The 52,485-nt window shown below is 61.6% G+C and carries 67 protein-coding genes (2 of these 67 only partly in view); 18 read left to right on the top strand and 49 right to left on the bottom strand.

The features are described 5' to 3' along the window. Both cysD and AC3G2C_RS10315 read right to left on the bottom strand, forming a co-directional pair. A protein-coding gene (cysD, locus tag AC3G2C_RS10320; protein ID WP_488384539.1) for a sulfate adenylyltransferase subunit CysD crosses the window boundary here: on the bottom strand, positions 1–41 show its beginning. 865 nt of this gene lie to the left of the window's left edge; only the first 41 of its 906 coding nucleotides appear in the window; it begins with the start codon at positions 39–41; the stop codon falls past the left edge of the window. Further along, positions 38–4,072: a putative inorganic carbon transporter subunit DabA gene (locus AC3G2C_RS10315; protein WP_488384538.1), complete on the bottom strand. Its 4,035-nt coding sequence runs from the start codon at positions 4,070–4,072 to the stop codon at positions 38–40. The genes cysD and AC3G2C_RS10315 overlap by 4 nt, the downstream gene beginning before the upstream one ends. A gap of 124 nt (positions 4,073–4,196) precedes the next feature. Between AC3G2C_RS10315 and AC3G2C_RS10310 the strand changes: the two genes are divergently transcribed. The 3 genes from AC3G2C_RS10310 (at position 4,197) to AC3G2C_RS10300 (ending at position 6,840) form a co-directional block, all read left to right on the top strand. Beyond that, positions 4,197–5,087 (top strand): LysR family transcriptional regulator, encoded by an 891-nt coding sequence (locus tag AC3G2C_RS10310; protein WP_488384726.1) that lies wholly within the window; start codon positions 4,197–4,199, stop codon positions 5,085–5,087. Positions 5,088–5,279: 192 nt separating this feature from the next. After that, positions 5,280–6,005: an SDR family NAD(P)-dependent oxidoreductase gene (locus AC3G2C_RS10305; RefSeq protein ID WP_488384537.1), complete on the top strand. Its 726-nt coding sequence runs from the start codon at positions 5,280–5,282 to the stop codon at positions 6,003–6,005. Positions 6,006–6,159: 154 nt separating this feature from the next. Further along, positions 6,160–6,840, top strand: coding sequence for an NAD(P)H-binding protein (locus AC3G2C_RS10300; protein ID WP_488384536.1), 681 nt, complete (start codon positions 6,160–6,162; stop codon positions 6,838–6,840). Positions 6,841–7,337: 497 nt separating this feature from the next. Here AC3G2C_RS10300 and AC3G2C_RS10295 read toward each other — a convergent pair whose 3' ends face one another. Beyond that, positions 7,338–8,207: an AraC family transcriptional regulator gene (locus tag AC3G2C_RS10295; protein ID WP_488384535.1), complete on the bottom strand. Its 870-nt coding sequence runs from the start codon at positions 8,205–8,207 to the stop codon at positions 7,338–7,340. 131 nt (positions 8,208–8,338) lie between these two features. Between AC3G2C_RS10295 and AC3G2C_RS10290 the strand changes: the two genes are divergently transcribed. Then, the gene (locus AC3G2C_RS10290; protein ID WP_488384534.1) at positions 8,339–9,082 is read left to right on the top strand and encodes an SDR family oxidoreductase; all 744 of its coding nucleotides are present in this window, start codon (positions 8,339–8,341) and stop codon (positions 9,080–9,082) included. A gap of 290 nt (positions 9,083–9,372) precedes the next feature. Here AC3G2C_RS10290 and AC3G2C_RS10285 read toward each other — a convergent pair whose 3' ends face one another. Both AC3G2C_RS10285 and AC3G2C_RS10280 read right to left on the bottom strand, forming a co-directional pair. Beyond that, positions 9,373–9,903, bottom strand: coding sequence for a hypothetical protein (locus AC3G2C_RS10285; RefSeq protein ID WP_488384533.1), 531 nt, complete (start codon positions 9,901–9,903; stop codon positions 9,373–9,375). Positions 9,904–9,911: 8 nt separating this feature from the next. Then, a complete protein-coding gene (locus tag AC3G2C_RS10280) occupies positions 9,912–10,961 on the bottom strand; it encodes a YaaC family protein (protein WP_488384532.1) in 1,050 nt (349 codons plus the stop codon). A 565-nt stretch (positions 10,962–11,526) separates the two neighbouring features. On the opposite strand from AC3G2C_RS10280, the gene AC3G2C_RS10275 reads away from it, so the two are divergent. Next, the gene (locus AC3G2C_RS10275) at positions 11,527–11,940 is read left to right on the top strand and encodes an HNH endonuclease (RefSeq protein ID WP_488384531.1); all 414 of its coding nucleotides are present in this window, start codon (positions 11,527–11,529) and stop codon (positions 11,938–11,940) included. Between the two features lie 92 nt (positions 11,941–12,032). Then, on the top strand, positions 12,033–13,625 hold the full coding sequence (locus AC3G2C_RS10270; RefSeq protein ID WP_488384530.1) for a DUF4365 domain-containing protein: 1,593 nt from the start codon (positions 12,033–12,035) through the stop codon (positions 13,623–13,625). 86 nt (positions 13,626–13,711) lie between these two features. On the opposite strand, the gene AC3G2C_RS10265 is transcribed toward AC3G2C_RS10270, so the two are convergent. Genes AC3G2C_RS10265 through AC3G2C_RS10255 form a run of 3 tightly spaced genes read right to left on the bottom strand, consistent with a single transcriptional unit; the run spans position 13,712 to position 15,502 of the window. After that, the gene (locus AC3G2C_RS10265; protein ID WP_488384725.1) at positions 13,712–14,479 is read right to left on the bottom strand and encodes an ImmA/IrrE family metallo-endopeptidase; all 768 of its coding nucleotides are present in this window, start codon (positions 14,477–14,479) and stop codon (positions 13,712–13,714) included. Continuing rightward, entirely contained in the window at positions 14,469–14,876 is a 408-nt protein-coding gene (locus tag AC3G2C_RS10260) for a hypothetical protein (RefSeq protein WP_488384529.1), read from the bottom strand. Before AC3G2C_RS10260 ends, AC3G2C_RS10265 begins: the two co-directional genes overlap by 11 nt. After that, complete coding sequence (locus tag AC3G2C_RS10255) at positions 14,873–15,502, bottom strand: hypothetical protein (protein WP_488384528.1); 630 nt, start codon at positions 15,500–15,502, stop codon at positions 14,873–14,875. The genes AC3G2C_RS10260 and AC3G2C_RS10255 overlap by 4 nt, the downstream gene beginning before the upstream one ends. Here AC3G2C_RS10255 and AC3G2C_RS10250 point away from each other — a divergent pair. The 5 genes from AC3G2C_RS10250 to AC3G2C_RS10230 all read left to right on the top strand — a co-directional run bounded on the left by AC3G2C_RS10250 (position 15,485) and on the right by AC3G2C_RS10230 (position 18,344). Next, positions 15,485–15,856 carry a DUF2188 domain-containing protein gene (locus tag AC3G2C_RS10250; protein ID WP_488384527.1) on the top strand — a complete coding sequence of 124 codons (372 nt, stop codon included), beginning with the start codon at positions 15,485–15,487 and terminating at the stop codon, positions 15,854–15,856. The genes AC3G2C_RS10255 and AC3G2C_RS10250 overlap by 18 nt on opposite strands. A 60-nt stretch (positions 15,857–15,916) precedes the next feature. After that, entirely contained in the window at positions 15,917–16,153 is a 237-nt protein-coding gene (locus AC3G2C_RS10245; protein WP_488384526.1) for a hypothetical protein, read from the top strand. Positions 16,154–16,514: 361 nt separating this feature from the next. After that, positions 16,515–16,763, top strand: a complete 249-nt coding sequence (locus tag AC3G2C_RS10240) for a multiubiquitin domain-containing protein (protein WP_488384525.1) — start codon at positions 16,515–16,517, stop codon at positions 16,761–16,763. Continuing rightward, complete coding sequence (locus AC3G2C_RS10235; RefSeq protein WP_488384524.1) at positions 16,738–17,934, top strand: DUF6791 domain-containing protein; 1,197 nt, start codon at positions 16,738–16,740, stop codon at positions 17,932–17,934. Before AC3G2C_RS10240 ends, AC3G2C_RS10235 begins: the two co-directional genes overlap by 26 nt. Further along, a complete protein-coding gene (locus AC3G2C_RS10230) occupies positions 17,931–18,344 on the top strand; it encodes a ubiquitination-like system serine protease family protein (protein WP_488384523.1) in 414 nt (137 codons plus the stop codon). The genes AC3G2C_RS10235 and AC3G2C_RS10230 overlap by 4 nt, the downstream gene beginning before the upstream one ends. A 37-nt stretch (positions 18,345–18,381) precedes the next feature. On the opposite strand, the gene AC3G2C_RS10225 is transcribed toward AC3G2C_RS10230, so the two are convergent. Next, on the bottom strand, positions 18,382–19,461 hold the full coding sequence (locus AC3G2C_RS10225; RefSeq protein WP_488384522.1) for a site-specific integrase: 1,080 nt from the start codon (positions 19,459–19,461) through the stop codon (positions 18,382–18,384). A 105-nt stretch (positions 19,462–19,566) separates the two neighbouring features. Here AC3G2C_RS10225 and AC3G2C_RS10220 point away from each other — a divergent pair, with 105 nt between their 5' ends. Then, entirely contained in the window at positions 19,567–20,487 is a 921-nt protein-coding gene (locus AC3G2C_RS10220; protein ID WP_488384521.1) for a DNA-binding protein, read from the top strand. 767 nt (positions 20,488–21,254) lie between these two features. On the opposite strand, the gene AC3G2C_RS10215 is transcribed toward AC3G2C_RS10220, so the two are convergent. From AC3G2C_RS10215 to AC3G2C_RS10165, 11 genes are all read right to left on the bottom strand, one after another. Further along, positions 21,255–21,395, bottom strand: a complete 141-nt coding sequence (locus AC3G2C_RS10215; protein WP_488384519.1) for a hypothetical protein — start codon at positions 21,393–21,395, stop codon at positions 21,255–21,257. After that, on the bottom strand, positions 21,395–22,555 hold the full coding sequence (locus tag AC3G2C_RS10210) for a zonular occludens toxin family protein (protein ID WP_488384518.1): 1,161 nt from the start codon (positions 22,553–22,555) through the stop codon (positions 21,395–21,397). Before AC3G2C_RS10210 ends, AC3G2C_RS10215 begins: the two co-directional genes overlap by 1 nt. Then, a complete protein-coding gene (locus tag AC3G2C_RS10205; protein ID WP_488384517.1) occupies positions 22,555–22,866 on the bottom strand; it encodes a DUF2523 family protein in 312 nt (103 codons plus the stop codon). Before AC3G2C_RS10205 ends, AC3G2C_RS10210 begins: the two co-directional genes overlap by 1 nt. Positions 22,867–22,868: 2 nt before the next feature. Continuing rightward, positions 22,869–24,173 (bottom strand): hypothetical protein, encoded by a 1,305-nt coding sequence (locus tag AC3G2C_RS10200; protein ID WP_488384516.1) that lies wholly within the window; start codon positions 24,171–24,173, stop codon positions 22,869–22,871. A gap of 107 nt (positions 24,174–24,280) precedes the next feature. Then, on the bottom strand, positions 24,281–24,496 hold the full coding sequence (locus tag AC3G2C_RS10195) for a major capsid protein (protein ID WP_488384515.1): 216 nt from the start codon (positions 24,494–24,496) through the stop codon (positions 24,281–24,283). Positions 24,497–24,714: 218 nt separating this feature from the next. Continuing rightward, positions 24,715–25,002 (bottom strand): hypothetical protein, encoded by a 288-nt coding sequence (locus AC3G2C_RS10190; protein ID WP_488384514.1) that lies wholly within the window; start codon positions 25,000–25,002, stop codon positions 24,715–24,717. After that, complete coding sequence (locus tag AC3G2C_RS10185) at positions 24,999–25,967, bottom strand: rolling circle replication-associated protein (RefSeq protein ID WP_488384513.1); 969 nt, start codon at positions 25,965–25,967, stop codon at positions 24,999–25,001. The genes AC3G2C_RS10190 and AC3G2C_RS10185 overlap by 4 nt, the downstream gene beginning before the upstream one ends. A gap of 92 nt (positions 25,968–26,059) precedes the next feature. Then, on the bottom strand, positions 26,060–26,254 hold the full coding sequence (locus AC3G2C_RS10180; protein ID WP_488384512.1) for a hypothetical protein: 195 nt from the start codon (positions 26,252–26,254) through the stop codon (positions 26,060–26,062). Next, a complete protein-coding gene (locus tag AC3G2C_RS10175; RefSeq protein ID WP_488384511.1) occupies positions 26,244–26,435 on the bottom strand; it encodes a hypothetical protein in 192 nt (63 codons plus the stop codon). Before AC3G2C_RS10175 ends, AC3G2C_RS10180 begins: the two co-directional genes overlap by 11 nt. Positions 26,436–26,491: 56 nt before the next feature. Beyond that, complete coding sequence (locus tag AC3G2C_RS10170) at positions 26,492–26,692, bottom strand: hypothetical protein (protein ID WP_488384510.1); 201 nt, start codon at positions 26,690–26,692, stop codon at positions 26,492–26,494. Then, a complete protein-coding gene (locus tag AC3G2C_RS10165; RefSeq protein WP_488384509.1) occupies positions 26,689–26,823 on the bottom strand; it encodes a hypothetical protein in 135 nt (44 codons plus the stop codon). Before AC3G2C_RS10165 ends, AC3G2C_RS10170 begins: the two co-directional genes overlap by 4 nt. A gap of 331 nt (positions 26,824–27,154) precedes the next feature. Between AC3G2C_RS10165 and AC3G2C_RS10160 the strand changes: the two genes are divergently transcribed. After that, positions 27,155–27,607 carry a helix-turn-helix domain-containing protein gene (locus AC3G2C_RS10160; protein WP_488384520.1) on the top strand — a complete coding sequence of 151 codons (453 nt, stop codon included), beginning with the start codon at positions 27,155–27,157 and terminating at the stop codon, positions 27,605–27,607. 540 nt (positions 27,608–28,147) lie between these two features. Here AC3G2C_RS10160 and AC3G2C_RS10155 read toward each other — a convergent pair. The 11 genes from AC3G2C_RS10155 to AC3G2C_RS10105 all read right to left on the bottom strand — a co-directional run bounded on the left by AC3G2C_RS10155 (position 28,148) and on the right by AC3G2C_RS10105 (position 33,716). Beyond that, a complete protein-coding gene (locus AC3G2C_RS10155; protein WP_488384519.1) occupies positions 28,148–28,288 on the bottom strand; it encodes a hypothetical protein in 141 nt (46 codons plus the stop codon). Next, the gene (locus AC3G2C_RS10150; RefSeq protein ID WP_488384518.1) at positions 28,288–29,448 is read right to left on the bottom strand and encodes a zonular occludens toxin family protein; all 1,161 of its coding nucleotides are present in this window, start codon (positions 29,446–29,448) and stop codon (positions 28,288–28,290) included. The genes AC3G2C_RS10155 and AC3G2C_RS10150 overlap by 1 nt, the downstream gene beginning before the upstream one ends. Continuing rightward, positions 29,448–29,759 (bottom strand): DUF2523 family protein, encoded by a 312-nt coding sequence (locus AC3G2C_RS10145; protein WP_488384517.1) that lies wholly within the window; start codon positions 29,757–29,759, stop codon positions 29,448–29,450. Before AC3G2C_RS10145 ends, AC3G2C_RS10150 begins: the two co-directional genes overlap by 1 nt. Before the next feature lie 2 nt (positions 29,760–29,761). Beyond that, positions 29,762–31,066, bottom strand: a complete 1,305-nt coding sequence (locus AC3G2C_RS10140; RefSeq protein ID WP_488384516.1) for a hypothetical protein — start codon at positions 31,064–31,066, stop codon at positions 29,762–29,764. Between the two features lie 107 nt (positions 31,067–31,173). Then, positions 31,174–31,389, bottom strand: coding sequence for a major capsid protein (locus AC3G2C_RS10135; protein ID WP_488384515.1), 216 nt, complete (start codon positions 31,387–31,389; stop codon positions 31,174–31,176). 218 nt (positions 31,390–31,607) lie between these two features. After that, positions 31,608–31,895, bottom strand: a complete 288-nt coding sequence (locus tag AC3G2C_RS10130) for a hypothetical protein (RefSeq protein ID WP_488384514.1) — start codon at positions 31,893–31,895, stop codon at positions 31,608–31,610. Further along, on the bottom strand, positions 31,892–32,860 hold the full coding sequence (locus tag AC3G2C_RS10125; RefSeq protein ID WP_488384513.1) for a rolling circle replication-associated protein: 969 nt from the start codon (positions 32,858–32,860) through the stop codon (positions 31,892–31,894). Before AC3G2C_RS10125 ends, AC3G2C_RS10130 begins: the two co-directional genes overlap by 4 nt. Positions 32,861–32,952: 92 nt before the next feature. Beyond that, positions 32,953–33,147 (bottom strand): hypothetical protein, encoded by a 195-nt coding sequence (locus AC3G2C_RS10120; protein ID WP_488384512.1) that lies wholly within the window; start codon positions 33,145–33,147, stop codon positions 32,953–32,955. Then, positions 33,137–33,328 (bottom strand): hypothetical protein, encoded by a 192-nt coding sequence (locus tag AC3G2C_RS10115; protein ID WP_488384511.1) that lies wholly within the window; start codon positions 33,326–33,328, stop codon positions 33,137–33,139. Before AC3G2C_RS10115 ends, AC3G2C_RS10120 begins: the two co-directional genes overlap by 11 nt. Positions 33,329–33,384: 56 nt before the next feature. After that, a complete protein-coding gene (locus AC3G2C_RS10110; RefSeq protein WP_488384510.1) occupies positions 33,385–33,585 on the bottom strand; it encodes a hypothetical protein in 201 nt (66 codons plus the stop codon). Further along, on the bottom strand, positions 33,582–33,716 hold the full coding sequence (locus AC3G2C_RS10105; protein ID WP_488384509.1) for a hypothetical protein: 135 nt from the start codon (positions 33,714–33,716) through the stop codon (positions 33,582–33,584). The genes AC3G2C_RS10110 and AC3G2C_RS10105 overlap by 4 nt, the downstream gene beginning before the upstream one ends. A gap of 331 nt (positions 33,717–34,047) precedes the next feature. Here AC3G2C_RS10105 and AC3G2C_RS10100 point away from each other — a divergent pair, with 331 nt between their 5' ends. Continuing rightward, the gene (locus AC3G2C_RS10100) at positions 34,048–34,410 is read left to right on the top strand and encodes a helix-turn-helix domain-containing protein (RefSeq protein ID WP_488384508.1); all 363 of its coding nucleotides are present in this window, start codon (positions 34,048–34,050) and stop codon (positions 34,408–34,410) included. Between the two features lie 32 nt (positions 34,411–34,442). On the opposite strand, the gene AC3G2C_RS10095 is transcribed toward AC3G2C_RS10100, so the two are convergent. Together AC3G2C_RS10095 and AC3G2C_RS10090 are read right to left on the bottom strand one after the other, a co-directional pair. Next, entirely contained in the window at positions 34,443–35,234 is a 792-nt protein-coding gene (locus AC3G2C_RS10095) for a LytR/AlgR family response regulator transcription factor (RefSeq protein ID WP_488384507.1), read from the bottom strand. Then, positions 35,231–36,391: a sensor histidine kinase gene (locus AC3G2C_RS10090; protein WP_488384506.1), complete on the bottom strand. Its 1,161-nt coding sequence runs from the start codon at positions 36,389–36,391 to the stop codon at positions 35,231–35,233. The genes AC3G2C_RS10095 and AC3G2C_RS10090 overlap by 4 nt, the downstream gene beginning before the upstream one ends. A 110-nt stretch (positions 36,392–36,501) precedes the next feature. On the opposite strand from AC3G2C_RS10090, the gene AC3G2C_RS10085 reads away from it, so the two are divergent. After that, a complete protein-coding gene (locus AC3G2C_RS10085) occupies positions 36,502–36,999 on the top strand; it encodes a hypothetical protein (RefSeq protein ID WP_488384505.1) in 498 nt (165 codons plus the stop codon). Here AC3G2C_RS10085 and AC3G2C_RS10080 read toward each other — a convergent pair. Both AC3G2C_RS10080 and AC3G2C_RS10075 read right to left on the bottom strand, forming a co-directional pair. Continuing rightward, positions 36,983–37,597 (bottom strand): LysE family translocator, encoded by a 615-nt coding sequence (locus AC3G2C_RS10080; RefSeq protein ID WP_488384504.1) that lies wholly within the window; start codon positions 37,595–37,597, stop codon positions 36,983–36,985. The genes AC3G2C_RS10085 and AC3G2C_RS10080 overlap by 17 nt on opposite strands. Further along, positions 37,594–38,004 carry a nuclear transport factor 2 family protein gene (locus AC3G2C_RS10075; protein WP_488384503.1) on the bottom strand — a complete coding sequence of 137 codons (411 nt, stop codon included), beginning with the start codon at positions 38,002–38,004 and terminating at the stop codon, positions 37,594–37,596. Before AC3G2C_RS10075 ends, AC3G2C_RS10080 begins: the two co-directional genes overlap by 4 nt. A 374-nt stretch (positions 38,005–38,378) precedes the next feature. Between AC3G2C_RS10075 and AC3G2C_RS10070 the strand changes: the two genes are divergently transcribed. Together AC3G2C_RS10070 and AC3G2C_RS10065 are read left to right on the top strand one after the other, a co-directional pair. Beyond that, positions 38,379–39,362 carry a GlxA family transcriptional regulator gene (locus AC3G2C_RS10070; protein ID WP_488384502.1) on the top strand — a complete coding sequence of 328 codons (984 nt, stop codon included), beginning with the start codon at positions 38,379–38,381 and terminating at the stop codon, positions 39,360–39,362. Positions 39,363–40,221: 859 nt separating this feature from the next. Next, positions 40,222–41,211, top strand: a complete 990-nt coding sequence (locus tag AC3G2C_RS10065; protein ID WP_488384501.1) for a TolB family protein — start codon at positions 40,222–40,224, stop codon at positions 41,209–41,211. Positions 41,212–41,245: 34 nt separating this feature from the next. Here the strand turns inward: AC3G2C_RS10065 and AC3G2C_RS10060 are convergent, their stop codons facing one another. From AC3G2C_RS10060 to AC3G2C_RS10045, 4 genes are all read right to left on the bottom strand, one after another. Further along, positions 41,246–41,656: a hypothetical protein gene (locus tag AC3G2C_RS10060; protein WP_488384500.1), complete on the bottom strand. Its 411-nt coding sequence runs from the start codon at positions 41,654–41,656 to the stop codon at positions 41,246–41,248. Positions 41,657–41,665: 9 nt separating this feature from the next. Next, positions 41,666–43,006: a cytochrome-c peroxidase gene (locus tag AC3G2C_RS10055; RefSeq protein WP_488384499.1), complete on the bottom strand. Its 1,341-nt coding sequence runs from the start codon at positions 43,004–43,006 to the stop codon at positions 41,666–41,668. Positions 43,007–43,011: 5 nt separating this feature from the next. Continuing rightward, positions 43,012–43,452 (bottom strand): FixH family protein, encoded by a 441-nt coding sequence (locus AC3G2C_RS10050; protein ID WP_488384498.1) that lies wholly within the window; start codon positions 43,450–43,452, stop codon positions 43,012–43,014. 330 nt (positions 43,453–43,782) lie between these two features. Continuing rightward, positions 43,783–44,586, bottom strand: coding sequence for a helix-turn-helix domain-containing protein (locus tag AC3G2C_RS10045; protein WP_488384497.1), 804 nt, complete (start codon positions 44,584–44,586; stop codon positions 43,783–43,785). 258 nt (positions 44,587–44,844) lie between these two features. Between AC3G2C_RS10045 and tam the strand changes: the two genes are divergently transcribed. Then, positions 44,845–45,645, top strand: a complete 801-nt coding sequence (gene tam, locus AC3G2C_RS10040; protein ID WP_488384496.1) for a trans-aconitate 2-methyltransferase — start codon at positions 44,845–44,847, stop codon at positions 45,643–45,645. Here tam and fdhD read toward each other — a convergent pair. The 10 genes in view from fdhD to moaCB are tightly spaced (at most 42 nt apart) and all read right to left on the bottom strand, a layout consistent with a single transcriptional unit that may run on beyond the window. Next, positions 45,622–46,455, bottom strand: a complete 834-nt coding sequence (gene fdhD / locus AC3G2C_RS10035; protein ID WP_488384495.1) for a formate dehydrogenase accessory sulfurtransferase FdhD — start codon at positions 46,453–46,455, stop codon at positions 45,622–45,624. The genes tam and fdhD overlap by 24 nt on opposite strands. Positions 46,456–46,497: 42 nt before the next feature. Beyond that, the gene (locus AC3G2C_RS10030; RefSeq protein ID WP_488384494.1) at positions 46,498–47,505 is read right to left on the bottom strand and encodes an ABC transporter ATP-binding protein; all 1,008 of its coding nucleotides are present in this window, start codon (positions 47,503–47,505) and stop codon (positions 46,498–46,500) included. Then, positions 47,505–48,287, bottom strand: coding sequence for an ABC transporter permease subunit (locus AC3G2C_RS10025; protein ID WP_488384493.1), 783 nt, complete (start codon positions 48,285–48,287; stop codon positions 47,505–47,507). Before AC3G2C_RS10025 ends, AC3G2C_RS10030 begins: the two co-directional genes overlap by 1 nt. Continuing rightward, a complete protein-coding gene (locus tag AC3G2C_RS10020) occupies positions 48,284–49,195 on the bottom strand; it encodes an extracellular solute-binding protein (protein ID WP_488384492.1) in 912 nt (303 codons plus the stop codon). Before AC3G2C_RS10020 ends, AC3G2C_RS10025 begins: the two co-directional genes overlap by 4 nt. Beyond that, positions 49,192–49,542 carry a hypothetical protein gene (locus tag AC3G2C_RS10015; RefSeq protein ID WP_488384491.1) on the bottom strand — a complete coding sequence of 117 codons (351 nt, stop codon included), beginning with the start codon at positions 49,540–49,542 and terminating at the stop codon, positions 49,192–49,194. Before AC3G2C_RS10015 ends, AC3G2C_RS10020 begins: the two co-directional genes overlap by 4 nt. Beyond that, on the bottom strand, positions 49,539–50,111 hold the full coding sequence (locus AC3G2C_RS10010) for a molybdenum cofactor guanylyltransferase (RefSeq protein WP_488384490.1): 573 nt from the start codon (positions 50,109–50,111) through the stop codon (positions 49,539–49,541). Before AC3G2C_RS10010 ends, AC3G2C_RS10015 begins: the two co-directional genes overlap by 4 nt. After that, the gene (locus AC3G2C_RS10005) at positions 50,095–50,610 is read right to left on the bottom strand and encodes a molybdenum cofactor biosynthesis protein MoaE (protein ID WP_488384489.1); all 516 of its coding nucleotides are present in this window, start codon (positions 50,608–50,610) and stop codon (positions 50,095–50,097) included. Before AC3G2C_RS10005 ends, AC3G2C_RS10010 begins: the two co-directional genes overlap by 17 nt. A 1-nt stretch (position 50,611) precedes the next feature. Next, positions 50,612–50,872, bottom strand: coding sequence for a MoaD/ThiS family protein (locus AC3G2C_RS10000; RefSeq protein ID WP_488384488.1), 261 nt, complete (start codon positions 50,870–50,872; stop codon positions 50,612–50,614). Continuing rightward, a complete protein-coding gene (locus AC3G2C_RS09995; RefSeq protein ID WP_488384724.1) occupies positions 50,869–52,113 on the bottom strand; it encodes a molybdopterin molybdotransferase MoeA in 1,245 nt (414 codons plus the stop codon). The genes AC3G2C_RS10000 and AC3G2C_RS09995 overlap by 4 nt, the downstream gene beginning before the upstream one ends. An 8-nt stretch (positions 52,114–52,121) precedes the next feature. Next, on the bottom strand, positions 52,122–52,485 hold the 3' end of the coding sequence (gene moaCB, locus AC3G2C_RS09990) for a bifunctional molybdenum cofactor biosynthesis protein MoaC/MoaB (protein WP_488384487.1). It continues 635 nt past the right edge of the window; 364 of the gene's 999 nt are visible here — the last part of the coding sequence; its start codon lies beyond the right edge, outside the window — the gene reads right to left on this strand; its stop codon occupies positions 52,122–52,124.

Genomic DNA, 52,485 nt, shown 5'->3' with positions numbered 1-52,485 from the left:
TCCGACTCCAGCGCGGCCAGGTGCGATCGGCTGAACGTCATGGCAAGGGAGCCTCGGATACATCGTGCGGCTCGTAATCAAGCTCCTTCCTGGAATCGCTTGCCGGCTCGCTGCTGGCATCGGTCGATACCCAGTTGAGGTTTCCGGCATAGCGCCACGCCGCCTTTCCCTCATCATCCAGGGCGAACAGATGCAGCCACCGATGGTCGAACAACGCGCGCACGTCGTCGTGGCGCCGAAGAATGGCGGATATGGCCTCGCGAGGCGCTTCGATGTACACCGCAAGCCGCAGGGGTTCATGCACAAAGCGTTCGCCGTCGTGCACGGATTGCCATGGAAGTCCGCAGCGCAGTACCCCGCCGTTGCCTTCGATCACGCCGATGCCGCCGGTCACGTTGTGCAGCAGTTTGTTGCCCGCGCCGAAAACGCGCGGTGCCACGGTCGAGCCGTAATACTGAAGGCTGATCCAGCTGGCGACCACCACCGGCGCCGTCATGATCAATTCAAGCACGCCGTCGTCGCGATCCGTCTTCCAGTCATAGTCGTGAAGGAAGACTCGTCCTTGGAGATTCTTGCCGACGGTACGCCGACGGGGAGCGGCGATGAAAGCCTGGCAGCCAGTCAATCCCCACTCTGGCCGGACCTGTGCCCAATCCAAGCCACGACGCACGATCGATGCGGCGCTCGGTGATCCGGGGAGGCGCAAAGAGCGCTCGGCGCGAGCGAGATAGCTCGCCGCGTCGAGCGAGTTCTGCGTGTGATTCAAGTCCTCTCGATGAAGCTCGGAGGGATGATCCTCGTCAAATACCGTCACCGTGTCGGTCGTCGTATCGTGCACGGCGCCGAGAAAGAGCGTGTCGGTCGGTATGTGGATACCTGCCGCGGCGAGACCTTCGCGCACCGGTGGGTCATTCAAGAGGGTCGCCAGCAAACGTGCATTAGCTTCGCCTGAGTAGCCACCGCAGGCTCCGCATCGCAATCCGCTCGCATGCGGATTGTTCACGACGTTTGCATCGTGCCCGACCAGCAGAACGAGGCGTGCGAAGTTGCCGGTAAGCGACATGGCCCGAAGCACGTTCTGGGCGGTCTTTATCCTTACGGCGAGATCGGGCAGCGGATCGAAGTGGGGCAGGGGGTCGTGCGATGGCGGCGCATCCCGGAGTCCAAGCGCGTGCCGGATAAGCTTGACCACATAGAGCAGGCCGGTAGCTTCGACAAAGGCGAACGACGAGACCGCCGCGATCTTGAAGCGTCCCCAGGCGCGACGACCACGCGCCCTGATTCGCGCCGAGACGTCCTGCGCCGCGTTCGCCGCGCCGCCGGCGTGCGATTGGAAAACCGGATTCAACAATGCCGGCAGTCGTCGTTCGGTTGTGTCGGAAGCGAATCGGCGGTGCGCCAAGGGCATGCCGAAAAACCCTGCGAATCCCAAGGTCCGAACGCCGGCGTACGTCCTCTCCAGCGCGCGGCGAAACACTTCGGAGCGAACGTCAATGCAGAACACCGCCTGCAGTGCCGGCCGTAGATCGGGCGCCTTGGATGCCGGGGCGGCGAGTACGTGGGCGACCTCGCGCTGCGCCGCGCGCTCTGACGCCTCCTGCAAAATGGCATTGACCATCTGTGCGGACGTGGGGACAACCGGCGATGCGTGTTCGCCGCGTGCCTTGGCCCAACCGTCACGCACTTGGTGGTGAAAGCGTTCAAGCAGTGCCGCTTCCCAGACGAGGCGGATGGCCAGCAAATCGACCAGCGTCTGGTCCGATTCGCCCGCCAGCGCCGCTTGCCACTGCTTGTAACGCGCGTACTGCGCCCAGCCGCCCCATGTCATCAGCAACTGGTGAAAGTAGGTCTCCATTGCGGCGGCTTCCAGGCCCAGCCGTTGCGTCGCCCATGTCACCGTTTCTCGTGCGTCGTCCGGTGCGCTTTGCACAAAGCGGGGAAAACCCGGCAGCCCGATGATTTCGGGCGTGCAGTCTCGTGTGGCGTATGCGCGCCAGGAGGCGTACGCGCTCTGCAACCGCGGGGCGCCCCAAAGCGCCTGGCCTTCGTCGAAGTAGCCGGCGGCCCAGGCACCGAGGCCGTTTTCCATGAGTCCTGGCCAGTCGATGCCAGACGCAGCCGCAGCGAGATCGGCGATCATGGCGATGGGGCGCACGCCGCTGTCGTCGCGGAAAGCCTCCGCCTTGAACGCGGCGAGATCGAGCGCTACATGCGGCTGGAAGGCCGACGCTAACGCCGCGGACAGGTCCGCATCGTTGATGGCGCCGACACGTATGCGGTCTGCATACCACCGCCGCGGCATGGTTGCCGATGTGCCGGTGATGCGTCCCAGCCGGGCGCTGACCATGGCAAGCTCCTCGCCGAGCTGTCCCAGAAACGGATTGACCGCCACGCTGGAGGCCAAGGGCCACGCCGGAGGAATGGCGCATGCCGCGCGATCGACCGCTCGGTTCAGCGCGTCATGATCTAAGGGCTGCACGGCCAGAGCAGGGGACTCTGACATATGTGCGACCCCGGCTTCTCGCTTTTTCGACCAGCTGCTCAGCCATCGATCGAGAAAGACGTTGGCGTAGAATCCGTTGGCGAAGTGAACGCGCAGACCGGCAACGGCAGGGTGCGCTGACCACAGGGGCAGCATGGCTTGGGCCAAGGCCACGATGCCAAAGGTGATCACCGAGAGCGTGAGCAAGAGCCAACCAAAGATACCTGGCGCCGTTGGAGCGGGCAGAACGTCCCGCGTCAACGCGATCATCAGTGCCTGCGCTGCGAAGTAACTGATCGACGTCACCAGTGCATAAGTTGCTGTGCGTCGCGTCAAGGCGGCGGGAGCGGCATCGGCCAGTCCCTGAGCAAGCAAGTAGGCCACGCCGAAGATCAGAATGGCGCCCAGCGCCACCGCCTGCGGAGAGTTGCCATGCGGCTCCAGTGCCAAGCCTAGGACGGCGTAAATAAGCAAGGCGAGCACGAACGCACGGCCCACCGCGGCTACATCGGGGATGGCAACGCGCCCCGGTCGTCGATTCGCCGCGATGACGTCCACCGCCCCGCCGCAGGACAGAAACGAATGCGCCTTGTAAAGCGAATGGGCAACGATGTGCAGCAGAGCAAGAGGGTATAGCCCGAGTCCGCATTCAAGCATCATGAAGCCCATCTGGGACACGGTTGACCACGCCAGCGACGTCTTCACGGCGGACTGTGTCAACATCACCATGCCACCGAACAGCGCCGTGAAGCCGCCGATGAGTACGAGTGCATCGAGTGCGCCCGGGGCCAACTGCATAACATCCGCCAGGCGGACCAGCAGAAAGCCGCCCGCATTGATCACGCCAGCGTGCAGCACTGCCGATACCGGCGTGGGCGCCTCCATGACCTCTGTCAGCCATCCGTGGGTCGGAAACTGGGCCGACTTCAGCATGGCCGCCAAAGCCAGTAAGTAGGCAGCGCCCATGGCCAACCAGCCACCTTGGCCTGCGCGCGCGGCGTGAAGGATCGTCGTGGTGTCTGTCGTGCCGTAGGCCACAGCCAGCATGGCCGCTGCGGCGACCAGCGCGACATCACTGATGCGCGCGGCGACAAACTTCTTGTGCGCGGCTCGGCGTGCCGCCACTCGGTCCGGATAAAACAGAAGTAGCCGGTGTAGACAGAGACTGCTCATCGACCAGGCGAAAACCAGCTGAAACAGGTTGCCAGCCAACACCAGCAGCAGCACGGACGCAAGGGTCAAATTCAGCCAGCCAAGAAACATGCCCTGACGTTCCTCGCCATCCAGGTAGGTCTTCGCAAATCGAACAACGACCCAGCCGATGAAGGCGACCAGCAGAAACATGATCGAGCTGACGGCGTCGAGCCTAACCGACGAGCCTACGCCTGCCATGCCGAGCAAAGCGCCCGTGAGCGGGCCATGGGCAACGTCGAAGCCTGCCGCCGCCAAAGCGAGGGCCAGCACCGCGATGGAGGCGGGTTCAGCCCATGCGAGCGCTGCACGAGGCCGTCGGCCGGGGCTCAAGAAACCGACTGTGGCGCTGAGTGTCAGCGTTAGCGGGGCCAGCAGGGGTAGCAGTTCAATAGCCAAAGTCAATCCCGATTCAACGCGCTATGGCGACAGCGGCATTGTTGGTCAAAGTCCGAAACTATAAAAATTCATTGTTTCTCTGATATTGTTCGTTTTTATAGAACCATCGTGCGAAGGGTGGCCTATCAAACGACTCAACTACAACCACCTGCAGTATTTCTGGGCGGTTGCCCACGAAGGCAGCCTTACTCGGGCCGCCGAGCGGCTGCACCTTTCCCAATCGGCCCTGTCCGTGCAGATTCAAAAGCTCGAGCAGCAGGTCGGCCATCGGCTATTCGAGCGCACGGGCAAGAAATTGGTATTGACTGAGGCCGGACGAATCGCACTGGACTACGCCGACACCGTTTTCAAGGCGGGTGACGAGCTCATCAGCACGCTGAAGGGGCAACCGATCGCCAGCCGACAGGTTTTGCGCGTAGGTGCGCTGACGACGCTGTCGCGCAACTTCCAACTTGAATTTCTGCGGCCATTGGTCGGTCGCGCCGACGTGGAATTGATCGTCCGATCCGGAACAATGCGCGACTTGCTGTCCCAAATTGATGCGCATGAGATCGACGTGATTCTCGCCAATAGCGCGGCCGCCCGCGACGCCCACTCACCGCTACGCAATTACCTGCTCGACGAACAGCCCGTGAGCCTAGTCGGACGTCCACGAAAGGGAAAAAAGCATCGCTTTCGGTTTCCACAAGACTTGAGTAGTGAGCCCGTACTGCTGCCCAGCCTGGATAGCGATATCCGAGTGGCATTCGATCGTTTGCTGGAGCGGGCGGGGATCAGGCCCATCATCATGGCGGAAGTGGACGACATGGCCATGCTCCGCCTATTTGCCCGTGAGCGTGAGGGCGTCACCTTGGTGCCACCCATCGTGGTGCGCGACGAATTGGAGAGCGGCGCCTTGGTCGAGTATTGCCGGCTTCCCGACGTAACCGAACGCTTCTTTGCGATCGTGCAAGCGCGACGATTCCCAAATCGGCTGCTTTCGAAGCTACTTGCGGAACATGGTGCTCGACTCTGAAACATTCCCAGCGCGCCATGGTGCAGGCGGCCGTGGGGTGGCCATCGCCGGTGAACGCAAGGGGTGGGCCTCCCCGCTTACAGGAACAGGTCAGATCTGGCTCGCCGGCTCCTGCGCGTCTTTTTCGGGCTTGCATGCATCCGTATGAGAGCGATCTACGTATCACGTAGCAATCGCTCAGTGGAGCAGTCCATGACGTCATCCATACTCATCTATGGGGCTTCCGGCGGGATCGGTTCGTGCCTGGCACGAACACTCGCGGGTGAAGGCTATCGCCTTCACTTAGTGGCCAGAGACGCCGACCGCCTCAGGGCGCTGGGCAACGAACTGAGCGCCACGTGGACCGCAGTGGACGTGCTCCAGGACGATTCGTTTTCACGCGTGACGGAGAATGCGCCATCGACACTTGACGGCTTGGTATACGCTGTCGGCAGCATCAACCTCAAACCATTGGCACGAATAACCGCTACTGATCTGCAACGCGACTATCGTCTTAACGCATTAGGCGCCGCACTGGCAATTCAAGCAGCACTGCCCGCGCTGCGTGCTGGAACTACTGGTGCATCAGTTGTATTGTTTTCATCCGTCGCCGCGTCGCTTGGCCTCTCTTTGCACAGCTCAATTGGCATGGCCAAGGCAGCGTTGGATGGCTTGACCCGGTCGCTCGCCGCTGAACTCGCCCCTGCCATTCGCGTCAACGCGATCGCGCTGTCGTTGACGCAAACGCCTTTGGCGAGCAACTTAATATCTAACCAGAAGATGCGCGATGTCATTACGGCGATGCATCCCCTGGGACGACTGGGTCAACCAGAGGATGCCGCGCATCTCGCGGCTTTCCTGCTCTCATCACGCGCATCCTGGATCACTGGACAGGTCATCGGCGTTGACGGCGGCCGCAGCGAAATCTCGTCGAAATAGTGCATGACCAATCTGCGCAGCCACGTACGCAACCACGCCTGGAAATATCCCGCCAAGCGTCAGCCCCGTTCTCAACGAGCCCGCGCGATCTGGAAGCGACTGTCGCGGAGATGAAGATCGCCATGTGTTAGCCAGTTCATCTAAGGAGCGAGGGATGGAATCGAAAATATTGCTGGTGGGGGCAACAGGACTGGTCGGACAGGGCGTGCTCGAAGTGCTGCTGCGAGAAACCACTTCCTGGCAAATCACTGCGTTGGTACGGCGCCCGTATTCCGCGGTCTCACCCAGGGTGCGGATCTTGCAGATCCCCGACTTTTCGACGGATACCCTTGCCACGATAGAGCTTGGTGGTTTCGATGCATGTCTCTATTGCGCGGGAGCACTGCCGCTGTTGCTCTCGGAAGCTGCGTACCGCGAGGCCACCGTTGGGATGCTGGAGCGGGTGTCGGCGGCTTTCGTTAGTGCCAATCCCGAGGGCTACTTGATCTATATCTCCGGTGCCGGTGCAAGCTCAGCTAGCCGGTGGATGCCCCTCCGTGTGAAGGGCCAAGCGGAAGAGGGGCTGAAAAAGATCGGGGTTGCGCACACATGCCTGAGGCCTGGTGTAATTCGACCGACGCATGGCGAACGCTCACCCCACCCCGTCCGACGGCAGTTGTACATGCTGACTGCACCAGCGCTGACACTTGCGGCAAAAATGATGCCGCGCGTCTTTACGACGACCGAGGCCGTGGGTCGATGCATGTTGACTCTAGTGCAATCTGGGCCTCCCTATCCCCACGCTTTGAAGAATCGAGATATCAACAAGTTTGCGTCGGAGGGCACGCAGCACTGACGAGGCCTCCTTCGCGGACTCCCTCTTCACTATTTTTGTCAGACGGGCTTTGGCCTGCTTCGCGGAGCTGGCTCAAGCGCTGATTCGGAGAAAAGCTTGAGGCTGCATGGCTGTCGGGACAGGATTGCAAAGTTCCCAGGCGGGAGTCAGTGGTCGCTGGCCATTGGAGAACGAGCAGCCGCAAACCTGTTTCAGCTGCCGATCGCGGAGCAAACAGCCAGCATCCTAGCCTTTGCCATTAGATGGCTCCGGGCATGCTAAAGAATTCGCCAATAGTTATGGCCTTTCAAGTTATGGCGATAGCCATCGCTTGTGATCCGGTGTGGTATTTCGGCTTTAGCACGGCCCCTGGTAGGGGACGTTCGCTTCAGCGCCGCTGCCATCACAGCCTTGTCACAGCCGTCCGGATGGCCAGACCCTGGCTGGCAGTCCAGACAGTTGTTGACGATGGTCCGTCAGGGCAGAGCTGGCTTGAAGAGAGGGGCAAAATTTCGGCATCAGGCCGATGGTCGCAGCAATGTTAGATCGTTGCTCGGAGCGACGCCAAAGCACTTCCTATATTCGCGACTGAACTGCGAAGCGCTCGCATACCCGGTGGCGAATGCGGTCGACGTCACATTGCTGGATCCCGATGCGAGTAGCCGGCGCGCATCAAGCAGTCGGATGTAGCGCTGATACGCCAGTGGGGCATAGCCGGTGATGGCTTTGAAGTGGCGATGGAACGAAGTGACGCTCATGCTGACAGATTCGGCCAGGCGATCAATGCGCATGGGTTGGTCGGCGTGATCGGCGATCCACTCGGCCGCTTTCCTGATTTGCCCAAGCCGCGCGCCATGGCCTCCCATTTGGCGAAGCTGAGTCCCCATGGGGCCCTGCAGGAGCCGGTAGCAAAACTCGCGCTCAAATTGCGGAGCGAGTACTGCAATGTCGGAGGGTGTGTCGAGCAGGGAAAGCAGGCGAGCTAGGGGGTCCAGCGTGCGCTCTTCTGATTGCATCACCGTAATGGTTTTGGCGGGCGACCTAGCGGGGGGATCAGGCATGTCGATTAGCAGGCTCGCGATGACCCCGGCATCGAGCCTCAGTACGAGGCCAATATAGGGTGCGTCCGCGGAGGCCTCGACAACCTCGTGCGAGAACGGCAACCCTACCAGGGCAGCCGCGCACATCCCGGGCCGGAAGATGTAGTCGAGTCCGGCGAACGTCAGGCGCTTTTCGCCTTGAAGCAAGAGATATAACGAGGCTTCAAAGAGGCCCGGAGCACAGGCGCCCGGCTCGCGCGCAGACCTGATCGTCAAGCCGGGTACGATCGTGGGTTTTCCTGACGAATTGAGGTGGCGACAGGCGGTCTCGGTCAGTCTGGTAAGCACGGCAACCTCGATGTTTGGGTTTGCAAACTAGCCGGATTGGCAGGATTAGGCAAGCCTTCGGAGTCATGACGGATGCGGCATGAGCAGCGTCAATCGATAGTTGCTCGGCCCTTCCACTCAACGAGGCTTTCATGTCTTCTAAAGAAGTCGCGCTCATCACGGGCGCAAACAAAGGTATTGGCCTAGCGGCCGCTCGCCAGCTCGGCGAGCAGGGCTACACCGTCTGGCTGGGGTGCCGGGATGCGGCACGTGGCGACTCGGCGGTATCCGAACTGCGCAGCAGAGGGCTTGACGCGCATCTATTGGTTCTGGATGTCGCCGACACGCAAAGTGTGGCCGAAGCCAAAGAGAAATTTCAGGAGCAAGCCGGCAAGCTGGACGTGCTGATCAACAACGCAGGCATCAGTCTTGGCGGCGTTCCTGTGCGTGTTACACAAGAAACCGTAGATGACATGCGCGCGATGTTCGAGGTGAATACGCTTGGACCGATGCGCGTCACACAAGCATTTTTGCCACTGCTGCGGCGTTCGAAAGCTGCGCGTATCGTGATGGTAAGCAGCACGCTGGGATCCATTTCCGACACCCTGGACATGGCCAGCCCCATATGGAACGCCGGCTATGGTGGATATTCGGCGACCAAGAGTGCGCTGAACATGCTTACCGCGAAGCTAGCGAAAGAGTTGTTGCCCGAAGGCATGAAAGTGAACGCGGTGAATCCCGGATACACCGCCACCGACCTCAATGACCACAAAGGCTATCGAACAGTGGAGGCAGCCGCGAAGGTGATCGTTGAACTCGCAGCTTTCAATGTCATGGGGCCAACGGGCGGCTTCTTTCATGACGGCCACAGCCATCAGAACCGGCATCCGTGGTGAGCCCGTGGGCCTGCCGCTGAGGCGACAGGCCCACCTCTGCATGATTTTTACTTCTAAGGCCTGTCGCTGCCACTCAAAGCACTGAGCACGCTGGAGTGCGTGCGCCAGTCGAACACATTCGGATGGCCGATGCTGGTGGCGCCGGACCAGCGGGCGCTGCGCCGGCTGGGTGCGTCACGACCACCTGCGACCGTGGCTTCAATGTTTGGGTTTGTGATTAGCCCGTGTTATCGGGGGTAGGAAAAGGCAGCTTTCGACCCGGAGCGGTGTTGGGGCATGACCGCGATCAGTTACGAATAGGCGTTTTCAATAGAAGGTTTTGAGCGCAGTGCTGCACATATTGCGTCCCGAGCCGTCGTCGGAGAGTCGTAGGGAATTACCTTGGCGACAGATGGCAGTCCAAGAGCCATAAGCGAGACATAGCCATCTCCCACTTGCAGTTGGTGGCTGGTGTGATCCGGATTTTCGTAGACAACTGGAGTCGCCCGGTGTGCTCCGCTAGTCTGAAAAAGGATCACGATAGGGATCGCGTTCGACGCCGCGATCTGAAGTTCTATCCCCAAGCCTGTCGAAGGAAAACTGGATTCTGCGACGACGACATCCGCCCATTCGACCATCTCCTTGTCCCACAGGTAACACAGCCGCGCCCGTTCATTGAACGGTTTCTCCGCGAGCTGGGGGTCACTATTGCGTAATGCGTACTTGACCTCAGCCCCCAACTCTCGCGTGAGATGTTCGGCGATCCCGTGAAGGAGATGCACGTAATCGTCGAACGCATCACGAGGCACATGCGTGAGAGCACAAGCGAGATAGATTTTCATGGGGTGTATTAGGTCGCTGGTCGAACGTTTGGCATCATGAATTGCTGACCTGTCAGCTCAGCCGCGATCTCGTCGATGAACTGGATGGGGGACATGCGTATGAACTCAGTGAGTAGCCAGTTTTTTTGACCGGCAAGAAACGCCGCCAACTGCATCGGGCGATACCTGCAAATTTCGCTCAATCTGTGCATCGCAAGAAGCGTGCAGGTAAGTGGAGAGCGGGCCAAGCGTGCCGGTCCGGGGACGACAGCCTTTGCGTACCACAGTGTTTGAGAGCCCGCGAGATACTGGAGATCCAAGCGTAGCGAGCTGAGGAAAGCAGAGGCTTGCGCAATGGAGGCGGGTTGCCGATCAAGGGTCGGAGATGTCAGGTTGAACGACGCGCGCGATCGTATCGCCCTATCGTCAATGACCGCGAGATCGCGTACCAGTTGGGCTGGCAAACGGCGCAAATATTTCGTGCTGGCAAAGTCTTCAGAAAGCCGAGCTGTAAGGTACGCCTGGCCCGTGGCGTCGTCGAAAGTCAGACGGCAATCAGTAAGCGGAAGAAACATGTCTTCCTGGCGGGTGTAGGTCAGGCAAAACGTCCGATGGACGCACGGCAGGTTGAAGAGTAGCTGCTCGAGGCTGTGAACGGTTGCTGTTTCGGGCTCACCAAGATAGCTAGATAATGCAGGTGCCACACCGTGATTCAAAATCCGGACGCCTTCGTTCGAGAGGGTAATCTTGGACGTTGCACCGCGCATATTGTGGGCGCGAACTCCGTGATGCTCTCCGAATACGACCCCTTTAGCGACCAAGAGAGCCTTGGTGGCATTCATGAAGGAGTAGTAGAGGAGCAGAGGGGCCGATTCCACGGGGAGGCCGCTCGCGGCCGACGCAAACGTTTGCGCCTGCTGCCAGAAGAACAGGGCCTCGCCCTTGCCCTGCCGTTTGAGCCAAAGCGACACATATTCCCAGTGACTGTTAGTCAGTACTGTCCGTGTGCCCAATTGCGGCGATGTAGTTGCCTTATGAGGTTTGACCTCGCGTCCAGCGATCTTGACCGGCTCCTTCACGGCGGCATCCTCAAATGCACTCTCTTTGCAGAAAGGATATAGGGGGCAGGGGCAAGCTTGCCAGATGGATAGCGTTGATGCCCTCGCCCCGGGGGCAGCACAGAGCTTTTTGCCGTGTTATCGAGGGCACCCAAGCAACTCACAAACCCCCTGTGCTGATTGTTATGCTCGACGTCGCCACATCGCGGCTGTCTACCTAAACCATTCGCCCGTATCAAATGCTGACCATGCCCAAGAAACTGCCCGTAGTCTTCGTTCGGATCCGCTGGAAATACGCGGTGGAGCGGATGCGCCTCGACCTGGCTGCAATTGCAGCCAAGCCTCCGGAGAAGATCACTTCGCACGAGGTCTGGCCAGGGGAAGGGGTAGGGGCTGTGACCTACCAGCCGCGGTTAAAATATCGCGCAGATTCGAACGGCAATCACATCGTCGCGCTGGAATACCTGGAGAAGGACCATCCTGACTTGCAAAGTCTGAAGGTGCCCTGGGGTACAGCCACCCTCACAATTCCTCGCAACCTCACCTGCCCATCCGCTGAGTGGGTTGGACTGCCAGGTGAGGGAGTTTGGACGGCAAGACGAAGAAGGTCGAGCTTCGCGTGGAGGGCCCGTCGGACAAGAAGGCACAAGTGGTCGAAGCGCGGACTGCGCAGGCCCGGTTCAAGCAGGATCTGCTGGAGATGGGGCAGCGGTGCGCGATCACCGGCGAAACGCTTCGCGCGGTCCTTGACGCGGCGCATGTCCAAGCTGTCGAGGACGACGGTCCCGATGAAGCCCACAACGACATCCTTCTCCGGGCGGACCTCCATCGCCTGTACGACGCAGGCTACTTCACGATCAAACAGAACGGTACGCTGTCGCTGCACAGAGACCTGCCGGACAACTATCGGAAGGAGCTCCAGGGGGTCAAGATTGAGCCCAATGTGATCGAACGCATCAGGCCCTACCTAAGCAAGCGCAAGCCAATTTCAGTGCTCTGACTGGGTGCATTTGTCGAAGTGCTCATATGCCGCCGTGATGGGTGGGCACTTTGGCGGGTTCGTGTGGGGAGCTTCGGGAAAGGAACTGGTGCATGGCGAAGGAAACGAAAGCACAGGGAAGCCGTAACCAGCTGACCGGTCGGCGCGGTGAGAACATGGCCGAGGGGCTCCTGCTCGAGTTGGGGCTGCAGCCCCGCCGAGAAGCCTGGGATGACGGAGAGGATTTTTCCATCGAGGTGCCGCGGGAGCCGGGTGGTTGGGAGCGATTGTTCGTACAGGTGAAGGGTTCCACCCGCTTCGATACTACGTCGGACCGAGACTGGAAAGTCAGGATCGAAGCCCGCGCCGTCCACAGGTACCTTGAAGCAACGCATCCGGTCATTTTGCTCGCGGTCGACGTGACCACGGGCGAGATCCGTTGGCACAATTTGGCCACCCTCAAGCCGTCGGCCAGGGCCGTGACCGTCAGAGTCTCGACCGAGGGACGCCTGACAGCTGCCTCTCGAGAAAGCTGGCTTGGTGAGTTGCGCCGCCTGTTGTTCCAGCGGCGCGTACAACTGACGCCCGCACCTTTGGCTCTTGCCGCCGAAGAAGCGCGACTCCAGGCGCTCGATCCCCGACTGAATGTTCGACTCACAGCCGACAGCGGCGGCATCACTCGCACCCTGACGCAAAAGAGTCCTGAGGAAGAGGTCGTTCTCACTTTTGTCGGCGAGCCGGCGGAAAGTAGTCGGCAAGAACTCGAGGAGCTGTGGAGCTTCGGCGTCCCAGTGACCGCGGAATTCAAGGACTTTGTTGTGACTGGCTCGCCTGCCATTGACCATGGGCCCACCGATGCGCGGATAGATTTGAGCGCCGTGCCCACTGAGCTTGTCGTGGCCGTTGGTTGGTACGACCAAGCTGGCGAGTTTCGGGTTGGTGAAGAGGGGCAAGCCGTCTTGTTTCGAGGAGCGCGAGGTTTCGAAGTTCGACTCCACGACGAATCTCTCCCGGTGCGAGTGACCATCCGAGCGGATGCTGAGGAACGCAAGATCCAAGGTACCTTTCGTATGGCCACGGCGGCCTGGACCGGGAAACCATTGGCTAAGCTGCCCTGGTGGGATCGCGTCATGGCCATGCTCAACGGTTTGGCTAACGGGGCGCCACTGGGCATAGCCAATAGGGAGTTTGGAGAGCTGGTCGCGGCTTCGCCACTTGGAACGAATGCCGAGGTTGTCACCTTTGCGAAGAACTGCATCGTGGCACTTGGCCCCATTCCTGTGCTCGTCGAGGTGGCACGACGCATAAGGACGAGCGCGACGTGGCGGGACGGGTTGATCCCACGGCACGAGGTCGAGAGGCTTGAACGCATGCGCGAGCTTCTGGGCGGCTCGGCCATAAGGACCAAACCCCGAACGTGGGGCTGCGTGTTTGAAGGAGATCCACAAGATGGCTTGGCTGTTCCCCGGTTCCACTTCGCCGGCACCCTCGATGTCGAGCTGATGGGCGAGTCGATCGGCGTCCTCGAAGTCGTGTGGCGACTCTCCAACTACGTTTTTGAGCGGCAAGGCAGTGAAGCGAACGGCGTGCTCCTACCCACTGCGGCTGGTGTTTCTCACGTTTTCCTGCCGCAGCCGGGCGTTGATGCCGACAAACTTATTGAGCTTTTTGAAGCCGCCGTGGCGGACGTGCAAAAGGGCCCCTGAGGTCTGGTTGTCGCCACGCGTGAGGTGACGATTGGCCCGTGTTGTAGCGGGTAGAGCTCTAAAGCCGGAACGGAAGGGAGTCAGCTCTATTTCAGGCTCAATATTGTCAGGACGGATCCTTCGGGCAGCTTCATCGATTGACACTGAACGTCTTTGCCCCTCGTGACGGCGCCTGACAACCAACGGCTTGCGGGCTCCAGATGAATTGGTGTGCGTCCGCCCTGGCTCCCGTAAAGCAAGGTAAAAGCAGGGCTATCGTGGTGAAGTTCGGCCGTTATAACGAACAAGTCGGGCGGCGCAGCACGTCCGCGGATGAACCAGCCCGGTCGATTGGGTCGGTGGCACACTACCCATGCCGGGCCCGCCACGTGCCGAACGAGCTTGATGGCCGCAGCCGTCATACTGGACTTGAACGTCTTGGCGAGCGATTGAGCGGCATCCAACGTCGGCGCCAATTCAATGGCCCTGGGTGCGACGAGGTAGTCCGGAAGAACGAGCTGGCTCGCATAGGCGTTGGCTTCCGTTTCCTTGGAGCGAGCCCCCAAATCCGACGGACTGATGTCATCGCTCGAACAGAGCACCCCGCCTGAGTGGCGATCGCGCATCCAGTGGGCAAGCTCGTGGGCCAACGAAAACCGCTGCCGACCGATGTTGGCAGCGTCCTGCTTTACGCTGATGATGCCTCGATCGTCCACTACCACTAGGCGGGCTTCGCACCCGCTCAGCGGTCGATAGCGCACGGCCACTCCTTCTGCCGCCGCAATTGCGTCGAGGTCAATGTGCTCGGGCTCCACAACCCCATGGCGCCAAAGGAGCGCCTCCCCGGGAGAGAAGGCGGTGGGATTAATCCTCATGCTCATCGGGAACAATGGCACCCGCATCCACCAAGTCGTCGTAGAGCGATTTCCAGTCCTCGTCTGATTGATGCTTGCCGTCTCGGTAGGCCAGGCCTAGTTCTGGCCTCGCGGCAAAAACTCCTCGAACCAGCGCTTTAAGCGCGTCGATATCAGGTCGCTTGCGCACGCGCGTACTGAGCGGGACGTATTCGGCGTTACGCACGGGCCGCGCATCACGCAGAACACGAGCCGCCGTCGCACGCATCGACGCCTGCCACCGTTTGGCCTCTGCCTGAGTGTCTACCCCCGCCTCCTTATCCTCCTGGGCCAACTCCTCGGCAGAAAGCGACAAGGCGTCCTGAGCAGCAAGAAGACGCAGCCTCATCAGGTCGTGTCGGTCGTCGCGCTTGCTCATGGCCGCTTTCCGCCCAAACCGAGTTTTGTGAGCCCGCGGCGCAGGCGCCGGCGGGCGGTGTTGTATTGGGTCATCGTCATACCCGCGGACTCCTGAATCTCGCGTGGACGCTGCCCATCGCGCAAGCAGAGCACCAGCATGAGCACCTCCTCATCATCCGCAAAAAAAGCCTCGATGTCGGCGAAGACCTTCGAAGACCTTGCCGACTCAGCAGCGCGCTCCTCTTCGTTCACGCACTCCCCTTCGGCCGACGTTGAGCGCAGCGGTTCAACGGCGAAATCGGAATAAGCGACGCCTTCCGGCACGAAGTCCGCCAATGAGTCCGTGAATGCCTGGGGCAAAGACTCTGCCGAAGCGTTAGCGATCGAGGACATGGTCATGATGAGGAACGCGACGAAAGGCACATCGAGCGGCCAATGCCGCCCTTTAGCCTGGCCAGCACCGTGCATCGCCCGCGCGATTGCTTCATTCATGAGTTCGAGCGGATCGGTGTATTCCGACCCATATAGGAACGCCGAGCCCGCCCGCCGCAACCGGGCGAAGTCCTCGTCGGTCAAGCCCTCGATGGCCGCGCGGATCTGCTCGGCCGTGGCGAGTCGTTTCGATTCATGGTCCGCCAAGTACATCGACGCCTCCTTGACCATCCAATGCGGACGAAAGCAGAAACTCGGACATCGCCCGCCGATGTCCGAGTTTTCCAAGAACGCCGCACCTCCGGGAAGGCGGCTGTCCGCGCCATGATGGAAAGGATACTAAATGAACAGGAAGCGCAATCAGCAGGCTCATCACGTCGGCGGACAGGCCGGTCGCGGCGAGGAGGCCAAGCGCGCTGCGGGGCGTGCGACACCAGGGTCGAGGTAACCGTCGCGGCCCGCAGCATCGCCCTCAACCAGGGCACGGAACTCGTTGCCCACGGGCGTGATGGGCGCACTTCGTCGAAGGACAGTCGGGGCCACGACCCACGCCCGCCGAAAGGCTGAAGAGCATCACTGCTTCGGCGGCCCATCCTTTTTCGGTTACCCGACCACGAGGAAACCACCATGGCCCTGTACAAATATTCGACACATCTAGCCAAGAACGAGCATGCCGCATTCGACGAGCAAAACGAACCTGGCACCAAGACGCAAAACGCCGGCATCTACCGCTGCGTGGCGTGCGGTGACGAGATCGGCATCGCAAAGGGTCACTCCCTGCCGCCGCAGAACCACCACCGGCACGCCGCAGGCGTGGGCCGCATCCGCTGGCAACTCGTCGTCTACGCACAGCCTAAGGGATAACGACCAACACCGGGCAAACGATAGGCGGGTTGGCGACGGGGTGACCCCGCGTGGTGACGTTCGGCGAGAGGCGACGGAGTGCTGGTAGATATAACGGCCGTGGCAGGCGGATCGAGCTGGGCGACCACGTTGAGGTAGGCCATGTGCCAGGCGCTGGCCGCTCAGGTTGGTGCTTCTCGCCGAGCGACAGGCAGAGAGGCGGAGAGGCGGAGAGGCGGAGAGGGTGCAACCCTGCTCCTCGGATGTCCGAGTTTTCGTTGGGCCCCGCATCTACTTCCATGGGGTCGAGAGGTAAATGCGGTGTCTCGAACCACGAGACAGTTATCGACGTTCATCCCGGACATCCTTAGGAGTAAAGCCTATGAACACCGAAAAGAAAAAGACACAGATTTACGTCAACGAGGACAGCCACGAGATCGAGACGCAAACCATCACATACGACCGCGTCGTCGATCTATACCTTGGCGAAGGCAAGCCGCCTTCGAAGCAGTACGTCATCAAGTATTCGCACGGCCCCTCAGAGAACCCGAGTGGAACGCTGGCACCTGGAGAAGAGGTCAAGATCAAAAATGGCATGCGATTCCGTGTTTCTGGAACTGGCGAGTCGTAATCCGTTCGTCCAAGACCTTCACGAACTCGGCTACGACGCCGATTTCGTAGGGGGCTATTTCGTGCTCTACGGGTTGCCGTATCTGGACCAAGCTGGTGCCCTCCAGCACGGCGACCTATTTAGCCCCGTCAACCTCGGTGCCGAATGCGTCATCGAGCCCTGCGGAACGCACCAGGTCTGGTGGCGCGGCGGTCGGCCGCACGGCCCGGGGGGTACTGAACTTGGCATTGGCCCTGCCGCTGCGGCCGTCCAAATCGTCCCCGACGTAATGACCGACCTGGCGTTCTCTTTGAAGCTGCGCGACGACAACCACCAGCCGCGGAACTATGTGTCTTTTCAGGAGAAGATCGGAACTTACCTCGATGTCATCGTTCGGCCTGCTTTGGCAGCGCATCCCGGCGCGACTCCGCTGCGCGGCATCGAACGACGGGCTGCGGAACAGGGCTCGCCCCTTAGATTCCCCGACACGTCGTCGGCGAACTACGGCATCAACGACATCGCCGACCGCCTGCGCGGCAAGAAGGTGGCCATCATCGGACTCGGTGGCACTGGCTCGTGCATACTGGACTCCATCGTCCGAACGCATCTGGATACCATCACGCTGTTCGACGATGACAAGATCCACGTCCATACGCTGTTCCGGATCCCAGGTGTCATAGGCAGAAACGCCATCGGTAAGTCGAAAGTAGAGGCGTTGGCCCAGTACTACGATACTTGGCACGCCGGCATCACACCCGTACCCGAGCGTGTCACCGCCGAGAATGTCGACCGTCTTCGCGGCATGGACTTCGTCTTCGTCTCAGTCGACGACGGACCCTCCCGGCGCTTCCTCATCGACTGGCTGAGCAGTGCGGGCATTCCATACGTCGACTGCGGCATGGGCCTTAACCGGTCCTTTGGCGGCGCACTCAACGGCGTGGTTCGCATCACCGGCGTCGACCGCGGCACCTACGATCGCACCGTCGACACTCCGTACCTGCCAACACTGAACCCGAAGGATGCCGAGTACCGAAAACAGGCACAAATCATCGAACTGAACGTGCTGAATGCCGCTCTCGCCGTTGTCCGCTTCAAGCAGCATTTCGGTCTCTACGAGCGGACCGATGAGGCCGCGTGGCACACATTCGAAACCGCGTCGTTCGAAGCTGAGTCCGAGGCACGTGACCTATGACATATGTGTACGAGGCGGTGGAGCGCACCCCTACGGAGCTGAGCCCGGGCGTTGTCTACCACAACGTGGAGTTTGAGTTGGCGGCGTTCCTGTGCGCTTGCGGTTGCGGCCATCGCATTACTCTCTTAGTGCCTGACGGCCACCGCATTTCCGTGGAGGGATCCGTGCTCTCCATTACCCCGTCGATACTCGTCGCTGACGCGGCGTGCCACTCACACTACTTCATCACCAATGGGGAGGTTGAATGGCTTCAAGCGTTTTCGCCTAGCCAGGCCGAAGCGCTGATGCGGCAGCAGGTGGTGCGACACGTCTCAGCTGACCGAGCGGGGCGCTCGTGGTGGGAACGCGGACGTCGCGCGATACTGCAGGTGACGGGCAGGGTCCGGCGATTCTTCGCGGGAGGCCGATGAGCCAGAGGCTCGCGTTCGATGCGCAAACGGCAAGGGATTATTTCAGTAGCCGGGCAGCGGGGTTGTCTTCCGCTTGCCCGGATTGAAAATACCCAATGACGCTGGCCACCGATCGGTGCTCGGTCATCGCCATCACCGCCGGCAGTGGCACCCCTTGCTTGCCGGCCTCGGTGACGAAGCCCGACCTTAAACTGTGCGCCCCAAAATCCCCCTTAAGCCCCGCCAGGGCTGCTCGTCGCTTGACGATCGTCGCCACCGAGCCTGGCAATAGGGCAGGGCCAACCCGATCCTTCCAGATGCGCCGAAAGATCGCGCCGTCGCGAATCCCTGCCGCCTCGAGCCAGGCCGACAACGCCTGGGCGCTGCGCCCCAGGATCGGTTTGTCGGGCGTCGAATCCACCTTGACGCCTGCCTGCTGCGTCTTCGAAAACTCCAATCGGTAGATGTAGCTGTCGTCACCGGTCTTGCGCAGGTCGCGCAGGTCGGCCGCCGCAATCTCACTGCGCCGGCGCCCGCCACTGGCGAAGCCAAAGCAGAGCAGGGCGCGATCGCGCAGTCCTTCTAGCGAGTCATCGCAGGTGGCCAGCATGGCCTCGAGCTCCTGACGCGTGATCGCGGTTTTCTTGGTCGGTCGCTCGCCGCGTTTCACCGCCGACCGCCGAGCGCGGCTGAGAAGCGTGCGTACGCTGGCCAGCTCGCACGGATTGGTCAGCCGTTTGAGCTTGTGCGCCGTCGATAGCACCGCCACGCGCTGGGTCACCGTCGAGAGTTTGAGCGGCCCGAGGGTTGCCTTGAGGCCGGCGCCCACCAGCACCTGGTCAACCGCCGGCGGCAGCTCGCTGACCAATCCGGCTTTGTTTTTGCGCTGGATGTGGTCGACCAGGAACTGGATCACCACGGCCTCGGTCACCGGCAAAGTCAGCTCGACGCCAAACCGCGCCAGGTGCCAGCCCGCCCAGTAACGCAGAGCAGCGGCGTAACTGCGGGTCGTATTGGCGGCGGCCGCTTCGGCCAGCAGCTCGCGCACGGCGTCGGCGGCCTGCTGGGCCAATTGTTCCGGTAGCACCAGGCTGGAAGCGGGTGCGGCGAGGTCTGTGGAGGTGCGCTTATGCTTCATAATATGTAATGTACATTACGAAATAGGGCATGTACTGGTGATAATCATCACTTATCGCGAGCACGAATCCAAGCGAGTAGGGCGCCGATTGAGGAGAGCCATTTCATGGCACGAGGCATCACCCAAGACCAGGTCAATCGCGCCGCGGACGCCATCCTGGGGGCCGGCGAAAATCCGACCGTGGAGAAAGTACGCGCTGAACTCGGGACCGGTTCCCCTAACACCATTACGCGCATGCTGGATGCGTGGCGCAGTCAGCTCGGGGAGCGATTGCGGCAGCTGAACGCCCTGCCCGACGTGCCCGACACGGTGGGGCAGGCGATGATTGAGCTGTGGCGCCTAGCTACTGAGCATGCTGAGGGTGTCATCAAGGGCCGTTTCGCTACCGCGCGGGCTTCGCTAGAGGCAGACCAAGCCCAGTTGGCGAAAGAGCGTGAAAACTGGGAGGCTCGGCTGCAAGTAGCTGAAACCAGCGCAGCGCAAGCACAGGCCGCCCGGGATCTCGCCGAGCACGCTTGCGCCACTCTCGACGGCCAACTGCAGGACAGTCATGCGCTGCGCGCTGATCTGGTGCAGCAGCGCGATCGCCTGCAAGACCAGTGCGATGTTCAGTCTGCACAATTCCAGATGCTTCGGGCCCAGCTGGACGAGAACCAGGCCGCTTTGCGGACAGAGCGTGAGCGACAGGAGGCGTACATTCGCGCTGTCGAAGAACGTGCGCACCTAGAAGTCGACCGTGCTCGACAGGACGCCAAGCAGTGGCAACAACGGCACGAAGGTGCAGAACGGGTTCATAGAGATGCTGTAGCGTCCATGCAGAGCCAGCTCAATTTAATCGTCGCCCAGTCGCGTGACCTTGAACAAGAGACTGCGCGGCAGGCTGGCCAGATCGCCGGATTGGAAAAGGCGTTATCGGAAGCCTATGCGGCGACGGCAAAACCCAAGCGTCCGCTTTCTCCGAAAGCAAAGACATCCACACGCGCTCGCGCACCAAAGAAGTCGCCGGTAGGACCTGGCCGCAAATAGCCCGGTGTCAAAAGATGACCGAATATGCGGACATGACACGATTAGCGGACAGACGACAGAATTAAGAGGACTGCGACACCTAGTGGCTCTTCGTTTCGCCATAAGTGCCATTATTTCGCATAATGTATATTATGTCAAATTATGGGCGTCGCTTTCGTCGCCGTTTTGGCACGCTACTTGCGTGGATGCGCAATTTCTTGCGCATGGACGCTAGGTATGCGGTTTAAATGGCACTTTGACTCAGCGAATCAACGCCTTAACTCACCTTTCGGCTGGTCCATCACGGTGCGCGAAATTGCCACGTGGCTGCAAGACCGGCTCTACCACCGACACGACCTGACCGGCCCCTGGGCCGGCTGGCGTGTCCGTGGTCGCTATCTCAAGGGCCCGGGCGGCCAAGTCTGGACACCCGAAAGCCTCGCGCATAAAGCACCGCCAGAGCCATAAGGCACTGGCCTCGCCCTCCAAAAGCTGCGCTTTCTCCGGTCAAGTCCAGGTAGTTCAAAGGCAGTGCCGAGACCGGCACTCAGCGAGCCAAAGGCACTGGCCTCGCCTTCCCAAACCTGCGGTTTGCTCAGTCAAGTCCAGGTAGGTCACAGGCGGGAACCCGCTGGGATTCCCTCACGAGCAACACCCTAAAAGCGGGTTTGGCGGGAAGGTGCTGCGCGATCGGTGAACCTTCGCAAGCCTTGCGGCACAAGGGTTTCGCCGGGAATGTCCGCTGAAAAGCGTATCCGTAGGGGTTGCACCCCTACACCCCAGGGCAATCAGGCCCGCCTGGCCGAGATCACGGAACGAATGTAATTGAAGGCATGTATGAGCGCGCGGGCGCCCGCGATAGCACCGATGATCGCGGCCACACCCTCCGTCACTAAACCAAGATCAGCCAACAACGCAACGATGGGCATTACGGGTTCCCTCCAATGGCGATTTGATGCTCAGGCGGACTGTAGCTTTGCGGAATGCTTGGCTTGGGCCAGTAGCCCTCGGCTGAGCCGACTTGCGCTATCGCCGGCACCTGCGGCGCTTCGGCTGGCCTCTCGGGCTCTCTGGCCTTATCGCGGCCCTCTGGGTGCACGTGTTCTAACGGCCGGCGAAACGGGTTGTAGACCCCATCGCGCGCAATGGCTCGGCACACGCCGGCCTCAATCTCGTATTTCGTGCCCTGCTCCGTATGGCACGTGCAACGACCATCATCCACCGCAATGCAGAACAGGTCCGGCACGCCCTGCACCTGAAGGTGGTCATACGCCGCTGCGGTCCATGGGTGTCCCGGTACGCGTGGCGCGATCCACTTTTCATAGTCACGGCGCCGCAAATCATCGTCCGCGTCTTCGGATGAGCGGCGCGAGCCACCACCCGATGACGCGGAATCACTGGCCGGCACGTCTTTCGACGCCATGCCACTGAACGAATGCTTCACCCACCAACCGAGGGCGCCAATCAACGGCAACAGCACAAGCGGCGCGTAGAAGAACCAGGGCAACTTTTTCTTGACCGTGTGCTGCGTCGCGCTGGTGTAGAGCTTGTAAACCTCTTTCGGATAGCGCCATGTCGGGCCACTAATGTAGTCAGATCCCTTGGCACAATTGGACTCAAAGCGGTCCCACGTTTTCAGCACCGCCACGTTGAAGCCGAACTTGCGTCGCACGTGAATGTGCGGGTCAATCAGGCCCTTAACGAAACTGTCGATCTGATCATGCTTTTGGCAGAGAAGAATAATGTCGTAGCCGTGATGGCGATGCCGCGCTAGCGCATCAATGTGCGGCGGCACCTTGGCGCCCGAGGCGCGCGAAGGCATGTAGTCGTAGCACTCATCCAAGATCATCACCGAGCCGTGCGGCAGCAATTGCCACTTAGGCATCTGGCGGCCCTGATCGTCCTTATCGGCTGGATCGTACTCAGTGAACTTGTGAGGGAACGGCTTAAAGCCCGTGGCCTCATAGTCCAGGCCCTTAATGCCGTCCACGTACACGTCGCGGCCGGCCTTGACGAACTCCAGGCCCTTGCTGATGGCAAGCAGCGTTTTGCCGTGACCAGGTTGCCCGGTGATGAGTGTGATCGCCATTACACGCCCACCTTGCCGACCATCAAGTTGGATGCCAGCTTGGTAGCGCCGGCAGAGAGCACCATCACCATGGCTTTGTCGAACTGCACGTAGGTCACAAGGTTCCACACCTCAGGGCTCAGGTTGCCGGCGTAGCTCATCAGCAGCGCCTTGACCTCCGGCATCACGTATTTGTACGTGATGAACGCGAGGCCAAGCGTGCCAAAAATCCGGCCAATGATGCCGCCGGATTTCATGAGCATAGTGCTGATGAAGATGCCTATCAGCATCTTCAAATGCGTCCAAAGCCAACCTTTCAGCCCTTCAAACATGCCTATTTCTCCGAAAGAATGCGCAGCGAGAAGAACATCGCTAGCAGCAAGATGAAATAGCCCGCTGCGCGCAGCACGTCGCACCATGCGTCGAGCTGCATCGACTTGCTGAGCTGCAACCACTCAATGTTGATATCGGGGAGTCGCGGGCATGTGGCGCCGCCACCACCAAAGCCGCTCATGTCCAGCTTGTCCAGGACGCTGACCTCTTTGGTGAAGCCTTCACCGGGCTTCTCGCCGATACCGTCAAGACCAGGCACGCTCTTGTCGCTATCGTCAGCGCCCTGTCCGCCGTCTGCGCACCGCAATAGCCAGGTCTGCCGCGCGATCATTCCGAGAGCGGGACTACCTTCAACGATCGGCGGGGTATTGCAATCGCCGCCACCGGAAGCGGACGTGCCATCACCTTTCTTGTCGCCGTCACCACTGCCCCCATCGGTGCCTGAGGGCGCGCCCTGATCGCCCGGGCTGGCACCATTGTTCGCGCCAGAGCCAGCGCCGTTGTAGTTATTAACCGTGGTGTTCGAGACCGGCCCTTTGCCGGCCTGCGAGCTGAAATTGTCGGAACCCGCAATCTGCGTGGGCGGGTCTGAAACGGGCGGGTTTGGTGGAGTCGGTGGGGGCGAGCCCGCACACAGCGTGGTACTACCTGCGGTTGCACAGCTCGGGGACGTTCCCGAACTTCCAGACGGCCCGGAAACGCACACCTGCCCTGCGTCACCCGTAGCGCAATACTTGTTCGACCCAGGGTCGTAGCACGAGCCGCCGCCGCACACCTTAGGTGGCGGAGGAACCGGGTCGGCATTGTCTCCCGGGGGTTCCGTGTACTCGCCGGTCGGCGTCCAGGTTGCATTTCCCGTGCACACCTGCTTGCCCTGCCAAGGCACACAGACCTTGACCGCCTTATCGTCATCCGCTTGCAACTTGTACTTGCAGCCAGCGTTCACGACCTCTGTGTTTGAGCCGTCAAAGGATTTCTTCAGAGGCGGACGCGCCTTGCAAATATCGCCGTAGGGTGGATCACCGGAGAAAGACCAGTAGTACGCGTCATAGCAATAGCCGGGCGGGTGGGCGCCGTTGGTAGGCGCTGCGCAAGACTCAAGCCAAACTTTGTTGCCAACGACATGGCACTTCCCTGCCAGCCAAGACAACGTGTTGTTGTTTCGAGCCCAGTTGGCCTTGTAATCCAGGCAACCCGCCATAGCGGCGTCATACGAAGGATTGCTCGTAGCCAACGCAGCGCGCGGGCTTAGCGCGAACGCGCCAACCACAAGCGCAAAGATCAATCCCCAGAGAGCGCGAGCCATCCCGCCCCCAGCACTGCAATCAAGACAAACCATCCGGCCATCGCTGCGCCCTCCAAAGAAAAGGGCGGCAGGAGTGACCTGCCGCCATAAACTGCCTCACCTCCGCGTCACTTACTCATGGCGCGGCGGATCAGGTTCCATGCCACGATGACAACGAGTGCACCCGCTACCGCTCCAATCACGGCGACGAGCTGCGGGTTGACGGCGGTGATCTGCGTCACGATGCCCGAACTCAGATCGTCACCCGCAGCGAAGGCTGGCGCGGCGATAAAAGCGCTTGCAACAGTGGCAGCGAAGGCTGTGGTCTTGGTCTTCAGGTTCATCAGATACGTCCTCTCAATGCATAACGAATAAGCCGCCCGCAGTAGCCAACACCCCACGCCGTGAGAATCGCTCCGGCGATGGCGAGGCCTTGAGGTCCGGTGAGGGGCGGCAACCCACCGGGCGTTCCTTCAATCCAGTGCGGGTCGCTGCACTGCCCCGAACTGGCGTCGATCGATTCCGAGGGGCAGTACAGGTAGGGCATAACGACCCCCTGCCCTTACTTCGCCGGTACCGCAGGCGCGGCAGCGGGCTTCGCCTGCGCGAGCGGCACGAGCTTCACTCGGCCCAGCGCAAGCCGGCCATTGCTGATCGAAAAGCTCCGCGCATCGAGCGTCGCGGGGCCGGGCGCGACCGGCTCATCACTGGAGAACTCGAACGAGTTCACCAGGCCATCAACCTCCACCGTCGCCCACTGCTTCCAGTAGTCGCGCACCACGCCGTCACGCTCGAAACGCGCCGCCTCCGGCTCGCGGGCGAGCACGGTAATCACCAAAGCCTTGTTCATTGCACTGTCTCCGTTATTGGCGGTATGTCCCGCCACGCAAATACCCGCCCTGATGGCAGGACCGTCACTTTCCACTCAGAGGCGAGAAACTCGCCCGTCACGCGGTTCACATAACCGCCTGTCACCTTGCGAATGTCAGCGGCACCGCCAAACGCTTCACGCGCGAAGATCGGCGCTCGCCACCATCGAATAACCCGCTTGCCTTCCGCCGTTGCGCCGCATACGCCATACAGCCGCGCGCCCTTGGGCACGTGCTTCGCCTGCTCCGCGCTGAACTTGCTCGCGTACTTCGCCATGTAGGCGACCGGCCGATTGATGTGCACTTTGCTGCTCAGCACGTGCGCGAAGCCATGCGGCCACCAACCGGCCTTATGTGGGTTGGGGAAGTAATCGCGTGCGCGCACCCAGATCATGCAGTGGTAATGCGGGCGGCCGCGCTTGGTAAGCTCCATAACCCACACCATGCGCATCTGCGTCCCGTTGCAGTTGCGCTTAAACCAGTCGCGCACGTGCCGGCGAAAATCGCCGACATGGCCAGCCTCCCAGGCGCCATCCTGCGCATAGGTCAGCGTCACGAAAAGACGACGCCACCGCACATGCTGCTCATCCACGTGTGCCGCAGCGTCCAGAATGTGCGCCGAGTTGCGCACCGCCTTCTGTAGCTTCCGCACACGTGACGAATAGACGTCTATTTCTAATACCTCGCGAGCCCGTGCTCCCTTTGTTTTATATGGGTCAAGTTCCGCGGGCGCGGCTGCGCCGCGCCCGCCGCTCGCGACGCTCGCGCCGTGCGCGTCGCTTCCGCTTTCGCTGCTTTCAAAGCCAAAAAATCGAGCACGCGCCATTTCCTTGAATGGTGCGTCCATCGCGTCTTGCTGCGCCGCTCGCTCTGAATAGTGGCGCGCAGCAAGCTTGCCCAGCGCCGCCACGCCGCCATCGAGATAACGCGCACTGCGGCGCGACATGCGAGGCTCTGGAAGGTCTAGCGCACTGGTGCCGGCGAGAGGGCCAGCCCCTTGGCGAAGTGCGTAGAAGTCGGTCGGGCGGCCGTCTGGAATCATCGCGCCACCCCAAACGAGCCTTCGAGCAGATCGAGGTCAAGCTCGATGCCGTCCTCCAGGGCGGCATCTAACAAGACCATGGCGCAGGTAGCGTAAGCGGCTTCCAAATTCACCAACCCCAACAGGCCGGCGGCCTCGCCATGAATGTGCATCGCGGCAATGCGGCCGCTCAGTTCCGTGTCAGCGGCCACGCTCGCGCTCCAGAAGAATGCGCAACTGGCCTTCCCAGCGGCGCAGGTAGTCGGTGACTTTCTCGCGCCGCTGCAATGCGGCCACGGCCATCGACAGGCCGGCATGCACGCCCTCGACATACACGAGACGCGCATCGCGCTGCACCGTGTCGGGACCCTGCCCTACGCGTGCGGCATGCATGCACACGCGACGGTCAAAGGCCGTCGCACTCTCTGAGATGGAGCGAACCGGGCCGCTCACCCGTGCAGCCTTCGCATGGCGCGATCAAATCGACGCCAGCGCGGGAGGCGGCGCAGGAACAGCCAGAGGCAGTACCACGACGCCTCACCCAGCAACTTGCCCGCCCAGCATGACGCTGCGGCGCCAAAGAAGAAGGCGATGGATAGCGCGCCGAGGGCTTCGGTGAATTGGTCTGCCGTGATGACGTTGCAAGTCATGGCTTATCGCCTTCGTCGAACGCACAGAACAGCCAGGCGCCAACGATCACCAGCCCGAGCACAAGCACAAACTCGGCCGCGCTTCCGTCATGCGCCAAGGCGCAGTTCTCGGCGAAGGGAGGGCACTGCATCACGCCCACCTCTCGCCGTGAACGGAAGCTGCCCAGCCCTTTGCGCGAATGCCGCGCATATAACTGGCCGCATCTACGCGCTTGTCGAAGAACAGAGAGAAAGGGCCAAACCAGCCGCGCGGGTCCACACAATCCACGCGGTACTGCCAGGGCTTGAGCGGGGCAACGAAGTCGAGGAAGGTCCGAACGACCCGAAGGCGTCGGGTGCGGCGCAGAGCGGCGCGGAAAGAGGCTGTGGCGTGCATCTGGACCCCTGTTAGTTCAGACTACCGTGGTAGGGCAAACTACCAATGCCCCGTGGTACTGTCAAGTTGAACTAACAGGAGGTCCTATGGACGCCGCGAAGCTGGTATCACTCGCAATGGAAAAACAGAAACTTGCTTCCCTGCGAAAGCTCGCGGAGGCGCTCGGGGTGTCCCACGTTTCGGTGACTCAATGGGTAAACGGAACCACGTGCCCAACGTTCGAATATGCGGCCGAACTGGCAATCATGGCTGGGTTGCCGCCAGTCGCCACAGCGGCAGAGATTCGCCTGGGCTCCAAGGATGGCGTGCGTCACCGCAAGCTGTTGAAGCAAATGAGCGCCTTGGCCGCAGGCGTGGCGCTAGTCGTAGGTCTTTCGCATGCATCCCCTGCCGCCGCGCGGGACGCCGGGCTTTATTCGCATAGCCCGAGCCATGTGTATATTATGTCAAATTATGGGCGTCGCTTTCGTCGCCGTTTTGGCACGCTACTTGCGTGGATGCGCAATTTCTTGCGCATGGACGCTAGGTATGCGGTTTAAATGGCACTTTGACTCAGCGAATCAACGCCTTAACTCACCTTTCGGCTGGTCCATCACGGTGCGCGAAATTGCCACGTGGCTGCAAGACCGGCTCTACCACCGACACGACCTGACCGGCCCCTGGGCCGGCTGGCGTGTCCGTGGTCGCTATCTCAAGGGCCCGGGCGGCCAAGTCTGGACACCCGAAAGCCTCGCGCATAAAGCACCGCCAGAGCCATAAGGCACTGGCCTCGCCCTCCAAAAGCTGCGCTTTCTCCGGTCAAGTCCAGGTAGTTCAAAGGCAGTGCCGAGACCGGCACTCAGCGAGCCAAAGGCACTGGCCTCGCCTTCCCAAACCTGCGGTTTGCTCAGTCAAGTCCAGGTAGGTCACAGGCGGGAACCCGCTGGGATTCCCTCACGAGCAACACCCTAAAAGCGGGTTTGGCGGGAAGGTGCTGCGCGATCGGTGAACCTTCGCAAGCCTTGCGGCACAAGGGTTTCGCCGGGAATGTCCGCTGAAAAGCGTATCCGTAGGGGTTGCACCCCTACACCCCAGGGCAATCAGGCCCGCCTGGCCGAGATCACGGAACGAATGTAATTGAAGGCATGTATGAGCGCGCGGGCGCCCGCGATAGCACCGATGATCGCGGCCACACCCTCCGTCACTAAACCAAGATCAGCCAACAACGCAACGATGGGCATTACGGGTTCCCTCCAATGGCGATTTGATGCTCAGGCGGACTGTAGCTTTGCGGAATGCTTGGCTTGGGCCAGTAGCCCTCGGCTGAGCCGACTTGCGCTATCGCCGGCACCTGCGGCGCTTCGGCTGGCCTCTCGGGCTCTCTGGCCTTATCGCGGCCCTCTGGGTGCACGTGTTCTAACGGCCGGCGAAACGGGTTGTAGACCCCATCGCGCGCAATGGCTCGGCACACGCCGGCCTCAATCTCGTATTTCGTGCCCTGCTCCGTATGGCACGTGCAACGACCATCATCCACCGCAATGCAGAACAGGTCCGGCACGCCCTGCACCTGAAGGTGGTCATACGCCGCTGCGGTCCATGGGTGTCCCGGTACGCGTGGCGCGATCCACTTTTCATAGTCACGGCGCCGCAAATCATCGTCCGCGTCTTCGGATGAGCGGCGCGAGCCACCACCCGATGACGCGGAATCACTGGCCGGCACGTCTTTCGACGCCATGCCACTGAACGAATGCTTCACCCACCAACCGAGGGCGCCAATCAACGGCAACAGCACAAGCGGCGCGTAGAAGAACCAGGGCAACTTTTTCTTGACCGTGTGCTGCGTCGCGCTGGTGTAGAGCTTGTAAACCTCTTTCGGATAGCGCCATGTCGGGCCACTAATGTAGTCAGATCCCTTGGCACAATTGGACTCAAAGCGGTCCCACGTTTTCAGCACCGCCACGTTGAAGCCGAACTTGCGTCGCACGTGAATGTGCGGGTCAATCAGGCCCTTAACGAAACTGTCGATCTGATCATGCTTTTGGCAGAGAAGAATAATGTCGTAGCCGTGATGGCGATGCCGCGCTAGCGCATCAATGTGCGGCGGCACCTTGGCGCCCGAGGCGCGCGAAGGCATGTAGTCGTAGCACTCATCCAAGATCATCACCGAGCCGTGCGGCAGCAATTGCCACTTAGGCATCTGGCGGCCCTGATCGTCCTTATCGGCTGGATCGTACTCAGTGAACTTGTGAGGGAACGGCTTAAAGCCCGTGGCCTCATAGTCCAGGCCCTTAATGCCGTCCACGTACACGTCGCGGCCGGCCTTGACGAACTCCAGGCCCTTGCTGATGGCAAGCAGCGTTTTGCCGTGACCAGGTTGCCCGGTGATGAGTGTGATCGCCATTACACGCCCACCTTGCCGACCATCAAGTTGGATGCCAGCTTGGTAGCGCCGGCAGAGAGCACCATCACCATGGCTTTGTCGAACTGCACGTAGGTCACAAGGTTCCACACCTCAGGGCTCAGGTTGCCGGCGTAGCTCATCAGCAGCGCCTTGACCTCCGGCATCACGTATTTGTACGTGATGAACGCGAGGCCAAGCGTGCCAAAAATCCGGCCAATGATGCCGCCGGATTTCATGAGCATAGTGCTGATGAAGATGCCTATCAGCATCTTCAAATGCGTCCAAAGCCAACCTTTCAGCCCTTCAAACATGCCTATTTCTCCGAAAGAATGCGCAGCGAGAAGAACATCGCTAGCAGCAAGATGAAATAGCCCGCTGCGCGCAGCACGTCGCACCATGCGTCGAGCTGCATCGACTTGCTGAGCTGCAACCACTCAATGTTGATATCGGGGAGTCGCGGGCATGTGGCGCCGCCACCACCAAAGCCGCTCATGTCCAGCTTGTCCAGGACGCTGACCTCTTTGGTGAAGCCTTCACCGGGCTTCTCGCCGATACCGTCAAGACCAGGCACGCTCTTGTCGCTATCGTCAGCGCCCTGTCCGCCGTCTGCGCACCGCAATAGCCAGGTCTGCCGCGCGATCATTCCGAGAGCGGGACTACCTTCAACGATCGGCGGGGTATTGCAATCGCCGCCACCGGAAGCGGACGTGCCATCACCTTTCTTGTCGCCGTCACCACTGCCCCCATCGGTGCCTGAGGGCGCGCCCTGATCGCCCGGGCTGGCACCATTGTTCGCGCCAGAGCCAGCGCCGTTGTAGTTATTAACCGTGGTGTTCGAGACCGGCCCTTTGCCGGCCTGCGAGCTGAAATTGTCGGAACCCGCAATCTGCGTGGGCGGGTCTGAAACGGGCGGGTTTGGTGGAGTCGGTGGGGGCGAGCCCGCACACAGCGTGGTACTACCTGCGGTTGCACAGCTCGGGGACGTTCCCGAACTTCCAGACGGCCCGGAAACGCACACCTGCCCTGCGTCACCCGTAGCGCAATACTTGTTCGACCCAGGGTCGTAGCACGAGCCGCCGCCGCACACCTTAGGTGGCGGAGGAACCGGGTCGGCATTGTCTCCCGGGGGTTCCGTGTACTCGCCGGTCGGCGTCCAGGTTGCATTTCCCGTGCACACCTGCTTGCCCTGCCAAGGCACACAGACCTTGACCGCCTTATCGTCATCCGCTTGCAACTTGTACTTGCAGCCAGCGTTCACGACCTCTGTGTTTGAGCCGTCAAAGGATTTCTTCAGAGGCGGACGCGCCTTGCAAATATCGCCGTAGGGTGGATCACCGGAGAAAGACCAGTAGTACGCGTCATAGCAATAGCCGGGCGGGTGGGCGCCGTTGGTAGGCGCTGCGCAAGACTCAAGCCAAACTTTGTTGCCAACGACATGGCACTTCCCTGCCAGCCAAGACAACGTGTTGTTGTTTCGAGCCCAGTTGGCCTTGTAATCCAGGCAACCCGCCATAGCGGCGTCATACGAAGGATTGCTCGTAGCCAACGCAGCGCGCGGGCTTAGCGCGAACGCGCCAACCACAAGCGCAAAGATCAATCCCCAGAGAGCGCGAGCCATCCCGCCCCCAGCACTGCAATCAAGACAAACCATCCGGCCATCGCTGCGCCCTCCAAAGAAAAGGGCGGCAGGAGTGACCTGCCGCCATAAACTGCCTCACCTCCGCGTCACTTACTCATGGCGCGGCGGATCAGGTTCCATGCCACGATGACAACGAGTGCACCCGCTACCGCTCCAATCACGGCGACGAGCTGCGGGTTGACGGCGGTGATCTGCGTCACGATGCCCGAACTCAGATCGTCACCCGCAGCGAAGGCTGGCGCGGCGATAAAAGCGCTTGCAACAGTGGCAGCGAAGGCTGTGGTCTTGGTCTTCAGGTTCATCAGATACGTCCTCTCAATGCATAACGAATAAGCCGCCCGCAGTAGCCAACACCCCACGCCGTGAGAATCGCTCCGGCGATGGCGAGGCCTTGAGGTCCGGTGAGGGGCGGCAACCCACCGGGCGTTCCTTCAATCCAGTGCGGGTCGCTGCACTGCCCCGAACTGGCGTCGATCGATTCCGAGGGGCAGTACAGGTAGGGCATAACGACCCCCTGCCCTTACTTCGCCGGTACCGCAGGCGCGGCAGCGGGCTTCGCCTGCGCGAGCGGCACGAGCTTCACTCGGCCCAGCGCAAGCCGGCCATTGCTGATCGAAAAGCTCCGCGCATCGAGCGTCGCGGGGCCGGGCGCGACCGGCTCATCACTGGAGAACTCGAACGAGTTCACCAGGCCATCAACCTCCACCGTCGCCCACTGCTTCCAGTAGTCGCGCACCACGCCGTCACGCTCGAAACGCGCCGCCTCCGGCTCGCGGGCGAGCACGGTAATCACCAAAGCCTTGTTCATTGCACTGTCTCCGTTATTGGCGGTATGTCCCGCCACGCAAATACCCGCCCTGATGGCAGGACCGTCACTTTCCACTCAGAGGCGAGAAACTCGCCCGTCACGCGGTTCACATAACCGCCTGTCACCTTGCGAATGTCAGCGGCACCGCCAAACGCTTCACGCGCGAAGATCGGCGCTCGCCACCATCGAATAACCCGCTTGCCTTCCGCCGTTGCGCCGCATACGCCATACAGCCGCGCGCCCTTGGGCACGTGCTTCGCCTGCTCCGCGCTGAACTTGCTCGCGTACTTCGCCATGTAGGCGACCGGCCGATTGATGTGCACTTTGCTGCTCAGCACGTGCGCGAAGCCATGCGGCCACCAACCGGCCTTATGTGGGTTGGGGAAGTAATCGCGTGCGCGCACCCAGATCATGCAGTGGTAATGCGGGCGGCCGCGCTTGGTAAGCTCCATAACCCACACCATGCGCATCTGCGTCCCGTTGCAGTTGCGCTTAAACCAGTCGCGCACGTGCCGGCGAAAATCGCCGACATGGCCAGCCTCCCAGGCGCCATCCTGCGCATAGGTCAGCGTCACGAAAAGACGACGCCACCGCACATGCTGCTCATCCACGTGTGCCGCAGCGTCCAGAATGTGCGCCGAGTTGCGCACCGCCTTCTGTAGCTTCCGCACACGTGACGAATAGACGTCTATTTCTAATACCTCGCGAGCCCGTGCTCCCTTTGTTTTATATGGGTCAAGTTCCGCGGGCGCGGCTGCGCCGCGCCCGCCGCTCGCGACGCTCGCGCCGTGCGCGTCGCTTCCGCTTTCGCTGCTTTCAAAGCCAAAAAATCGAGCACGCGCCATTTCCTTGAATGGTGCGTCCATCGCGTCTTGCTGCGCCGCTCGCTCTGAATAGTGGCGCGCAGCAAGCTTGCCCAGCGCCGCCACGCCGCCATCGAGATAACGCGCACTGCGGCGCGACATGCGAGGCTCTGGAAGGTCTAGCGCACTGGTGCCGGCGAGAGGGCCAGCCCCTTGGCGAAGTGCGTAGAAGTCGGTCGGGCGGCCGTCTGGAATCATCGCGCCACCCCAAACGAGCCTTCGAGCAGATCGAGGTCAAGCTCGATGCCGTCCTCCAGGGCGGCATCTAACAAGACCATGGCGCAGGTAGCGTAAGCGGCTTCCAAATTCACCAACCCCAACAGGCCGGCGGCCTCGCCATGAATGTGCATCGCGGCAATGCGGCCGCTCAGTTCCGTGTCAGCGGCCACGCTCGCGCTCCAGAAGAATGCGCAACTGGCCTTCCCAGCGGCGCAGGTAGTCGGTGACTTTCTCGCGCCGCTGCAATGCGGCCACGGCCATCGACAGGCCGGCATGCACGCCCTCGACATACACGAGACGCGCATCGCGCTGCACCGTGTCGGGACCCTGCCCTACGCGTGCGGCATGCATGCACACGCGACGGTCAAAGGCCGTCGCACTCTCTGAGATGGAGCGAACCGGGCCGCTCACCCGTGCAGCCTTCGCATGGCGCGATCAAATCGACGCCAGCGCGGGAGGCGGCGCAGGAACAGCCAGAGGCAGTACCACGACGCCTCACCCAGCAACTTGCCCGCCCAGCATGACGCTGCGGCGCCAAAGAAGAAGGCGATGGATAGCGCGCCGAGGGCTTCGGTGAATTGGTCTGCCGTGATGACGTTGCAAGTCATGGCTTATCGCCTTCGTCGAACGCACAGAACAGCCAGGCGCCAACGATCACCAGCCCGAGCACAAGCACAAACTCGGCCGCGCTTCCGTCATGCGCCAAGGCGCAGTTCTCGGCGAAGGGAGGGCACTGCATCACGCCCACCTCTCGCCGTGAACGGAAGCTGCCCAGCCCTTTGCGCGAATGCCGCGCATATAACTGGCCGCATCTACGCGCTTGTCGAAGAACAGAGAGAAAGGGCCAAACCAGCCGCGCGGGTCCACACAATCCACGCGGTACTGCCAGGGCTTGAGCGGGGCAACGAAGTCGAGGAAGGTCCGAACGACCCGAAGGCGTCGGGTGCGGCGCAGAGCGGCGCGGAAAGAGGCTGTGGCGTGCATCTGGACCCCTGTTAGTTCAGACTACCGTGGTAGGGCAAACTACCAATGCCCCGTGGTACTGTCAAGTTGAACTAACAGGAGGTCCTATGGACGCCGCGAAGCTGGTATCACTCGCAATGGAAAAACAGAAACTTGCTTCCCTGCGAAAGCTCGCGGAGGCGCTCGGGGTGTCCCACGTTTCGGTGACTCAATGGGTAAACGGAACCACGTGCCCAACGTTCGAATATGCGGCCGAACTGGCAATCATGGCTGGGTTGCCGCCAGTCGCCACAGCGGCAGAGATTCGCCTGGGCTCCAAGGATGGCGTGCGTCACCGCAAGCTGTTGAAGCAAATGAGCGCCTTGGCCGCAGGCGTGGCGCTAGTCGTAGGTCTTTCGCATGCATCCCCTGCCGCCGCGCGGGACGCCGGGCTTTATTCGCATAGCCCGAGCCATGTGTATATTATGTAAAATAATATGCATGATGGAATTGGTTGCTGTGCTCAGATGCCATAGATCCGCGTTTCACCACTATTCGCCGAAACAGCGCCCACCCGATCCAGGCTTATTCGGTGACGGAATCGCCGGCTGACCCGCAATTCGGTGCCGTCGCGCAACGTGATCACGGCGTCTCGCGTCGGCAGCAGATTAAGTCCATGGATTCGACTCAATGGCACGATGCGTGACCGGTGAATTCGCGCAAAGCGAGCCGGATCGAGTCGCCTCTCGATGCCATCCATGCTTGCGTGGATCATGTGGAGTCGCGGCCCCACATGTAGCGTCACGTAGTCGCCGCTGGCTTCGATCCAGTCGATATCGTCGACTGGTATCCAGGTTGTCCTTCCGCCGCTTTTGACCTGCAAGCGCTTATCCCAGCGCACCGCATCAGGGCGCGGAGCCTGCGTGTTGTCTGATGGAGCGCGCAATCGCAGCTCCTGCAGGCGTTGGCAAACCGAACGCATGGCCTGATCGAAGCGCTCATCGTCCAGTGGCTTCATCAAATAGTCCGTCGCCCTGATGCCGAATGCCCTCAAGGCGTAGTTGTCATAGGCGGTCGTCATGACGATGACCGGGCGTTCATCGATATCCAAACTGGAGATCATCTCGAAACCGTCACCGTCAGGCATCTGTACGTCTAGAAACACCACGTCAGGCCTAAGCGCGCGGATCAGTCTTGCTCCGGCCTCACCTGAATCCGCCTCCCCTGCTACAACGACATCCTTCCATCGGCGCAGGCAGAAACGAATGCCGCGTCTCGCCAACGGTTCGTCATCCACAAGCAATACACGAATCACGCCAGCCTCCGCCCTGCTACCTCATGGGGAATGTGAATATCCGCGCACCAGCCACGAGCAGCATCTCCGGACACAAGGAATCGGTAGTCGTCGCGGTAGCGAGCCGCTAGGCGTGCTCTGGTGTTGGCAAGGCCAAGCCCGGCCGCTTTCCGTGGCACGGGTGCCGGGTGGTCGAGGCTGTTGTGGACGGATATCGATACGCCATTGCCACAACGGCGTACATTCAGCGTCAACTCTCCACCTCGGATGCTCGGGGCAATGCCATGGCGAACGGCATTCTCTACAAGTGGTTGCAGAAGCAAATGCGGCACCAAAGCATCCCTGGCAGCCTTGTCGCAATGGATCCTCGCCACCAGGCGGCGCCCTAGTCTTATTTGCTCGATCTCCAGATATTGCCTTACCTGTGCCAGTTCCGTGGCGATAGGTACGTCGCCCTTGGCTGCCGGCTCAAGGGTCGAGCGGAGAAATCCAGCCAGCAGCGAAATCATGCGTCGAGCCGACAGTACGTCACCCTCGCCCACAAGTGTGGATATGCCGTTGAGCGTGTTGAAAAGAAAATGCGGGGTGATCTGGTACCTGAGCGCCATCAACTCTGCATCTCGCGCCAACGATTGAGCTAACAACAGTTGCCGTTCGCGAAGCCTGGCCTCCTGCCAATGTTCGACAGCCCAATAGAGCGCACTCCATGCAACCAACATCATGGCAGGACTGAATGCATTGGCGATACCCGCCACGGCCACCGTGCGAAAGTCCACGGCAAGCTTGATGACTGGACTTGCCAGAACTTCCAGAATGACACCACACATCGAGCTGGCGAGGCCAAGCCCGTAGCAACAGACAAGGATGGTCACGACGGGGCGCACCCAGGATAGATGTTGTGCCATCCATCGCCGGCAGAGCCCACGCATGACGTAACTCGAAAGAAAGGCCGCCGTTGTCGTGCCCGCAAAATAGATCGCCACAGGATAGGCGTGACGATACGGTAGTGCGCCCAAGATGCTCACCAGCCCGTAGGCTAGCCATCCCAGTACCTGGACCAGCCATGCTTGGGTGCGTGTGTAGCCAGTATCGCTTGGAGCCACGTACGTCACCTGGGTTGCCGTTTTACCGGGCTCCGCGATGGCCAGGGCGCCGCCTGACCGATCAAAACGGTCCACTCGTCGAAAACGAATATCGTCTCGTCATGAACCCACCTACCCTGTTCAAGGCCCGTCAAACCATCTTCGCTGCGGGCCGTTGAATCAATCGAGCCCACGGGAATCACCACATGGAACGCACGCTAGAAAAGCCCATGAGTCTCTTCATTCGCGCCACCCTCATTGCGGGTACGCTGGACATGCTATCGGCCGCTGCATATGCCTTGATGGCGGGCAAGAACCCCCTTGCCGTGCCAGTAGGCATCGCGTCTGCGGTATGGCCAGGCGCACTGAAAGCAGGCGCGCCTGCGCTGGGTGTCGGCTTGTTGCTTCATTTCGCCATCATGCTGGTCATGGTGGTGGTGTATGTGGCAGCGGCGCGTAGCTTTTCGTGGCTTACCCAGAAGCCCGTGGCATCAGGCGCAATTTATGGACTGATTCTTTGGGCCGTCATGAACTTGGTCGTGCTTCCTATACGTTGGCCGGCCCTGTTTCCTCATTTCACTACCGTCTCGTTCCTCGAACAGATATTCAGTCACACGGTTCTGGTCGGGATGCCACTAGGGCTGTTGACCCGTCGTTCGATGTATGGCGTTGCCCACTCGTCAGTGTCTAGTGCTGCTGGCTGATGAGTAGGCGCACGCCGAGCAAGGCAAAACACCCGGCGAAGCTTCGGCGCAACCATGCGCGTAACTGTGGTCGCGAGAGTACGGGTGCGCGCATGGTCGCTGCGAAGTATCCATAGATGACAAAGACAACCCAGGTCATCGTCATGAATGCCGCGCCGAGCGTGACTGTCGCCACCATAGGTGAGGCGACGCTGGCCGGAATGAACTGTGGGAGAAAGGCCAGGAAAAACACCGAAAGCTTCGGATTGAGTAGATTGATCAGCACGGCGGAACCAATGATACGTGCTGCACCCTGCTCGCTTCCCGCGTCGCTTAGTTGAAGAAAGCGGGCATCCCTGAGGGTCCGCCACGCCATATAGACAAGGTACGCGGCACCGATGCTCTTGAGCAGCGTAAAGGCGATCACGCTGCTATGGAGCACCGTTGCGAGCCCCAATGCCGCTGCCAGTAGGTGGGGGAGTATCCCGATTGCACAGCCCGTTGCCGCAATAACGCCGGCCCGCCCGCCATGAAGCAGGCCTGCAGAGATCGTAAAGAGCGCCCCGGTTCCCGGCGAAGCCACAACCAGCAGTGATGTCAGAAGAAAGAGCGTACTCATCGCGTCGATGCCTCCGAAGGCTCACGTCTCTCCGTAGTGCTTGCGGTCGCTGCCTGGAGCTGAGACGGGTCGTAATAGAAGCGCTCACGAGCAATCTTTTCGGAAAGCCAATGCTGAATGCTCACTTCATCGAGGGAAACGTGCGTGTTGTCGCGATAGAAATCGAACCGCCAATGGATGAATACCTGATCGCCCTCGATTGCGATCGCCTCCGTGCGGGCGGTGACGGTTTCGAAGGTGTCGAGCACCCTATTCTCGTTTTCTATCAACGCCTCAAGCCCGGTTCGCGATTGCTGTTGGTTCTCCCAGACCACAGCATCCGGGTGATAGAAGCGTTGCAGCGCGGCGATGTATTCCCCTGCTTCCACCAGGGCCACAAAGTCTTTGACAAGAAGGTGATCGGGCATGGGTGCATCCCATTGGCTGATTGAAAGGTCTTGCCCGTTCGTGACTTACGCGTGGCGCAGATCGTCGAAGCGGGTATCTTGCGAGCGGCTCAGCCTAGGTGGGCTACCCGTCCTAGGTCACCGGGCGATAGCGACAGATCATTGGGCAATGGCGCCGCGCATCGCCTTGCAACATGGGCAATCGCGCCAAACTTGCCGTCTCAATCGCCAGGGCTGCACTCATGGCATCCCCAGGTGGATCTGCATAGCATTGAAAACGCGGGATATTTTGCGTTGACGACCGAGTGCGATCTGTTGTTGTGCAGTAGCGAAGTCACTTGACGCACAAGGCAAAATCGCCACGCTTGGCGCACGTGTTCACCAGGAGGCCCGCCGTGCGCGTTGCCATACTCGCCTATGACGGATGCATGGGCGCCGAAGTGCTTGGATTGTCCGATGTCCTGCTGGTTGCCAACCGCATCAGTACGCTGCGCTCACCGGATAGGCCAGCCCCTTTCTCGGTGACCATCGTTGGCGCGCGCGCTGGCCAGGTTCGTCTCGCGGGCGGAGCGCAGTTGTCCGTCGCGGCACCTCAATCGTTTGACTTGCTTGTGGTGCCCGCCTTTGATTTCAACTGCGCAGACGACATCACGTCCGCACTTGTCGCGCTCGACGAGGAAAAGGTGCTTATCCGCCGCGCCGCGGAGCAACGCAAAGTGGCCTCCATTTGCGGCGGCAGCCTGCTATTGGCGGACGCCGGCATTCTGGATGGTCGGCAGGCGACCACTGCCTGGGCGCTCGCCGGGGAAATGGCACGCCGCTACCCCAAGGTCGAAGTGATACCCGATGCCGTGCTGGTCCGCGCTGACGACATTGTCACTTCGGGCGCATTCACGGCTTATGGCGACTTGGCCCTTCAATTGATTCGTGATTGTGTGGGCACCAGCCTTGCACGCGCCGTGGGCCGATTCAGCCTTATTGATCATAGTCCACGTAGCCAGGCTGCCTATCTGGATCGCCGTTTCAGCCATAGGCGACGCGAGTCGTTCGCCCGAGCCGTCAGCAGCTGGCTTGAACAGCGCATGGCTGAGCGCTATCGGTTGGATGCGCTTGCGGAGGCATTCAACCTATCCAGCCGCACACTACTTCGGAGGTTTCGTGCCGAAACAGGACGGTCGCCCCTTGATATGCTTCATGACTTGCGCGTGGAGAAAGCCAAGCTTCTCTTGGAGACAACCACGTTGAGCGTGGCTCAGGTGGCCGCCGAGGTGGGGTATCTGGATGTTGCGACTTTCTCGCGACTTTTTACGCGCCGTACACAGTTGACTCCGGCGACGTTCCGCAAGCGGTTCAAGGCCGTTGATGTGACAGTGTTCTGATTGGTTGCCCAAAGACGAAGCAAGCCGACAGCCGTCAGATGGCGACGTTGCCCACCAGATTGAGGATGGCACCCGGACACGTTACCTGTGGCGATTGTTAGCATCCGAGACGTCCTGCGATCCATTGATCGTCGGAAAAGGTGTGCGCGAGATGTACCTGGAAGCGTCCCGTGCCGAACGTCTGCCAGCAAATGAGCCGCCAACGTCATGAGCACTGTCCTGTCGCAGCAAGCGACTGGCGCATCATCGCGCCCTTCCGTCACCCCGCCTTGGCTTGTGCGCAGCCACCGCCTGCGCTTTCTTCGAGCAGCGATACGGTTGCTCAAAGTCATCCATCCGCGGCACGCCGCCGCGCTAATGGATCGAATCTGGTATGCAGCACCAAGGCGCAAGCCCCGTCGTGCGGAGCAGGACATATTGAGCCGCGGCGCTCGCATGTTCTTTGACGTTGATGATCACCGAGTGGTCGCCTGGTCTTGGGGCGAAGATGGGCCTACTGTGGTACTGCTACACGGCTGGGGTGGCAGTGCTGGACAGATGACCAGCTTCGTCGCCCCCTTGCTCAGGACTTGGCCTTGGCGGAAGTGAATGCACAACCGGTCGTTCTAGCCGTCACTTGCTTGTGCATCGGGGCTGGCAATTCGGATGTTCCTTCACCCTAGGCCGCCAAGTATCGACATTCGTCAAGCATAAGAAAGGCTTGAGTCACCTGAATTGCCATCATGGATGGTGAGGTCATGATGTGCGCCTCACGACATGACTTCAGGCACATCCCTCGCTCTTCGCACGAGCACCACAATCACCTTGTCTTCCGTGCGTGTTTCCGTTCGTTCCTCTCCCTAGCTCAAGGATCGAAGGCATGAAGCGCTTGGCGTTGGCGGTTTGGATGGCTTGTGGCATCTCGATGGCTTCGGTGGGCGCTTACGGGCAAGCGGTGTCGACACCGCAGCCAGAGGTGTTCGGGCCGGGCGTGATATCGGGGCCAGGGAATGAGGATTCGGCAGCATTTACGCCCGATGGCCACACCGTCTTCTTTGACCGCATCAACTGGCCCAATGCCGCGATCATGGTTTCGCATTGGGTCGGTGGGCATTGGAGTGCGCCGACCATTGCCCCCTTTTCCGGGCAATGGCTGGACCATGATCCGGCCATGGCACCCGACGGGTCCTTTTTGGTGTTCTCGTCCAATCGACCGGACCACGACGGCGATAAACCGTTGGATGCGGTGCTCGCCAACGGCAAGGTGCTACCAGGTTCAGGCGGCCACCTTTGGCGCGTGGATCGTAAGGGTAATGGCTGGGGTCGGCCGGTACGGCTCCCTGATGCGGTGAACGAAAGCTCGCGCACGTACGCGCCAGCCGTCGTGGCCGATGGCAGCGTTTATTTCCAGCGCCCTGGTGACGATGGTGATTTCCGGCTTTTCCGCTCGCAGTATCGCAACGGCACCTACCAGCCGCCGGAGCCGGTGATGCTGGGTGACGGTTCGGCGCACAAGCTTGACCCTGCCGTGGCACCCGACGAATCGTTCATCGTGTTCGACGCCAACTTTACCGGCAAGGATGATCCGGATCGCCTCTACATCGCCTTTCGCCAGGGTGATGGATGGAGTCAGCCTGTGGACCTGGGCAAAGACATCAACCTCAAATCGCCCTGGGGCGCACACTTGGGCCCAGACCATCGAACGCTCTATTTCAGCAGTTCGCGTTCGATGCCGGTGCATTATCCACGCACACCCGAACAAGGCGCTAAAGATATGGCGCGCATGCAAGCCTGGGACAACGGCGGCGACAACATTTGGTACGTCTCGCTGGCACCATGGCTGGATGCACATCACCCCACCAGCGGTTGATGGCGTGCAACCAAGCGATGCGAGTTTGCCCTGGCTACGGCTCCGCCAGGGCGCCTGATGGTTGCTTTGCACGCCATGCCAACGCAAGGCACGCTGCTGCGGTGATGTCGAACGTGGCGCAGAAAGCAGGCCACCATGAAGGCACACCAGGGTTGGTCACGATGTGTGGATGTACAAAGTCAAAGGCAGCATGAGCCGCCAAGGCAGCCAGTACCAAACCCAGGTGCCTCCGGTATCCGGCAAAGGCCAGCGCAGCGAACGCACCCGCCCAGGCCGCCTCGATCACCACGGTGTGTACGAAACCGGTCATGGCCGCAAACAGCACGTAATAGGTGGCTATGACCATGAGCAACACAACGCCGAAAGATCGGTCGCGCGTGAAGCCCGCCCACCGTGCGAGGCCGATGCATGCGAGTGCGAGTAGGATGCCTGCGACGTAGTCCATGGTCACACTCTAAGGTTGGGCCGGGGTGGCAACGATGGGGCCATCGGGAAGATCGGAGAGCGCACCCAGGAACGCTGCCAGGTCGCTCACTTCCGCCGATGATAGCCGGATCGGTTGACGGCCCTTGCCATGGTGCGATCGCTGGCCCAGCTCCGACGTGCCCATCGCCGCACTCGGTGCGTCGATGTAGTGCTGGATCGCCGCCTGCAACGTTTGAAACTGCCCGGCGTGCATGTACGGCGCGCGTTCCGCGACATTGCGCAAGCTGGGTGTCTTGAAGGCGCCCTCCATGGTGGCATCGTCCGCCGCCATGAAACGCAACTCGGCGCATTGCTCAGGGTTCGCATCACTGAAGTGGCCCAGGCAGTTGAATTCGTCATCGACGACCTTCGCCATGCCAGCCGCCCTGCCCTTGTCGGCCACGGGTGCTCCCGCAGGTGGCACGCCGGTGTTATGGAACGATTGGTCCGTCAGCAACGGGCCTGCATGGCAACTCACACACTGCCCCTTGCCAAGGAAGATCCTCAAGCCTTTGATCTCCGCTTCGGTGAGGGGGCTGCTGCCCTGAGTCTGCTCGTCAAGCGTAGCGGCGTAACGATCGAAGCGGGATGGGTGGTGCGTCAGCGACCTCTCGTAAGCGGCAATGGCCTTTCCCATGTTGGCGAAGATGCGACTCACCTGCTCGCGGGCGTCCACCGGCATGGCTGCCCAGGCGGCTTGCTGAGCGGGTGAACCTTTGGGTCCCGCCTCCGGAGGCAGCGGCCCAAGGGCGGGCATGGCGCCGAACACAGCCTCGTACTCACGACGGTAATGGGTTTGGATGAGCTGTGCGTAACGCGTGCGTGTGCCGCCATGCTCGTTGGCATCCTCCAGTGGCCCCAGCGCCTGCGACCATAAACTGTCCTTGCGGCCATCCCAGAAGAACCAAGCGCTGTTGGCAACACCGGCCAGCGGCATGGTCCGACGGGTGCCCACGCCAACGCCGTGCCCTACCGGCAAGCCGTCCTGGAACTGCGCTTGAGGGCGATGGCAACTGCCACACGCTACGGCCTGGTTGCTGCTGAAGCGCGTGTCGTTGAAGAGGCGCTCCCCAAGCGCACGGGCTACCGGCAAGTCATCAACGCTATTGGACGGATCATGCGGCGGAGGCGCTGCGTTCTTCCATTGCATGCTCGCGATAAGGGCGCGTTCGTCCTTGCTCCAGGATGCCCCCGTCGTCACATCAGCGGCATACGGCTTACCCGCGATACTCACACCAGCCAGCGCCAACATAAGCATCAGGTTCAACGGGACAGCACAAGCGGTATACGACCACCGCTGTTTGGTGCTGTTGGCCTTATCGCTACGCATGGCCGTCAACCGCCAGCAGCCGGAGCGGGCACGATTGTGTTGAAGGCGATGTGATCGGTCACGCCATCGGCTTCGATAGCGAGCTTGATCTCCCACCATCCGCCCATGTTGAATTTCATGCCGTCCACTTGGTAGACGCCGGGCTCCGGCTCGGCCGTGACGCGAGGCTGTGTGGGCAATCCATGGCCGTGCTGCGGCATGTCGCCATCCACCCTGATGTGCGCGTGCGCCACCGGCGCGCCAGCGGGCAGCATGAGCTTGATCCGCCAGGAATGGATCTGATTGATGGCCGCGGGCTGGGCCGGTGGTTGCAGTTCCACCAGGAACTTATCTGCCTGGCTCGCGCGTCGCAGGCTAAGGTCCAAGGTGGCGGGCACGGTGCCGCACCCAAGCAAGGTCAGCAGGGCGCTCAGCGCCAGTGCGAGAGAAGCCGTTCGAAACAACATGAGGCAAGAACCCAATACCAGTACGTGGAGTGCAGTTGCTGCGTTCGAGGTGCCGTGGTGCCCCGGCAGCACCTACCGAGATTGATGGCACGAGCAACTCGCGCCTTGCGCACAGCCGCATGCGCAGGGGGTGTAGTCGCTCGTGGCGGTGGCTTGGCAGCCGCAGCTGCACGTCGCGCCGACGCAGGTGGCGCAAGCGCAGTGGATGGAAGAATCGGTACTCATGGTCTATCGCTCCGTTGGGAAAATGGCGGAGCGGATTCTGGTGTATCGGGACCCGGCAGACTTGAACGTTTGGGCTAAGTTGCCCGATAGCGCTGGCTTATCCGCCTATTCCGACTTGCCCAACATGCTTGGCGCAAAACCAAACATGCGGCGGAACATGCGGCTCAAGTGGGCGGAGTCGGCGAAGCCCGAGCGCTGGGCGGCGGTTGTCCACGATTCACCGGCAAGCCCGCACGTCACGGCCTGCTTCACCCTTTCCCACAGGAGATACGCGCGAAAGGATATGCCCGTCTGTTGGACGAAGAGATGGCGAAACCGACTGGGGGACAGGTGGGCGATGGCGGCAGCCTGCGCCAGCGTGATGGGGTTGTCCAAATGCGCCTGGATCCAGGCCAGCACCCGAGCGATGCGCGGATCGACGCTTTCCGCATCACGATCATGTTCGGCCAGAACATTGACGATGTGTCTGGCCTCGCTCAACAGCGTTTCATTGTCAGCACCAGCGATATACGCGGCGAGCAGCGAGCGCGCCAGACCCAGTACGGCGGTGTGCTCGACAACGCTGAAGTCCGCGCCACCAAAACGCGCAGTCAAGGCGCGCCCGGCCGTCGTCTCCGGCTCCGCGAAAATGATCACGAGATCGCTTCCGCTTCCGTCGAGCTGGTGCCTGCGGTCGGCCATGACGATGGCGGCTTGAACCGCCTGCCAGGCTGTATCCGGGCCGCTGCGAAGCAAAATGGCCTGGTCCGGCGCCAGCACCAATTGCATTGCATGATGTGCATGCGGCTGCACCAGCCCGGTTTGGCGGCTAACCCATACACTTCCGCCCGGCCACATGAGCACGCGGCCGGATGCAGCGGCAGTCGAGCGCGACCGATGCGGCTCAGCAGGAACGGTACGTTGGGTCATGGCGTTAGCTCGACGAGGCATGCCTGTGACACCGGGCCCTAGCTGCGGTAGGCGGTCACGATAAACCACGCTGAGCTTCTCTGGCTAGCGGAAGACCTTCAACTCGCTCCAGCATTGTCGGGTGTCGACGTAGGCTGGCGTAACGCCAAGGCCATCCGTACCAATGCACGGCATGCTGCGTTCGACGCTTTGCGTTTTACAAACGCAATCCCGTCGAAGGAAACTTCAAGCCCATGGTCAGCCACCGCAGGGAAAAACATGAGTGCATCGACGCAGTGGTCCGCGCAGCAATACGTTAAATTCGAGAGCGAGCGCAACCGCCCCATACGCGACCTTCTCGCGGCCATACCAGCCGCCGATGTGTGTGCGGCCATGGATATCGGCTGTGGCCCTGGCAACTCCACGGAGCTGCTGCAAGCGCGGTTTCCCGGGGCTGAGGTCAGCGGCATGGACAACTCACCGGACATGATCGAGGCAGCCAGGCAACGGTTGCCCAACATAGCCTTCTCGATCAGCGATATCACTGGTTGGGCGGGCGAGGAGCTCTACGACGTGATCCTTGCCAACGCCGTGCTGCAATGGGTGCCTCGGCACGAGCAAGCATTTCCCGCGTTGTTGCGCCGCCTCGCACCGGGTGGCTCCCTGGCCGTGCAAATGCCCGACAACCTGGAGGAGCCAGCGCATGTGGCGCTACGCCAGGTGGCGGCAGAGGCACCCTGGGCCAGCAAGCTCGAGGATGCCGCGCGCAGCGAGCGCCATACGGCACCGTGGTACTACGAACTGCTTCGCGCCTGTGGCGCCACAGTGGATGTTTGGCGCACCACCTACCATCACCCGTTGCCGGGTGGCATGGATGCGGTGGTGGATTGGTTCAAAGGCAGCGCGCTGCGGCCTATCATGAGCCGGCTCGATGCGGCGGAAGGCGCGACATTTATCGCGCGCTACCGCGACGCCCTCGCCGAGGCTTACCCCGTCTTGGCCGATGGCTCGGTGCTACTGCCCTTCCCTCGCCTGTTTCTCGTGGCGACGATGCCGTCATCCCGGCTCGGGCGTGCCTGAAGCCGAACCTTCTCCTTCCGCCAGGCGCTGGGCATGCGTGTACACCACATGCCTGCCTGGGCGTACAAAGCCTGCCAAAGTGAGGCCGCAATGTTGCGCCAGCGCCACGGCCAATGCCGTGGGTGCAGAGATTGCAGCGAGCACACCCACCCCTAATGCCGCCGCCTTGGTGACCATTTCGTAGCTGGCGCGACTGGTCACCAGCACAAAGCCTTCGCGTACATCCGCGCCCTCGCGAACGAGTGCGCCCAGTAGTTTGTCCAGTGCGTTGTGCCGCCCCACGTCTTCCCGTACGCAGCGGATATCCCCCTCAGGGCTAGCCCAGGCTGCAGCGTGCACGGCCCCGGTTTCGGCGTTCAGGGGTTGATGTTGCGCTAACGCCATCTGCGCGGTCTGCAAGGCCCCGGGAGCTAGCGTTGGGCCGTCCGGCACGCGTGGCGGTGGGTGCAGTACGTCTTCGAGCCGGCGGCTGCCGCACAGGCCGCAGCCGCTGCGCCCTGGCATCAGGCGCGTCGCTTCGGCATTCACCTGCTCCACGTCGTTGGCCTGGATATCCAGCACGTAGCCTTCGAGCTGTTCGGCGATCGTGACACCCAGGATGTCGCTGGCGCGTTCGACGCGGCCTTCGCTCAACGAGAAACCATAGGCAAAGTCTTCCAGATCAGAAGGCGTGGCCATCATCACCGCAAAGGGCTCGCCGTTGTAACGCAGTTCGATGGGCGCCTCGGTGGCGAGCCAGTCTTCGCCCTGGCGTGCCTGCCCCCCTTGGTGGACGACTACGGTGCGACGCGCCAGTCCCGGGTGCGTCATGTTGGCGCCCTACACGCGAGACATGTCGTCATGACGGCTCGTTCACTCATGTTCGGTCGCCCCACTCGAAATGGGCCAGCAACGAATAGCGGATGCTGGCAGTGATAAATGCAGTTCGTCAGACGCCTCAAGGTTGGCGGGCGACTCCATCCACAACCTCGCTTGCCCGCAGCGCAGGCCAAGCTGCGTGCCGTGCACGCTGGTCTGTTTCAATTCGACTTTGCCAAGCACGGCATGCGCAGCCTCACCGCTGCCGGGAAGTACGCGGATGTCCGATGGCGAGATATGCCAGTCGACGACGGTACCTGCCGCCAGGTTGGATTGAACGGCGATGGACACATTGGCCTCCGGCCACACCAAGCGCTGCCTTCCGCCATCGGTGACGATATGTCCCTGCTGCACGTTTCGCATGCCGAGCAAACGTGCCACAGCGCCACTGGCCGGGCGCGCATAGACCTCGGCCGGCGTGCCGATCTGCACAATGCGCCGACCGTGCATCACCACCAGGCGATCGGCCACGGCGGCCAAGGCAGGGTCATGGCTGACGGCAAGCGCGGGGATGCCTGCCTGATGCACCTCGGCAATCAGCTCCGCCAGCACTTCGTCACGCGTTACCGGGTCGAGCGCGGAGGTGGGTTCGTCCAGCAGAAGCAGGCTCGGGCGTCGAGCCAATGCGCGCGCCAACGCCACGCGCTGTTGCTGCCCGCCCGATAGCGCACTTGGCCAACGGTCTGCGTGTGCGGCCAGGCCAACCCGCTCCAGCCATTCGAGCGCCTGCTCGCGCCGACGCTGACCACGCAGGGCAAATGCCACGTTCTCCCATGCCCGCAAATGAGGAAACAGCGCGTGCCCCTGCGGCAGATAGCCCACCGTCCGCTGCTGCGGAGGCAAGCCGTCGAAGGGCTCGCCACGCGCAGGCACGAGTCCGGCGATCGCCTTGAGCAGCAGTGATTTTCCTTCACCACTGGCGCCCAGCAGCACGGTGAACCCCGCCACCTCGAACTGTGCGTGGAGCGCGATGGGGTGCGCGATGTGGTAGTGGATACGCATCACGCCAGTCGCCTGCGAACGGCCAACCCCAGAACCAAAGGCAACGGCAGCGCCACCAGAAAGAACACCCACAGCAGCGGGTAGACCGCGTTCAGGCCGATGTCTTGAAGGTTCACCCACAGCTTCACGGGGATGCCTTGCGGATAGTAGGCAATGATCAGCACGGCCCCGAATTCCCCCAGCGCGCGAACCCAGGCCAAGGCGATGGCCGCCGCTAAACCGAGCTTCGCCAGGGGAAGGCTGACGTGCAGAAAGCTCCGCCACGGCGAATAGCCCAGGGTGAGCGCGATCTGCTCCAGTTCGCGCGGCACGCCCTCGAAGGCGGTGCGGGCGGCCATCACGTAATACGGCAACGCCGCGTAGAACTGGGCCAGCACGAAAGCGGCCGCCGAATTGGTAAGCAACAGCCCCGCCCGCTCGAAAAGTTGCCCCGCTGCGCCATAAGGGCCGTACATGGCGGCGAGCAACAAACCCATGGCGAGGGGTGGCGTGAGCAGCGCGACCAGTAGCAATGCATCCACCAACCATTGGCCGCGCACCCGGTAACGAGCCAGCCACCAGGCCAGCGGTGTGCCAAGCGCAACGATGGGCAGCAGCGCCACCAGGCTGTAGCCCAGTGACACGCCGACCGCCATGCCGTCGCCACGCGCAAAATGCAGGTCCAGCCAATCCGTCACCCACAGCAGGCCGAGGAAGGGTATTGCAAGCAATGCCAGCGCCAAGCCAGCGGGCAGCACTGACCAGCGCCATCCCATCGGTGCGCGCTTGGGTGCTGAAGTCACAGCGCGTCGCCATGCGGTGGATCGTAGCCATGATCGCGCAGCAACGATTGCCCTTCGGCCGACTGTAGAAACCGGACGAACTGCGCGCCCAGTGCAGGTTGGCGCGCATTCGCCAACGTTGCGGCGTAGAACACCAGGGGCTGCGCCTTCAGTTCCTTGCCATCGGCGAGACGCAAGTTTGCCTTGGCATACCACGCCTGTTGCATGCCGGGCTGAGCCAGGTTGATGGGGTCCGGCAAATCAATGATGGGCAGATGATGCGAGTGTGCCACGCTGGCGTAGCCAATGGCCGCATCGATCTGGCCCGCTTGCAATCGCGACATCAGCGAGGGCTCCGCAAAAATCTGCTGGGGATTCTGCAAGCCGCCGGCGATCTGGTCGAGCAAGCCCGGTTGTTGGTAATACCGCTCCGCCAATTGCAGCGTGAGCAAGGCATTGGCACCCTGCGGATCCACCGCAGGGTCGGTTCGCCCTAGTCGTAGCCCCGGCATTCGCAATACGTCATACCAGCGTTTGTCGCCCTTGGCGGCTGCGGCAAAATCAGCGGCAAAGCGACTGCCTGGGCTATAGATCACCACCATGCGCGTGCTGGCGATGGGTACGGCATGCTCGACCAAATGTGCCTGCTGCACCACGGCAATGGGCGCGGGCGTGATCGCCACGAACGCGTCGGCCTGCATCTGTTTGGCGGCAAGCAAGCGGGCCAGTGCAAACGAGCCCTGCCCCACGCCTTCGTAACGCGCCTGACCCGTCTTGGTGAAGGCGGGGCCAAGCGCCTGATCCATGACCACCCCCATAGACCCGGCATAGGCAACGCGCAACACCGGCAGATCGCCCGCGAGTGCAACGGCCGCGAAGCACAACACCAGCGGAGCCATCCAGCGGATGAATCGACGCAGACGGCTCACGCGCCACCGTCCTTAGGTGCGCGACGATGACGCACGCTGTCTCGTACATCCACGTCCAGCAACAATTCAAGCATCGCATCGCCTGGCAACGGCAGGTTGAAGGTGAGCCCGTCCCGACTGGGTAGTCGCGAGGCCAGTGCGCGCACATCGGCATCGCTCCACGTCACACGCCAACCGTCCGCCGTGCGCAGCCAATCCTGCGCTGGCCCAAGCACCAACTGGTGTTGCTCTATGCGTCCATCGGGCCACGCGGTGCGGCTGCCAACAGCGCGGCCGTCGAGCAATTGCGCCAGCTCCGCTTCATCGATGCGCAGGCGCAAGGTCTGGTCCTGCAGTTGCACCTTCATCCGGCAACCTCGCTCCATTGGGTGGGTGTATTGCAATCGGTCAATTGCGTGGCCTCGTCGGCGTCCAGCGCCAGGGTTTCGCCGTGCAGGGCTTTGTGCAGGGCGCGCAGCGAGCGCTGTCGTGGATCATCGAGCTGCAAAAGTCGGCGCAGTTCCGCTCGGGCGAAGGCATCCAGGTGCAAACGCATGGGCAGCACGTGGTCGGCGAAGATGAGACTGCGCGCCCGCGGGCGTTCGCTGCGCAACCGTTGCAACAGCGCCGCCGTGAGCAAGGGCATATCCACGGGAACGACCAGCCATGGCGTATCGCTGGTGATGACCTGGGCGATGCCATCCAAGCCGCCCAGTGGGCCGACGTCCGGCCGGGCATCGGGTATGCCGTGGTAAGCTTGGCGGTCCCCGCTGACGTAGGTTTCCACCGCACCGGCCGCACGAAGCACGCCAAGCTGATGCTCGATCAACGGGCGCCCACGCCAGGACAACATGGCCTTGTCGCGCCCCATGCGCGAAGACAAGCCGCCGGCCAATACGACGCCGACGCAAGGCAGCGATTCAACGCGGGTGTCCATGCGCGGAGTGTTCCTGCGAGCCCGATGCTTCGACGGTGGGGTCAGGCGATGTCTCATGGCAGAGCGAACAACCTTCGCTCCATGCACTGTCACCGTCGACGTAATGTTCCTGCTTCCAGATGGGGGCTTCGTGCTTGACCGCCTCGATGGCCAGGCGACATGCCTGAAAAGCCTCGGCACGATGCGGAGTCCCTGCCGCGACGACTACGGCGACATCGCCCAGGCCGAGGTCGCCCTTGGCGTGGGCAATGTAGAGCTTGAGTGGGCCGCCGACTTCCACGCGTGCGCGCTCGCCAATGGCGCGGAACGTCCGCAAGGCGAGTGGCTCGAACAAGTCGTAGCTGATGCCGGTAACGTGCCGGCCGAGGTTGAACTCGCGCACCTTGCCCACGAATACGGCAAGGCCGCCAAATCGCGGGTCGGAGACGAACTCAAGGGCTGCGGCCACATCGAGTGAGGCTTGGCTGCGATCGATCACGGCGGCAAAGATGTCGTCCATCTCAGCCTCCACTCACCGGCGGTAGCACCGCCAATTCCACGCCATCGGGCACGGCACGGTGGTTGTGCAGGATCTCCTCCGCACTGGCAATCGCCGATACGCGCACCAAGCCTGCATTGACCTGGGGCGCATGCTCTCGAACGTGGGTGGCCAGTTGTTCTCGCAAGCTCGCAATGGTGGCGCCCGCCGGTACGTCCAGTTCGAGATAGCCGCGCGGATCGGCGTCGCGCAAGGCGCCATAGAGTGCGATTCGGACATTCATGCGCCCATGCTCCACGCCCATTGCGGGCTTTCCAGATGCCCCAATCCGTGCACGTCCACGAGTGCGCCGGCGGGCAGCTCCGTGGCGTCGAGCGGAATCCTGATCCAGGCATTCGCGTCCGCCAGCGGACGTATGCGATAGGACTCCTGCCCCGCGAGCACTTGCGCCGCGAGTCGACCCTGCTCATCGAGCGTCAATTGAGCCTTGAGATACATGTGAAGGCGCGGTTTTTTTGCATAAGGTGTCGCCAGTGGAACCCGCCATGGACGTTCCCGCGCAAGCCCAAGCATGGCCCGCAAGGCCGGTTCCACGAAGAACCGCATGCCCACCGCCACCGCGATCGGGTTGCCGGGTAAGCCAAAGAACAACTCGCCGCCTGGCAGGCGCGCGCACAGCAAGGGCTTGCCGGGCCGAATGGCCACTTTGTGGAACAGCACCTGCGCGCCCAGCCGCTCCAGCGCCTGCGGGACGAAGTCGTAGCGCCCCATGGAGACGGCCCCGGTGGACACCACCACATGCGCACCTCGGGAGCGCGCGCGTTCGATGGCGGCGAGGAAAGCGTCGACGTCGTCGCCTACGGTCTCCTGATGCGCAAGCTCGGCACCAGCCAGCGGCACTCGCGTAGCGAGAAACGGCCCGTTGGAATTTCGGATTTGGCCGGATGCCAGCGACACCGCCGGGTCATCGACCAATTCGCGCCCCGTGCACAACACGGCTACGCGCGGCCGAACCGCCACTTTCAAGCTGGGGATGCCTAGCGCCGCGAGCAGCATCAGGTGCTGGGGGGCAATCACGGTGCCTCCGCTGAGCACCGCCGTGCCGGAGCTCACGTCCGAGCCGGCCGGACGCACGTTCTGCCCAGCGGCAACATCGGTGAGAAGGCGTACGCGCGGCGGCGCATGCAGGCGCTCCGTCTGCTCGACCGGGACCACGCGATCCAGCCCCTGAGGCAAACGGGCGCCGGTCATGATTTCCCATGCGCCATGCACCATACCGGTGGCGGCGTCGCCTGCCGCCTGCTCACCTTCGATCGGCCATTCGGTGCCGCTATGCAAAGGCGCGGCGCCACCGGCAAGGGCGAACCCGTCCATGGCCGAGTTATCGAAAGGTGGCAAGTCGCTCGCACTGATCACCGTTTCGCGCAGCACACGCCCCATGGCGTCACCGCTACGGCAGCGCTCCGATGGCATGGCGACGCTGTGCTCGAGAATGATGGCTAGCGCATCAGCCGGATCCAACAGATCGTGGCTCATCCGTGGCCTCCACCGGCGGCCATGTCCAATGCATGACCAAGGATGGGCGCCAGGATATCCATGCCCTGCGCCACGGCCTTTGCGCTTCCCGGCAAGGCGACGACCAAGGTGCGGCCCGTCAACACGGCATCGGTACGACTCAGCCATGCCATTGGCGTGTGTTGGCTGCTTTCGCTGCGAAACAATTCGCCGATACCGGCGACGTGGCGGTCGCCTACCAAGGCGAGCGCCTCGGGCGTGCAGTCACGCGGCCCTAGCCCCGTTCCGCCGGTGCACAGAACTAACTGCGTGCCGGCGGCGGCCAGTTCGCGCAAGCGTGCCGCCAGGGGTTCGGCGTCATCCGTGTGCAACTCGGCAGGC

The sequence above is a fragment of the Frateuria sp. sgz306004 genome, from assembly GCF_057750885.1.
This window is presented reverse-complemented; position numbering and strand designations above follow the sequence as displayed.

Excerpts from the sequence above, each read along its gene's own strand:
- AC3G2C_RS10305 (WP_488384537.1), top strand. The coding sequence starts at position 5,280 with ATGACGTCATCCATACTCATCTATGGGGCTTCCGGCGGGATCGGTTCG.
- AC3G2C_RS10300 (WP_488384536.1), top strand. The coding sequence starts at position 6,160 with ATGGAATCGAAAATATTGCTGGTGGGGGCAACAGGACTGGTCGGACAG.
- AC3G2C_RS10290 (WP_488384534.1), top strand. The coding sequence starts at position 8,339 with ATGTCTTCTAAAGAAGTCGCGCTCATCACGGGCGCAAACAAAGGTATT.
- AC3G2C_RS10285 (WP_488384533.1), bottom strand. The coding sequence starts at position 9,903 with ATGAAAATCTATCTCGCTTGTGCTCTCACGCATGTGCCTCGTGATGCG.
- AC3G2C_RS10270 (WP_488384530.1), top strand. The coding sequence starts at position 12,033 with ATGGCGAAGGAAACGAAAGCACAGGGAAGCCGTAACCAGCTGACCGGT.
- AC3G2C_RS10265 (WP_488384725.1), bottom strand. The coding sequence starts at position 14,479 with ATGAGGATTAATCCCACCGCCTTCTCTCCCGGGGAGGCGCTCCTTTGG.
- AC3G2C_RS10260 (WP_488384529.1), bottom strand. The coding sequence starts at position 14,876 with ATGAGCAAGCGCGACGACCGACACGACCTGATGAGGCTGCGTCTTCTT.
- AC3G2C_RS10250 (WP_488384527.1), top strand. The coding sequence starts at position 15,485 with ATGGTCCGCCAAGTACATCGACGCCTCCTTGACCATCCAATGCGGACG.
- AC3G2C_RS10255 (WP_488384528.1), bottom strand. The coding sequence starts at position 15,502 with ATGTACTTGGCGGACCATGAATCGAAACGACTCGCCACGGCCGAGCAG.
- AC3G2C_RS10245 (WP_488384526.1), top strand. The coding sequence starts at position 15,917 with ATGGCCCTGTACAAATATTCGACACATCTAGCCAAGAACGAGCATGCC.
- AC3G2C_RS10240 (WP_488384525.1), top strand. The coding sequence starts at position 16,515 with ATGAACACCGAAAAGAAAAAGACACAGATTTACGTCAACGAGGACAGC.
- AC3G2C_RS10230 (WP_488384523.1), top strand. The coding sequence starts at position 17,931 with ATGACATATGTGTACGAGGCGGTGGAGCGCACCCCTACGGAGCTGAGC.
- AC3G2C_RS10225 (WP_488384522.1), bottom strand. The coding sequence starts at position 19,461 with ATGAAGCATAAGCGCACCTCCACAGACCTCGCCGCACCCGCTTCCAGC.
- AC3G2C_RS10220 (WP_488384521.1), top strand. The coding sequence starts at position 19,567 with ATGGCACGAGGCATCACCCAAGACCAGGTCAATCGCGCCGCGGACGCC.
- AC3G2C_RS10215 (WP_488384519.1), bottom strand. The coding sequence starts at position 21,395 with ATGCCCATCGTTGCGTTGTTGGCTGATCTTGGTTTAGTGACGGAGGGT.
- AC3G2C_RS10210 (WP_488384518.1), bottom strand. The coding sequence starts at position 22,555 with ATGGCGATCACACTCATCACCGGGCAACCTGGTCACGGCAAAACGCTG.
- AC3G2C_RS10205 (WP_488384517.1), bottom strand. The coding sequence starts at position 22,866 with ATGTTTGAAGGGCTGAAAGGTTGGCTTTGGACGCATTTGAAGATGCTG.
- AC3G2C_RS10200 (WP_488384516.1), bottom strand. The coding sequence starts at position 24,173 with ATGGCTCGCGCTCTCTGGGGATTGATCTTTGCGCTTGTGGTTGGCGCG.
- AC3G2C_RS10195 (WP_488384515.1), bottom strand. The coding sequence starts at position 24,496 with ATGAACCTGAAGACCAAGACCACAGCCTTCGCTGCCACTGTTGCAAGC.
- AC3G2C_RS10190 (WP_488384514.1), bottom strand. The coding sequence starts at position 25,002 with ATGAACAAGGCTTTGGTGATTACCGTGCTCGCCCGCGAGCCGGAGGCG.
- AC3G2C_RS10185 (WP_488384513.1), bottom strand. The coding sequence starts at position 25,967 with ATGTCGCGCCGCAGTGCGCGTTATCTCGATGGCGGCGTGGCGGCGCTG.
- AC3G2C_RS10175 (WP_488384511.1), bottom strand. The coding sequence starts at position 26,435 with ATGCATGCCGCACGCGTAGGGCAGGGTCCCGACACGGTGCAGCGCGAT.
- AC3G2C_RS10170 (WP_488384510.1), bottom strand. The coding sequence starts at position 26,692 with ATGACTTGCAACGTCATCACGGCAGACCAATTCACCGAAGCCCTCGGC.
- AC3G2C_RS10165 (WP_488384509.1), bottom strand. The coding sequence starts at position 26,823 with ATGCAGTGCCCTCCCTTCGCCGAGAACTGCGCCTTGGCGCATGACGGA.
- AC3G2C_RS10160 (WP_488384520.1), top strand. The coding sequence starts at position 27,155 with ATGGACGCCGCGAAGCTGGTATCACTCGCAATGGAAAAACAGAAACTT.
- AC3G2C_RS10155 (WP_488384519.1), bottom strand. The coding sequence starts at position 28,288 with ATGCCCATCGTTGCGTTGTTGGCTGATCTTGGTTTAGTGACGGAGGGT.
- AC3G2C_RS10150 (WP_488384518.1), bottom strand. The coding sequence starts at position 29,448 with ATGGCGATCACACTCATCACCGGGCAACCTGGTCACGGCAAAACGCTG.
- AC3G2C_RS10145 (WP_488384517.1), bottom strand. The coding sequence starts at position 29,759 with ATGTTTGAAGGGCTGAAAGGTTGGCTTTGGACGCATTTGAAGATGCTG.
- AC3G2C_RS10140 (WP_488384516.1), bottom strand. The coding sequence starts at position 31,066 with ATGGCTCGCGCTCTCTGGGGATTGATCTTTGCGCTTGTGGTTGGCGCG.
- AC3G2C_RS10135 (WP_488384515.1), bottom strand. The coding sequence starts at position 31,389 with ATGAACCTGAAGACCAAGACCACAGCCTTCGCTGCCACTGTTGCAAGC.
- AC3G2C_RS10130 (WP_488384514.1), bottom strand. The coding sequence starts at position 31,895 with ATGAACAAGGCTTTGGTGATTACCGTGCTCGCCCGCGAGCCGGAGGCG.
- AC3G2C_RS10125 (WP_488384513.1), bottom strand. The coding sequence starts at position 32,860 with ATGTCGCGCCGCAGTGCGCGTTATCTCGATGGCGGCGTGGCGGCGCTG.
- AC3G2C_RS10115 (WP_488384511.1), bottom strand. The coding sequence starts at position 33,328 with ATGCATGCCGCACGCGTAGGGCAGGGTCCCGACACGGTGCAGCGCGAT.
- AC3G2C_RS10110 (WP_488384510.1), bottom strand. The coding sequence starts at position 33,585 with ATGACTTGCAACGTCATCACGGCAGACCAATTCACCGAAGCCCTCGGC.
- AC3G2C_RS10105 (WP_488384509.1), bottom strand. The coding sequence starts at position 33,716 with ATGCAGTGCCCTCCCTTCGCCGAGAACTGCGCCTTGGCGCATGACGGA.
- AC3G2C_RS10100 (WP_488384508.1), top strand. The coding sequence starts at position 34,048 with ATGGACGCCGCGAAGCTGGTATCACTCGCAATGGAAAAACAGAAACTT.
- AC3G2C_RS10085 (WP_488384505.1), top strand. The coding sequence starts at position 36,502 with ATGGAACGCACGCTAGAAAAGCCCATGAGTCTCTTCATTCGCGCCACC.
- AC3G2C_RS10080 (WP_488384504.1), bottom strand. The coding sequence starts at position 37,597 with ATGAGTACGCTCTTTCTTCTGACATCACTGCTGGTTGTGGCTTCGCCG.
- AC3G2C_RS10075 (WP_488384503.1), bottom strand. The coding sequence starts at position 38,004 with ATGCCCGATCACCTTCTTGTCAAAGACTTTGTGGCCCTGGTGGAAGCA.
- AC3G2C_RS10065 (WP_488384501.1), top strand. The coding sequence starts at position 40,222 with ATGAAGCGCTTGGCGTTGGCGGTTTGGATGGCTTGTGGCATCTCGATG.
- AC3G2C_RS10060 (WP_488384500.1), bottom strand. The coding sequence starts at position 41,656 with ATGGACTACGTCGCAGGCATCCTACTCGCACTCGCATGCATCGGCCTC.
- AC3G2C_RS10055 (WP_488384499.1), bottom strand. The coding sequence starts at position 43,006 with ATGCGTAGCGATAAGGCCAACAGCACCAAACAGCGGTGGTCGTATACC.
- AC3G2C_RS10050 (WP_488384498.1), bottom strand. The coding sequence starts at position 43,452 with ATGTTGTTTCGAACGGCTTCTCTCGCACTGGCGCTGAGCGCCCTGCTG.
- AC3G2C_RS10045 (WP_488384497.1), bottom strand. The coding sequence starts at position 44,586 with ATGACCCAACGTACCGTTCCTGCTGAGCCGCATCGGTCGCGCTCGACT.
- tam (WP_488384496.1), top strand. The coding sequence starts at position 44,845 with ATGAGTGCATCGACGCAGTGGTCCGCGCAGCAATACGTTAAATTCGAG.
- fdhD (WP_488384495.1), bottom strand. The coding sequence starts at position 46,455 with ATGACGCACCCGGGACTGGCGCGTCGCACCGTAGTCGTCCACCAAGGG.
- AC3G2C_RS10030 (WP_488384494.1), bottom strand. The coding sequence starts at position 47,505 with ATGCGTATCCACTACCACATCGCGCACCCCATCGCGCTCCACGCACAG.
- AC3G2C_RS10015 (WP_488384491.1), bottom strand. The coding sequence starts at position 49,542 with ATGAAGGTGCAACTGCAGGACCAGACCTTGCGCCTGCGCATCGATGAA.
- AC3G2C_RS10010 (WP_488384490.1), bottom strand. The coding sequence starts at position 50,111 with ATGGACACCCGCGTTGAATCGCTGCCTTGCGTCGGCGTCGTATTGGCC.
- AC3G2C_RS10005 (WP_488384489.1), bottom strand. The coding sequence starts at position 50,610 with ATGGACGACATCTTTGCCGCCGTGATCGATCGCAGCCAAGCCTCACTC.
- AC3G2C_RS10000 (WP_488384488.1), bottom strand. The coding sequence starts at position 50,872 with ATGAATGTCCGAATCGCACTCTATGGCGCCTTGCGCGACGCCGATCCG.